Below are 55,951 nucleotides of genomic sequence, written 5' to 3'. Positions count from 1 at the left end.
GCCTCGGGCGTCTTCTTCATCGGCTACATCATTCTCGAAGTGCCGAGCAACATGGCTCTGCACAAGTTCGGCGCCCGCCGCTGGCTCGCCAGGATCATGGTCTCCTGGGGCGTCGTCGCCCTGCTCTTCACCTGGGTGCAGAACAGCGAGCAGCTGTACACGCTCCGCTTCCTGCTCGGTGTCGCCGAGGCCGGATTCTTCCCCGGCGCGATCCTCTTCCTGAGCCAGTGGGTGCCGTCCCGGCACCGGACGAAGGTGCTCGGCCTCTTCTACCTGGCCCAGCCGCTGACCACCGTGATCGGCGCCCCACTGGCCGGCTGGTTCATCAATCAGCACGGGCTGTTCGGCCTCGAGGGCTGGCGCGTGATGTTCCTCGGCGTGTCCATCCCCGCGATCCTGCTGGGCGTCATCGCCTGGTTCTACCTGATCGACAAGCCGGCCGACGCGAAGTGGCTGACCACCCCGGAGAAGGAGTGGCTGACCGCCGAGCTGGCCGCCGAGAACGCCACGAAGACCGGCGCCGACGAGAAGTCCGGGCACGGGCGCGAGGCGCTGAAGGCCGCGTTCACCAACAGCCGTGTCTGGACCCTCGCGCTCATCTACTTCGGTTTCATCTACGGCCTGTACGCCCTCGCCTTCTTCCTGCCGACGATCATCAACGGCTTCCAGGACCAGTTCGACACCTCGTTCAGCGTCATGGACAAGGCCCTGATCACGGCGATCCCGTATCTCCCGGCCGCGATAGTCCTCTTCTTCTGGTCGCGTCACGCCACCAGGCACGGCGTCGGCACGTGGCACATCGCCGGCCCGGCCGTCGTGGGCGGCATCTCCATCCCGATCGCCCTCTACATGGGCTCGCCCGCCGCGACGGTCGCCGTCATCACCGTCACCGCGTGTGCGATCTTCGCCGCGCTGCCGGTCTTCTGGTCCGTGCCGTCCCAGTTCCTGACCGGCGCCGCCGCCGCGGCCGGTATCGCCCTGATCAACACCGCGGGCAATGTGGCCGGTTTCGCCGCCGGCTACGTCACCGGCTGGCTGAAGGACTTCAGCGGCGACTACTACCTGCCGATGTTCCTGGTCGGCGCCTTCATGCTCATGTCCGCCGCACTGATGCTGTGGCTCGCCGGCCGGTCCAAGGACCGCGACGCGGGCCAGGGCCGGTCCCTCGTGGAGGCCCACTGATGACCCGCCTGTTCAACGACCCCGCCGCCTTCGCCGACGAGGCACTCGAAGGGTTCGTCGCCGCCCACCCCCACCGGGTCCGTCAGGTCCCCGGCGGGGTGGTCCGGGCCACTCGCACCGCCCCCGGCCAGGTCGCGGTCGTCGTCGGCGGCGGATCCGGCCACTACCCGGCCTTCTCCGGCCTGGTCGGCCAGGGCCTCGCGCACGGCGCCGCGGTCGGCAATGTCTTCGCCTCGCCCTCCGCCCACCAGGTGCGGCAGGTCGCGAAGGCCGCGCAGACCGGCGGTGGTGTCCTTCTCGCGTACGGGAACTACGCGGGCGACGTCCTGCACTTCGGGCAGGCGGCCGAGCAGCTGACCGCCGAGGGCATACCCGCCCGGACGCTCGGCGTCACCGACGACATATCGAGCGCCTCCGTGGCCGAGGCGCACAAGCGCCGCGGGGTCGCGGGCGACCTGGTGGTCTTCAAGGCGGCCGCGGCCGCCGCCGAGGCGGGACATGATCTCGCCGAGGTGACCCGGATCGCCGAGCTGGCCAATGCCCGCACGCGTTCCTTCGGTGTCGCATTCTCCGGCTGCACGCTGCCGGGCGCGGACCACCCGCTGTTCACCGTCCCCGAGGACCGGATGGCAGTCGGGCTCGGCATCCACGGCGAGCCGGGCATGGGAGAGCAGCCGGTCCCGAGCGCGGACGAGGCCGCCGAGCTGCTGGTGAGCACGGTGCTGGGCGAGCTGCCCGAGGGTGTCGAATCCCCGCGCGGGCAGCGGGCCGCCATCATTCTCAACGGCCTCGGCTCGGTGAAGTACGAGGAGCTGTTCGTCGTCTACCGCCGGGTCGCCCAGCTGCTTCATGAAGCCGGTGTGGAGGCCGTCGACCCCGAGGTCGGGGAGTTGGTGACCAGCTTCGACATGGCGGGCGTCTCGCTCACCCTGTGCTGGCTGACGGACGAACTGGAACCGCTGTGGACGGCTCCGGCGGATGCCCCCGCGTACCGCAAGGGCACGGTCGAGGCGGCCGACCTCATCGCCGGGACCCCCGCCCAGCAGGCCGTCGAGGAGCCGGTCCGGGCCGCCACCGAGGAGTCCCGCGCCACCGCCCGTACCGTCCTCGCCGCCCTGCGCACCCTGAAGTCCACCGTCGACACGCACGCCGACGAACTCGGCCGGATCGACGCGGTCGCCGGTGACGGCGATCACGGCATCGGCATGCAGCGCGGATCCACGGGCGCGTACGAGGCAGCCGTCCGCGCCGAACAGCTCGGCGCCGGTGCCGAAACGCTCCTGCACCGGGCCGCCGACGCCTGGGCCGACAAGGCGGGCGGCACCTCGGGCGCCCTGTGGGGCGTCATCCTCCGCGCCATCGGCACCGCCCTCGGCGACACCGACCGGCCCACCGCCCCCGTGGTCGCCGCCGGAGTCGCGGAGGCGGCGGCGGGCGTGATGCGCCTGGGCAGGGCGGAGGTCGGCGACAAGACGATGGTCGACGTCCTCGTCCCGTTCGCCGAGGCGCTGACCACCGCCACCGCCGACGGGCAGCCGCTGTCCACCGCCTGGGACACGGCGGCGAGCACCGCGGCCGCCACCGCGGCCGCCACCGCCGACCTGCTGCCCCGCATGGGCCGGGCCCGTCCGCACGCCGAGAAGAGCCTCGGCACCCCGGACGCCGGGGCGCACTCCCTCGCCCTGATCGTCCGCGCCGTCCACCCCGTTCTCGCACCCACCCTGGAGATCCACTGATGTCCGACAAGCTCCGTATCGTCGTCGGTTCCGACGATGCCGGTCACACGTACAAGGAAGCCCTCAAGAAGGACCTGGAGGCCAGCGACCTCGTCGTCACCGTCACCGATGTGGGTGTCGACGCCGACGGACACACCGCGTACCCGAAGGTGGCCATCGCCGCCGCCGAGATGGTCGCCCGCGGCGAGGCGGACCGCGCCCTGCTGGTCTGCGGCACCGGTCTCGGTGTCGCCATCGCCGCCAACAAGGTCAAGGGCATCCGCGCGGTGACCGCCCACGACTCGTTCTCCGTCGAGCGCGCGGTCCTCTCCAACAACGCCCAGGTCCTCACGTTCGGACAGCGCGTCGTCGGTCTGGAACTGGCCCGTCGGCTGGCCGCCGAGTGGCTGACGTACCGCTTCGACGAGACGTCCGCGTCCGCCGCCAAGGTCGCCCTCATGCGGGACTACGAGAACCAGCAGGAAGCAGCAGCCTGATGCCCGCCGCTTCCACCGCTCCGGCGCCGATCACGATCGGGGTGAGCCTGAAGATGTACTTCGGCCACCACCAGACCCTGAACTGGGCACGCCGGATCGCCGACACCGCCGCCCGGCACCCGGCCGTGACGACCGGTGCCGCCGAACTGTTCGTGCTGCCCGCGTTCCCCGCGCTCGTCCCCGTCACCGGCATCCTCGCCGGCACGGGGGTGCGGACCGGGGCGCAGGACCTGGCGACCGAGGACACCGGCCCCTACACCGGCGAGGTCAGCGGCGCCCATCTCAAGGAGATCGGCGTGAGCTACGCCGAGGTCGGCCACGCCGAACGCCGCCGGCTCTTCGGCGAGGGCGACACGGTGGTCGCGGCCAAGACGGCCGCCGCCCTGCGCAACGGCCTCACACCGGTCCTGTGCGTCGGTGAACTCGACCGGGTCTCCCCCTCCGGGGCGGCCGCCCGCACGGTCGCCGAGGCAGAGCGCGTCCTGGCCACGGCAGCCCATGACGGCGCCCCGGCCCCGGTCGTCCTCGCGTACGAACCGCAGTGGGCGATCGGCGCCCCCGAACCGGCGTCGTCCGAGCACATCCGTACCGTCTGCGCGGCCCTGGACGAATGGCTGTCCACGCAGCCCGCCCTCGCCGGCAGCAGGGTCATCTACGGCGGCAGCGCGGGCCCGGGACTGCTCACCGAACTCGGCACCGGGGTCGGCGGTCTCTTCCTCGGCCGGTTCGCCCACGACCCGGCGGCGGTGGAACGCATCCTCGACGAGGTCCTGGCCCTGCACTCGACGGCAGGAGCGGTCTGATGGCCTACGGACTGAGCACCTACGCCTTCTTCTGGCGGATCTCCGAGCGCGCCCCGCAGCCGCTCACCGTGCACGACATGCTCGCGCAGACCCGTGACCTGGGCGGCGAGGTCTTCCAGATCTGCGACTACCCGCTGATCGAGACGTTCGACGACACGCAGCTGGACGCGGTACGCGCCACGGCGGCGGAGTACGGCATCACGCTGGAGCTCGGTACCCGGGGGGTGAGCCCCGCGCACCTCGCCACGTATCTCCGTATCGCGCAGCGTCTGGGCGTCACCCTGGTCCGCTCGATGATGAACACGGCCGACCACCGGCCGACCGTGCCGGAGGCGACGGCCCTGCTCCGCAAGGCCGTCCCCGGCTACGCGGCGGCGGGCGTGACGCTCGGCCTGGAGACGTACGAACAGGTCTCCACCGACGACCTGCTGTCCGTCGTGCGCGGCGTCGACAGCCCGTACCTCGGCGTCGTCCTCGACCCGGGCAACAGCGTCGCCCGGCTCGAACGCCCGGTGGACGTCGTCGACGCCACCGCCCCCCACGTGGTGAACATCCACGTCAAGGACTTCTCGTTCTCCCGCCGCGACGGCTGGGTCGGCTTCACGTTCGCCGGCTGCCTCCTCGGCGAGGGCCTCCTCGACTACGACCACATGATCGACAAGGTCCGGCCGGCCGAGAAGGGCATCAACCAGATCGTGGAGCACTGGCTCCCCTGGCAGGGCGACTTCACCGAGACCGCCCGCCTGGAGGACCAGTGGACCCGGCACAGCATCAACACCCTTATGAGGAGCAAGTAATGGCCACCGAAACCACGACCGCATCCACCACCGTTGCCGTCATCGGGGCCGCCGGCAAGATGGGCCAGCGCGTCTCCAACAACCTGGTCAAGAGCGACTTCACCACCCTCTTCGCCGAGAACTCGCCGAAGGGCCAGGAGCTGATCCGCGAGCTCGGCCGCGAACTGACCGACGGTGCCGAGGCGGCCGCCCGGGCCGATGTCGTCATCCTCGCCGTTCCGGACGTCGTGCTCGGCAAGGTCTCCGAGCAGCTCGTCCCGGTCATGAAGCCTGGCGCGATCCTGCTGACGCTGGACCCGGCCGCCGCGTACGCGGGTCTGCTGACCCGCCGCGCGGACGTCCACAACGCGGTGGCACACCCCTGTCACCCGTCGGTGTTCCTGGAGCGCACGACGAAGGAGGAGTGGGCCGACACGTTCGGCGGCATCGCCGCCCCGCAGGAGGTCGTCGCCTCCTTCGAGCCCGCCGCCGAGGTCGCCGACCCGAAGGCCCAGGAGCTGGCCGAGGCAGTCATCTCCACGATGTACGCCCCGGTCGTCGAGGTCCACTGGGTGACGGTCAAGCAGCTCGCGGTCCTGGAGCCGACCCTCGTCGAGACGATCGCCTGCATGGTCGGCGCGCTCCTGACCGAGGCGCTGCACGAGACCGTCCACACGGTGGGTGTCCCGGAGAAGGCGGCCCGCGCGATGCTGCTCGGCCACACCCAGGTGGCACTGGCCAACACCCTCAAGGGCTCCAACCCGTTCTCCGACGCATGCCTGATCGCGATGGACTACGGCCGTGAGTCGATCGTCCGCGACGACTGGAAGAACGTCTTCAACGACGACGAGCTCGACAAGGTCATCACGCGGATGCTCAAGATCAAGGAGATCAAGCGCTGACCCGCACTCCCCCGGTCCGAAATGGGGCTCTCCTGTCGCTTCCGTGGGTCGCTGACCAGGGCTGATACGCAGAACACGCCGTAGCCCGGCTACGTTTCGACTTGCGACAGTACGAAACGGAAGAACCTGGATACGGCGTGCGATCTGCAAGCATATGGACTCGGCTGCTCGGAGTCGAACACACGGTGGTCGCGTCGGTCGAGGCCGAGGAGGGCAACGGCGCGGAGGCGGGCCCCTGGGATGTGGTGATCGTGGCCCATGCCCGCCCGGCGAAGAGGCGGCGGCAGCGGTGCGGGGTCTGCGGTCGCCGGTGCGCCCGGTTCGACAACGGCGAGGGCCGCCGGCGCTGGCGTGCCCTGGACCTGGGGGTGGTCCGGGCGTTCATCGAGGCCGACGCGCCGCGGGTATCCTGTCCCCAGCACGGTGTGGTCGTCGCCCACGTGCCCTGGGCCCGCCACGGTGCCGGGCACACCCTGGCCTTCGACGACACGGTGGCCTGGCTGGCCACGCACTGCTCGAAGACCACGGTGGTCCAACTGCTGAGGATCGGCTGGCGCACGGTCGGCGGCATCTGCGCCCGCGTGTGGTCGGACGTCGAACAGCGCGTGGACCTGCTCGCGGGCCTTACCCGGGTCGGCATCGACGAGATCTCCTACAAGCGGCACCACAAGTACCTGACCGTGGTGGTCGACCACGACAGCGGCCGGCTCGTGTGGGCGGCGGCCGGCCGGGACAAGGAGACACTGCGGTCCTTCTTCGACCTGCTCGGACCTGAACGCTCCGCGAAGATCACCCACGTGTCCGCGGATGCCGCCGACTGGATAGCGAAGGTAGTCGCCGAGCGCTGCCCGCAGGCGGTGCGGGTGATGGACCCGTTCCACGTCGTGCAGTGGGCCACCGACGCCCTGGACACCGTGCGCCGCGAGGTCTGGAACGCCGAGCGCGGCGGCAAGGGCCGCGCCACCCCGGGCTCGAAGTCACTGAAGAAGGCCCGCTGGGCCCTGTGGAAACGCCCTGAGGACCTCACTGAACACCAGCGCGCGCAACTGGAGTTCATCGCGAAAGCCCACCCCGTCCTGCACCGCGCATACCTGCTCAAGGAGGCCCTTCGCCTGGCGTTGAAGTCCGGCCCCGACACCCCCGAGGCCCTCCTCGACTGGGTGTCTTGGGCCCGCCGCTCCCGACTGGAGCCCTTCGTCAAGCTGCAACGGGCCATCGTCAAGCACTGGGACGCCATCACGGCGGCAGCCGAGCACTCCATGAGCAACGGGATCGTGGAGAGCATCAACACCAAGATCCGCCTGATCACCCGCATGGCCTTCGGCTTCAAGGACCCCGCAGCGCTCATCGCACTGGCCATGCTCAGCCTCGGCGGCCACCGACCCCACCTACCAGGGCGTCAAGCTGCATGAACCTACCCACGGAAGCGACAGGAGAGCCCGAAAGGGGCCGTGGTGCGGCAGGGGAACCCGAACCGGGTTACCCACGGCAACTAAGCACCAGGGCTGCCGACTTGCCTCGGCAGATACCCATCACTCGAACCGGGGGACGCACATGAACTGGACCGGACGATCCGCGGGCGTGCTGCTGGCGGCGAGCATGGTGATCTCAACAGCCGCGTGCACGGCTGACAGCAGCAGCGGCGGGGCGGCATCGGGTTCCTGCGTCAACCGGTTCACCTACCAGGAACGAACGTACCGAGACGTGGCGAACGTCGACTTCACCGTCGCGGCGAAGCTCGGCGTCGCCACCCAACCTCCCTGCAACGACACCGGCGGCCAGAAAAAGACCGATGAGGCGGGGACTGCACAGACTGCTTACGAGGTGCAAGGCATCTCGCCCGAGGTGGCCATCGCAGTCGGGGACACACCCGCGGAGGCCTCGTTCTTCGCCGCCTACTCCGGCGCAGACCTCCCGCCCGAGGTACAGAAACTGATGGACGGCTCGTGATGCGGAGCGTGACACGAGCACGGCCCGTCAGACCGCGACAGGGTCGCGGGCCCGGGTCGTGCTCGACAGGCTCGACGGGGGCATCGCCGAGATCCTGGCCGCCAAGGCACGGCTCGACTCCGCTGAGGCGTTCCGGGACGCCGCTCAGTGGCTCGACGCCTACGCCAACTCCCTCTACCGCTCCGTCAAGAACAACCGTGACGGACATGCGCTCGCCGCCCGCCTCGACGCCGCCGACAGCATCGGATTCCTGCTGGAACTGCTCTTCGCCCTGGACCGCCGTCCCCGCCCCTACAACAAATACCTGGAGTGGGAACTCAGCCGGTACCCGCTGCCCGGCTGGGACACCGACCCGCTGCTGGAGGCCTTGGACCGCATCTCGGCAACGGGCGGCGTGTCCCTTCAACGGAGCCTCTTCGCCCGGATCGAGGCAACGGCCCGGCACGCCGGCCACGGCGCGGTGCTGGACGCATGGGGCGAGGACCTGGAGCTGATGCGACCGCGGTAGCGGGGCTCACCCGCGGGGCTTCGGCCAGTCCTGGGTGTCCGCCCATGCGGCGTACGAGGTCCAGGGGACAGTGGGGAACTGCGCGCGCAGCGCCTCCAGGTCCACCTGGTAACCGGTGGTCTCCAGGAAGCTGTACATGGCGAACATGTCGGGGTTGACGGTACGGAGATCCTCCAGTGGCGTCTGCCGGAACGCGACCATGCCGCCCGCGGCCCGTCCGATCTCCTCGGCCATCCGGACCGGCGTGGGGTCGTCGCCCGCCACTTCGATCCGCTGCCCGATCCAGCGGTCCGGATCGGCCACGACCGCGGCCACGACCCGGCCCAGATCCTGTCGCGCCACCTGCTGGAGAGGGGTGTCGCCGGAGAGCGGCATGGTGAGGAGGCCGGCGGCGACCTCGTCCAGCGCGCCCAGCGCGTTGTCGTAGAAGTAGGTCGGTGCCACCACCGTCGCCGGAAGTCCTGAGCCGGCCAGCAACTCCTCGGTCCTGGCCTTGGTCTCGAAGTGCGGTACGCCGGTGCCGCGGTCCGCACTGGCGACGGAGGCCAGCACCAGATGCGGCAGTGCGGCGGCCTCGGCGGCCCGTACGATCGCCGCGCCCTGGGCCACCTCCGCGTCCAGACCGTCCTGGAACGGCGTGGTCACGGCGAACGCGGCCGTCGTGCCCCTGAACGCCTCGGCGAGCGAGTCCGCGTCGAACAGATCCCCGGGGACGACCTCCGCTCCGGCCACGGCCAGCGCCCTGGCCCGCCCGCTGCGGGGATCACGCACCACGGCGCGCACGGCGCGCCCCGCCTCCAGCAGTGCGGCGGCCACCGCACCGCCCTGGCCGCCGGTCGCTCCGAGTACCGCGATGGACATGGCTTCTCCCTGATCGTCGACGGACATGCCTCCATGCTTACCAGCAGTGGCCTGCCACCGGGAGGACCCCGAGCGGTGGGCGTCGGCCCTGCCTCGTGGCCTGCTCAATGACGACCGGCACATAACTCGGCCCAAACCGTCTTGCCCACGACCCGGTCGGTGGCTCCCCAGGACGTGGCCAGCGCCTCGACCAGATGCAGGCCGTACCCCGACTCCGCGCCACTCGTCGGCGCACACCGCTGCGGCCCCTGCTCACCCAGTGCGTCCGACACCTCGATACGGAGCATGTCCGCCAGGTCGAGAAGCCTCAGCTCGAAGTCCCGCCCCTTCACGTGCCCGTGCAGCACCGCGTTCGCCGCCAGTTCGGCCACGACCAGGGCGGCATTGTCGGAGAACTCGCTCCCGTACGGCACACCCCACTCGTCGAGTTGATGGACAGCGAGCCGGCGGGCGAGCCGTGCGCCGCGGCGGGTGGCGCTGAACCGCTGGACGAACTCGGCGCCCGCAAGGGTGATTTCGACGTTCATGTGACTCAGCGTGTCCGGTCCCTCGTACGCTGACCAGGAGTGACACCACGACACCGAGTAGCTGTACGGGCACGCCCGGTCGGCTGTACGGGGCGTCGGCCGTGACCGGACGGACAGAGGCGGTACGGGGTAGATGGCGAACGCGGAACGCGAAGAACGACCGGAGCGCCCGGCCGAGTCGGATGGGACGGCGCACCTGTTCAGGGCGCTGGGCAGACAGCTCAAGGTGCTGCGGGAGCGCGCCGGCCTGAGTCAGAAGGAACTGGGCACGGCAGCGCACTGCGGCGAGGACCTCATCTCCGCGATGGAACGGGGCGTACGGACGCCGCAAGCTGATTTCCTTGAGCGGGTCGATGAGCTTCTTGAGGCAAAGGGCGTGCTCAGAGCGGCGGTCCCCGACGTCCTGGAAGCCCGGAAGAAGGCGCGCACCCGGCATCCGGAGTGGTACCGCGATTACGCAAGGTTAGAGGCGGACGCAGTACAGCTTTACGTCTACAACAACCAGTCCGTGCCCGGCCTGCTTCAGACCGAGTCCTACGCACGCGCCCTCTTCACTCAGTGGCAACCACTGCTCAGCGAGGAGACCATCGACAAGAGGGTGGCCGACCGACTGGATCGCCAGCAGATCTTCTCCCCATGGCCCTCGCCGACGTTTCACTTCATCCTGGACGAGAGCGTACTGATGCGTCCCATCGGTGGCCGGGGCGTCCATCAGGAACAGTTGTGGAAACTCCTGCACATTGGCCGTCTCCGGACGGTGCAAATTCAGCTGATGCCGCTTGATCGCACCGAACAGCCGAGCCTGGATGGCCCGTTCACGCTGGTCACGCCCAAGGGCAAGCAGCAAGTGGCCTACCTGGAGATCCACACGTATCCACGGCTGATCACCGATCTGGAGGAGGTCCGGGTGCTGGCCGTCCGCTATGGAATCATCCAGTCGGCGGCGCTCACGCCACAGGAGTCGTTGGCCGTGATCGAGAAGATGCTGGGAGAGCAATGAGCACCGAGCAACTGCACTGGTTCAAGAGCAGCTACAGCGACGGCGAAGGCGGCGCCTGCATCGAGGTCGCCTACGACTGGCACAAGTCCAGCCACAGCAGTGGCGGCGGCGGCGAGTGCATCGAGGTCGCGACCTGCCCCACCACCATCCACATCCGCGACTCGAAGAACATCCAGGGCCCCCACCTCGACGTCGCCCCCGCCACCTGGTCCGCCTTCGTCGCGTACGCGCGCCAGGGCTGAGCGCGGCCCGATCCGCCTGGCACACCGGGTCCCGCACCGGATCGCGACAGCCGCGACCCGGTCGACCGCGACGCGGCGGCTCCTGACGTAAAGGCTTTAAAGGCATTGGGAAGAAGGAACTTCCCAACCAAACCCGTCCCCCCGCCTCAACCCGAGGCCCGTCACTCGCACGGGTGAGGTTCGCCAACTGAGCTGGAGTTCGCACCGGTTGGCTGGCATATGCTCGCCGCGACAACCACAGACATGCGTCGGCCCCCGGCCGGGACGGCAATCCCGATCGAGGGCCTGACCACCGAGGAAGCGAACCCTTCCCGATGGATGCCCAGCAGATTAGCGTGCCCTCGCACGCCCCGTCCCGCGTACCCGGGAGCGCCGCGCCGTCGTCCGGTGTCGTGCACATCAACTCCCGGCACACCAGCCGCTTCACGGTCGTCGGCAACCATCTCGCCCAGCACCGGGAGCTCTCGCTCCTCGCGATCGGGCTCGGCCTGCACATCCAGTCGCTGCCCGCCGGAGCGAAGGTCGGCATCAAGGTCCTCGCCGAACGCTTCCCGGACAGCGAGGCCCGCATCGCCGCCGCCCTGCGCGAGCTGGAAGCCCACGGCTACCTCCGGCGCACTCGGGAACGCCTCCCCGACGGCCGCGTCGTCACCCGCACCTGCTCGTACAACCAGCCGGGCGCCACTCCGCACGCACCCCCGGCACCCAAGCCGCAGCCCCGACCGAGGCCGCGCCCCAGGCGCCCTGTTCCCGCACCCGAGACGTGTTCGGCGCTCAAACCGGTCGCGTCGCCCACACTCGTGGCGCAGCTGCCCACACCCCCGACCGCACCGCTTCAGGAACCTCACGCCCCCAGCGCCGAGCTACTCCGCACCGCCGCCGATCTCCTCGCCGACCTGCGTCGGGACACCCCGCAGCTGGTCCTCTCCGAGCGCGACGTCGACCGTCTCAGCCCGGCCGTCGCCGCCTGGCTCGAACGCGAAGCCACCCCCGAGACCATCAGGCGTGCTCTGACTGCCGACCTCCCCGTGCCCCTCAAGTACCCCGCGAATCTGCTCAGACACCGCCTCGCCGTGTTCCTTCCACCGCCGCTCCCCCTCGTTCCGGTACGCCGGGAGGTGACGCCCTTCCAGACCTGCGACGACTGTGAGCGCGCCTTCCGCTCACCCTCCCCCGGCCACTGCCGCGACTGCCGAACCGACGACCACCACCCGCTCACCGTATGAATTCGGGGAGCCATTGCCGCCGCACCCGGAACCAACCGGCCCGCAGCGCCGACTCCCGTCCCAGCGCCCGCCGTGCCTGCCGCACCTGCCCCGTAGCCCTCCACGCCCTGGACTTACCCCCAGCGTGGATGCGTCGTCGAGGTGCTGCTGACCCGATTCGCCTGCCGGACGCGCTCGAAGCACAGCTGACGCAAAGGACTTCCGCGCCGTCGTGCTCCCGTGCTTAGGTGATGGCCGCCATCACCGGGACCAGGACGAGGTGTCATATGCGGTTCGGAGCAAGGAAGTTTGCCGTGATGGCAGCAATAGCCCTCGTGGCCGGCACAGTCGGCGGGCCGACTGCGGCCGCCGAGCGTGATCACGGGCTGCCGCTCGGGCCGCGCGGCCTTCCCGAGACCCGTACCGTCGAGACCCTCCAGCTCGGCGTCACCCTGACCACCATTGTTCGCGGCGAGGCCGATCCTGCCGACGGCTGGACCGTCGAGGTGGCCGTCCCCGGTGGCGGCAACAACCCGGACCCCGACGCGCCGCCCACCGCCGTCGCCGACCGGGCGCATGCCGACGCTCTCGCCGACGCCTTGTCCGGCAAGGGATTCGTCGCTCGCGTCGAGGAGGTCACGACCCCTGCCGTGGCCGACTTCGCCGGCGGCACGCTCGGCTTCCGGGTGCGGATCGGGCTCAATGCCGACAAGGCAGCCGCCAACACCCTCCTCGCGCGGGTGCGGGCCGCGGGTTTCACCGCCTCCGCCGTCTTCACCGGGTGGGACGGATCCTCGACCGACCGCGGTCCGTGGCGTGTTCAGGTGCTCACCATCGACCCCGAGAAGTTCCGCGGTGACCTCGCCGGCGACTTCGGGCCGGACATCGAGCGGCGCGAGACCACCAGCGCGCTCGCCCGGGCCCGGAACGCGACTGCGGGGGTCAACGCCGGGTTCTTCGTGCTCGACCCCGCCGCCGGTGCGCCCGGCGACCCCGCCGGCCTCGGCGTCTACGACGGACAGCTGCGGAGCGAGGCCACCAACGGCCGGCCGGTGTTCACGTTCACCGCCGACGCGCGGCACGCAGGCGTCAACCGGTACAGCTGGACCGGCGAGGTCAGGGGCGGGCACACCACGCTGGCCCTCGACGGCATCAACCGCGTCCCCGGCCTCATCCGCAACTGCGGCGGAACCCACGACGACCTGCCCACCAGCCACCCGCTCCACGACACGACCTGCACCGACCCCGACGAGCTCGTCGCCTTCACCGCGGACTACGGCGCCTCCACCCCGGCCGGCCCCGGCGTGGAAGCCGTCCTGGACCGGCAGGGCCGGGTGACCGAGGTCCGGGAGACCCGCGGTGGCGCGCTCCCGGCGGGCGGCCGCTCGGTTCAGGGCACCGGCACCGAGGCCGCCGCCCTGCGCGCGATCGCCAAGCCGGGCGCCCGCCTCGCCGTCAGCGGCCACCTGACCGACGAGCAGGGCCGACCGGCCCACAGCCCGCAGATGGCTGTCAACGGCGGCCCGGAGCTCGTCCGCGACGGCCGTCCCCATGTGACACCGCAGGCCGACGGCATGGTCCGGCCCGGCGACCCGAGCTTCTACTACGGCTGGGCGGCCAAGCGGAATCCGCGCACGATCGCCGGTGTGGACGGGCATGGCCGGATCATGCTGGCCACGGTCGACGGCCGCGCCGTCGACAGCCTCGGTCTGTCCATCGCGGAGAGCGCCGCGGTGGCCGACTCCCTCGGCATGGAGAGCGCCGTCAACCTGGACGGCGGCGGCTCGACCACGATGGTCGTCGACGGCAAGGTGATCAACCGCCCGTCCGACGCGGCGGGCGAGCGCCCGGTCGGCGACGCGATCCTGGTGCTGCCTTGAGTTCGGCTGCCTGATCGAGTCGTCCTTCGCGGTCGGCAGCCGCGTGGACTCGACGGAACTCGAACTGACCGTCGACCAGTGGAGCGACGGCAATCCGGCGTACGCACACGCCGAAGCGTTGAGGGCCTGTCTTTCGGTCGAGCCCTGCATGATCCAGACAAAAAGACCCTAGTCCCCCAGCACCGCCTGCATCACGCTCTTCGCGATCGGCCCGCCGAGGCGTCCGCCCGAGATGTCCGAGCGGGAGATGTCCATGTCCGTCGGGTCGATGAAGACCGCGACCGCCACCGACTGCCCGTCGGCCTTCTTGCCGTACGAGACGAACCAGCCGTACGGCACCTCGTCCTTGACGTTCACGCCGCGCTGCGCCGTGCCGGTCTTGCCGCCGACCGTGACCCCGTCGATCAGGGCCCGCTGCGCGCTGCCTTCCTTGGCGGTGAACTCCATCATTTCCTGGACCTTCTTCGCCGTTCCCTCGGACACGGCCTGGCTCTTGAGCTTCGGCTCGTGCTTCTCCAGGGTCGACAGGTCGGGGCCGCGCAGCTCTTCGACGAGGTACGGCTGCATCAGCTTGCCGTCGTTGGCGAGCGCGGCGGTCACCATGGCCATCTGCATCGGTGTGCTGGTCAGGCTGCCCTGGCCCATGCCGGTCAGAGCGGTTCCGGGCTTGTCCAGGCCGGTCGGGTAGAGGCTCTTGGTGGCGAGCATGTCGCCGAACTCCTCCGAGTAGACATCTGAGTTGAAGCCGAACTTCTCCGCCGTCGCGCGCATCTTGTCCGCGCCGACCTTGGACGCCGCGTCGAGGAAGACGTTGTTGCAGGAGTGCTGCATGGCGGTCTTCATCGACGCCTTGTTGCAGACGGCGTCACCCGCCTCACTGCTGATCTTGTTCGAGGAGAGCGGCAGGGGGTACGGGGAGACCGCGTCGGACGCGGCGTCGACGTCGGTCACCACCCCGTTCTCCAGGGCCGCGGCCGCTGTGAGGATCTTGAAGGTGGAGCCGGGCGGGAAGGTCTCGCGCAGCGGACGGTTGGCCAGCGGTTTGCTCTTGTCCTTGACGAGCGCCTGGAACCGGCCGCTCTCCTTGAACGTGTTCCCGGCGAAGACGGACGGGTCGTACGAAGGCGTGGAGACAAGCGCCAGGACCTTGCCCGTGCGCGGATCGAGCGCGACGACCGCGCCCCGGGCGCCGAGGTCGGTCAGTCCCTTGTAGCCCGCCTCCTGCGCCTTGGGGTCGATGGTGGTGATCACATCGCCGCCGCGTCGCTGCTCCCCGGTGAGAATGTCCTTGGCGTGCCGGAAGGCGAACCGGTCGTCCTGGCCGCTGAGGATGGTCTCGTACGTCTTCTCCAGGAGGGACATGCCCTGCGCCTGGGAGGCGTAGCCGGTGACGGGGGCGTACATCGCGCCCTGCTTGAAGGTCCGCCGGTACCTGAAGTCCGTGCCGTCGACCGCCTTGGAGCCGGTGATCGCCTTGCCGCGGACGATGATGTCGCCGCGCGGAGTGGCGAACTGGGCGATCTTCACCCGGCGATTGTGCTCGTCGGTGGAAAGCGCCTCACGCTGGAAGTACTGGAGCCAGTTCGCCCGCAGCAGCAGGGCCATCATCAGCAGCCCGCAGAAGATGGCCATGTGCCGCAACGGCCTGTTCATCGTTCCCCCGCTCCCCGGAACCGGTTCGATCTTCAACAGGGGAAGATGCGCATGCCGGGCGAACGGTTGCACCGGGGGCGGGCCCGCGGAAGGGGGCGCGGGCCCGCCCGGCCGGGGTAATCGATCATTCCCGATCACCGGCCCCCGGGAGACGTGGCGCGCCCGTCCTCCGGGGGGTACGGAGCGGACATCACCCGAGCGGTCCCCGCCCGCGGTACCGTCCCCGCCCTGCTTCGGTCACAGATACTGTGCGTAATCGTCGAGGGTGCGCAGGACCTCCGCTTCCCCCGCCGGGGGAAGCTGCAGGACGACCTCCTCGATGCCCAGGTCCGCGTAGTGCGCCAGCTTCCCCGCGGTCGGCAGCACCGCGTACGGCACCACCCGGAGCTGCTTCGGGTCCCGGCCTGCCGACTCCCAGGCCTCGCGCAGAACGGGCATCGATTCCGTCAGTCCCCGGCCGCCGATCGGGAGCCAGCCGTCCGCGTACTCCGCGATATGAGCGAACAGCTTCGGACCGGCCGTGCCGCCGATCAGGGTGCGCGGGCCGGTCACCGGGCCGCGCGCCTCCTGGACCGGCTTCGGGTACGCGTGACTGGCCCCGACGGACCCGAACTCGCCCTCGTAACCCGTGGGTTCGCCCGCCCACAGGGCGCGCATCAGCGCCATCCGGTCGCGGCCCAGCTCCCGTCGGGTCCGCCAGGTCACTCCGTGGTCCGCGGCCTCCTCGACATTCCAGCCGAAGCCGAGGCCGAGCGTGAACCTGCCGCCGGAGAGGTGGTCGAGCGTGGCGATCTGCTTCGCCAGGTCGATCGGGTCGTGCTGGGCGATCAGGGTGATGCCGGTGCCGAGCGCCAGCCGCTCCGTCACCGCGGCCGCCTGGCCGAGGGCAACGAACGGGTCGAGCGTGCGGCCGTACTCGGGCGGGAGGTCGCCGCCCGCCGGATACGGGGTGTCCCTGCTCACCGGGATGTGCGTGTGCTCCGGCAGATAGAGCCCGGCGAATCCCCGCTGCTCGAGCTCGCGCGCGAGCCGTACCGGCGTGATCGTCTCGTCGGTGAGGAAGATCGTTGTGGCGATCCGCATTCGAGGACACCTCCGTCGTCGTGTGACCCCAACCTATGCGGTGCCGATCAGGACGCTCAGGACTCCCGCGTCGCCCTTCCTGTCCGTGAATCCACTTCCGTTTGCGGTGAGTTCATGGCCCCATAGCAGTTCGAGTACGTCACCCTCGTCACTCACGACACCCTGGGGAGCCACTCGTATGACCGGATCGGACACCCCGCAGAACGGCCCGCTCGGCAGGCGCGGCCTACTCGTCGGGACCGCCGCCACCGCCCTAACGTTGCCCACTGTGAGCTTCGCGAACGCCTCACCCGGCAAAGACGGCACTACGGACCGGGCCGACCTGACGAAGACCGTGCGCGGCACCCTGCCGACCGGGTCGCCCGACTTCGTCTATCTGCCGGTCGACGTGCCTCACGGCGTACGGGAGATCGCCGTCTCGTACACGTACCTGAAGTCGCCCGTCCCGGCCGGCACCCAGGGCAACGCCCTCGACATCGGCATCTTCGACGAGCGCGGCACGGAATTGGGCGGGCGCGGGTTCCGGGGCTGGTCCGGCGGGGCGCGTGCCGGCTTCTTCATCCGGGCGGACGAGGCGACACCCGGCTATGTCGCGGGGCCGGTAAGGGCCGGGACCTGGAACATCGCGCTGGGCCCGTACACCGTCGCCCCCGAGGGTCTCCCGTACGAGGTGACGATCACCGTCCGTTTCGGCGAGGCCGGCACCACTCCTGCGCCCGTGTACCCGCCCGAGCGCGCCAGGGGGCGCGGCCGCGCCTGGTACCGCGGAGACTGCCATCTGCACTCCGTCCACTCGGACGGCAAGCGCACCCCGGCCGAGATCGCCACCGCCGCACGCGCCGCCGGGCTCGACTTCATCAACAGCAGCGAACACAACACCCACACCGCGCACAGCGCCTGGCAGGGGCTGTGGGGCGACGATCTGCTCATCCTGACGGGCGAGGAGATCACCACGCGCAACGGTCATGTGATCGCGCTCTCCACAGACCCCGGCGCCTTCGTCGACTGGCGCTACCGGGCGCGCGACAACCGCTTCGGGCACTACGCGAAGGCCGTTCGCCGGGCGGGCGGCCTGGTCGTCCCCGCCCATCCGCACGCCACCTGCATCGGCTGCCACTGGAAGTTCGGCTTCAGCGAGGCGGACGCGGTGGAGGTGTGGAACGGGCCGTACACCCCGGAGGACGAGATCGCGCTCGCCGAGTGGGACAACTCCCTCGTCGCGGCCGTCCGCGCATCGAAGCCGTGGATCCCGGCGATGGGCAACAGCGACGCACACCGCGAACCGGACACGGTGGGGCTGCCGCAGACCGTCGTCCTCGCCGAGGAGCTGTCGCGCGACGCGATCCTCGCGGGCATCCGGGCCGGGCACTCGTACATCGCCGAGTCGTCCGCGGTCACCCTCTCCTTCGGCGTATCGGGCGGGCGCGGCGGGCACGCGGGGATCGGTGAGCGGCTGCGGGCCGACGCGGACGGTCCGCTCACCGCACGGCTGGAGGTCACCGGGGTGCCCGGCTGCACCGCCCACTTCGTCACGGACCAGGGCACGCTGCTCAGCTCCACGCTGCCGGAGTCGGGCTCGGGCACGGTGGAGTGGCGTACGACCCCGAGGTACGCCGCCTATGTCCGCGCCGAGGTCCGCCGCCCGGCCACGGTGCCGGGGCTGCCGGGGGCACTGGCGGCGCTCACCAATCCTGTGTTTCTGGACATCTCCTAGCGGTGTGCGGCGGCCCGGCTCAGAAAGGCGAGCCGGGCCCGCTTCTCCGGCTTATCGATCTCCGGGCCGAGTTCGAAGCCGGCCCGGACCACCCGGGCGACCGCCTTCTCATTGCGGGCGTCGGGCTCGACGACGATCCGCCGGTGGGCGGGATCGCTGAAGACGTAGCCGATGAGTACGGAGAGCATCGCACCGGTGAAGCCCGGTTCGGTGGTGCCGGTGGGGCCGACCAGCAGGTGGATTCCGTGGTCGCCGGGCTGTACGTCGTAGCACTCGCCGAGCGGGTCGGCGTCCGGTACGTATGTCTGGAAGAGGGCGACGGGTTCGCCGTCGCGGTGGACCAGATAGGCGTGGTGGGTGGTGAGCGAGTCAATGAACTCGTAGGTGTCCCGGACCTGTTCCCGGCTGCATTCGCCCATGCCCCAGAAACGGGCGCGTTCCTCGGTGACCCAGGTGTGGAGCAGGTCGAGGTCGCCTGCCGGGTCGACGGGGACGAGGCGGACGGAGCCGAAGCCGTCGACCTCTCGCTCGTACACATGGGAATCGGCGATGCTCTCGGCGCTCATCTCGGGGTCTCCTCTTCTCGGTGCAGCAGGTTCCAGTCCGTGACGACGGGGACGAGTTCTCCCCGTACCCACAGCGGGAGTTGATCGCGGTGGTGGGCGTCCCCCGGGACCCCGGATGCCCCGAGCGGGACCACCCACAAGCTGTCCTCGCGCCGCGCCAGGTCCCATACGTAGCGGGCGGCCGGGCCGCGGGCGCTGTGGTCGGTGACACCGGGGACGCTGGACGTGGACAGGACGCAGTCGTGGTCGCCCGCGAGCCCCGGCCAGGTCTCTCCGGGGTGCGTGCCGGGCAGCGCCTGCCAGGGCGCGAGCCGGTGCACCTCGCCCCAGGGGCGGGGTATGTCCTCACCCGCGACCCGCTCCACGGCACCCGCGACCACCGCCAGCCGTTCCGCGTGCGTCAGCGGTCCGCCGCCGGTCCCCGTCAGCAGCCCCTCCAGCGCGTACGCGATCCTCGGCACCGTCGCGAGCCAGGGGCGGAACAGATCCGGGTACGGATCCGAGTGCGCCGACCCGTTCAGCGGAGCGAGCGCCGGGTGGGCGGCCACACGGTGCACGACCTCCGCGCGCAGCGCCGCGTACAGTGCGGCATCCGTGCTGTCGGCGTCCATCCGCCGGTCCCAGCGCAGCAGCCGTTCGCGCAGCCGTACGGCCTGCGGGCCGGGTACCGCCACCTCTTCCAGCAGCCCCAACAGGGGGCGGGCGGAGGCGAGATGGGTGTCCATGTGGAGGTTCGCCATGTCCTTGGCGGTCCAGTGGGCCGATTCGTCGAGCAGTTCGCGTATCCGGTCGGCCCGGTGCGGGGGAGCGAACTCGATGCCGAGCGGGGCGGCGATCCCCCGCTGGTTGGCCATCACCGCCGCGCCGACGACGTCCGCGCGCGGCATCGGCGCGCGGCGGTCCCGCCAGGTGTATGCGGCGTCCCAGGCGGGCACCGTACGCAACCGGTTCTCGCGCGGGCGCACGGGTACGTGTCCGGCGACCCGGTGCAGGGTCGCGCCCGCCGTGTCCGCCGCCAGGACCACATTGACCGGCTCCACCCAGCGGTCGAGCGCGGTGTCGAGCTCGGCGACCGTGCGGGAGCGGAGCATCGCGAGCAGGGCGTCGAAGCCGAGTTCGCCGGTGACGCGGGGCGGGTGGCGGAGGCTGACGGCTTCCTCGCCGGTGTCCGGGCCGCCGATGATCACGGGTCCGCGGCCGGTCTCCACGACCTCGACGGTCACGGCGTCGGCGCCCGCCACGTCGATGGTCTCGGTGTGGGCGGCGGCCGGTTCCCAGCCGTCGGGGCCGAGCGCCTCGACTTCACCGGCCGGTGTGCGCCGCAGCCGTTCCCGGTAGAGGTCCTGGTAGTCGGCCATGGCGTTGGTGATCGCCCAGGCGACGTGCCCGGTGTGGCCGAAGTGGGCCACACCGGGCACGCCGGGGACCGCGAGGCCCACCACGTCGAACTCGGGGCAGGCGAGACGGATCTGCTGGTAGACGCCCGGGTCCTCGATGAACCGGTGCGGGTCGCCCGCGATGATCGGCGCCCCGGTGGCGGTGCGCTCAGAGGTGACGAGCCAGCCGTTGCTGCCGGAGGTACCGGGGCCGTCGGTGGCGAAGAGCTCGATGGCGTCGTCGCCCAGCCGACGGGCGACCTCCTCGCGCCAGAGCTTGGTGGGGAAGCCCGCGAACAGGATGTGGGTGGAGAGCCAGACGCCGAGCGGGGTCCAGGGCCGCCAGGATCCCGGGACGAGCCCGGCAGCGGCGAACTCGGGTGCCCTGCCCGCCCCTTCCGTCAGTCCCGCGTTGACGCCGTCGGCGTACGACCGCACCCAGTCGGCGGTCCGCGGTGCGACGCGCTCCAGACGCTCGAAGCAGCGTCGGGCGGTGTCGTCCAGCCGCACCCGGCGGGCGAACCGGTCCCATTCGAGGGCGTCCGCACCGAGGAACGCGGCGGTGGTGCCCTGCGCCCGATGCCGTTCGACCTCGATCTGCCAGGCACGGTCCAGAGCGGCGTTGCGGCCCTGGGCATGGGCGAGTTGACGGATTCCCGGCGCACGCAGGTGGGGTATGCCCCAGTCGTCCCGGAAGACCTCGTTGCGCATGCCGTTCCCGCCCTTGCTCGACTCCCCCGTCCCCAAAATTTAGGTTAGCCTAACCTGAATTACCGGGTTCCGCGCCGCGACGCGGGCGCCCACCTGGTCAATGAGTTGAGGTCCGCGCTGCCCGCGCTGCTGGGCGACCCCGCGGATGCGTACATCTGGATCGCCCGCGACACGGCGACGACCCGGTCCCTGGCCGCGTACGTACGCAAGGAACTGGGCGTCGCCAAGGAGCGCGTGAACGCGCCGGGCTACTGGCGCGCGGCTGACCGTCACGCCGGGCCGCTGTCACCGGCCCCCGCGCCATGAATCGCCACGCATCGCACTGACCGGGGAACGAATCCCCGGTCCGGCTCCTCTGTGGGGTGACGCACCCCGTCACCCGTTCTTCGCAGAGGAGCCGTCATGCGCCCGACCCGCCCCACCGCCACCCCCACCGCGCTCGCCGCCGCCATCGCCACGGTCCTGACCACGGACGCCCTGCTGCACCTCTTCTGGTCCACCGGTGCCACCTGGCCCGCGCAGGACGTCACGACGCTCTCGTACGCGGTACTGGGCGCCGACGTGCCGTTCACCCCGCCGGTCCTGCTCCCCCTGGCCACCATGCTGCTGACCGGGTCCGCACTGGTCGTGGCCCGCGCCCGGCTCGGCCGCCGTCACCGCCTCGGCCGTCTCCTGCAGGCCGCCGCACTGGCCGTCGGCTGCGGTACGGCGGTCCGCGGACTGGCGGGCGTCGCCTGGGCGTTCGGCGTACGGGCGGGTCTCGACGACGGGGCGGGAGACACGTTCTACTGGCTCAACCTGACCCTGTACACGCCCCTGTGCGTGGCCATGGCCCTGGCCGCGTTCCGCCTGGCGGCAACGGACGGCTCCACGAAGAACGAGACCGCGACGGAGGAAGCTCCCGCCCGTGTCCGATGACCACGACCGCGCGGTGCTGCTGGTGCGCGCCGCCCAGCGCGGCGACACGATCGCCATGAACGAACTCCTCGACCTCCTCATCCCGTACGCGGACCGCATCTGCACGCCCATCGCGCTCGCCGACGGGCCGGACGCCGTGCAGGAGACCCTGGTCGCCGTCTTCCGCGGTCTGCGGACGCTGAAGGAACCGGCCGCGCTGTACGGCTGGGTGCGCGCGATCGCCTGCCGCGAAGCGGTCCGTGTCGCCCGCCGCACCGCCCGCGCCGTCCCCGCCGACCTCACCTCGCTGCCCGGCCGCGGCGACCCGCAGCTGGCCGCCGACATCGACGACACCCTCGCCCGGCTCTCCCCCGAACACCGCGCGGTCCTGGTCCTGCGCGACATCGAGGGCTTCGACGAACAGTCCGCCGCCGCACTGCTCGGCCTGCGCGTAGGCACCGTGAAGTCACGGCTGCACCGGGCCCGGGACTCCTTCAGGAAGGCTTGGTCGTCATGACCGACAACCACCCCGCCCCAGGCTCCGCCGCACGGCCCGACTCAGCCGGCCTCGACCCGGTCCGCCGCCTGCACGCCCTCGCGGCGGGTGTCCGCGGTGCCCGCGTCACCACCCGCGAGGTCGCCGCCCCGTACGACATGATCACCCCGCTCCTCGCGGACCTGGACGGCGAGCTGGCCCGCCTGGTCCCGGACATGCGCGGCCTGCGCCTGACCCGTGCGGACGGCGACCGCGTCGAGGCCGTGGCCGTGGGCCGCCTCGGCCTGCGGGCCCGTTTCGACGGCATCCGCCGCCCCGGCTGGGTATGGCTGCAGAGCCGCTTCCTCCTGATCGGCATGGCGGCCACCCCGTCCGCCACCGCCCCGGACCACACCCTGGTGGCGTTCACCGGCGGTGTACGCGTCCCGGGCCACGCAGCTCTGCTTCCCGTGGCCGTGGGGCGGGCGGGGCGACGGGTGCTGGGACGGCTGGAGGAGCGGGTGGCGGGGTGACGGCTCAGTCCTCGACGACGAGCGCCGGGGTCTCCTTCGTCAGCACCTCGCCGCGGAAGAACGAGGGGCTCCTGCGCTGCATCGCCACCATCAGCACCACACCGAGCAGCAGCAGCCCCACACCTATCACGAACACCGAGCCGACCCCGAGGACCGACGAGCCGGAGCCGTACGCCGGGTCCCACATGTCGTAGAGAGTCTTGCCGAAGACGGCGGTGAGCAGGATGCCGCCGACCACCGGGAAGAGGCCCTTGAAGACCAGGTCGCGGGCGGAGCGGGTGAGTTCGGCGCGGAAGTACCAGGCGCAGGCGAACGCCGTCAGCGCGTAGTAGAAGCAGATCATGAGGCCGAGCGCGTAGATCGTGTCGACCAGGACGTGCTCGCTGACCAGGGTCATGACCGTGTAGAAGACACCGGTCGCGACGCCCGCGGTGACGGTTGCCCTCCCGGGCGTCTTGAAGCGCGGGTGGACCCGGGCGTACGAGGCGGGCAGGGCCTCGTACGTGGACATGGCCAGCACCGTGCGCGCCACGGGGATGAACGTGGTCTGGAGACTCGCCGCGGCCGAGGCGAGGACGGCGACGAACAGCAGGATGCCGAGGCCAGGACCCATGATCGGGCCGGCCAGCGCGGCGAAGACGTTGTCGGAGGTGTCCGGGTTGGCCAGGCCGAGACCGGTGGTGCCGGAACCGACGGCCATCTGGGCGGCGACGCCGGTCGCCAGGTAGGAGCCGACCAGGACGACCATCGCGATGAGTGCGGCGCGGCCGGGGGTCTTCTCGCTGCCGGTCGTCTCCTCGTTGGCGGTGAGGCAGGTGTCCCAGCCCCAGAACATGAAGATCGACAGCGACAGGCCCGCGGTGAAGGCGGCGAAGGACTGCACCGCGAACGGGTTCAGCCACGACCACGAGAAGTGGACCGACGACGCGAAGTCTCCGCTCGCCCCCTTCTGCACCGCCATCGTCACGAACAGGGCGAGGACCACGAGTTGGAGCCCCACCAGCGCGTACTGGATGCCCTTCGTGGCTGTCATCCCCCGATAGCTGATCGCCGTGGCGACCGCGATCAGGATGAGGCAGGTGAGGATGTGGACGGGCTTGTTGTCGTCCAGGGCGGCGATCGAGTCGCTGCCGGTGATCTCGCCCGCGAGCAGCCAGAAGTACGAGGTCGCCACGCCCGCCAGGTTCGACAGGACGATGATCGTGGCGATGACCAGTCCCCAGCCGCACATCCAGCCGACGCGCGGGCCGAATGCCTTCACCGTCCAGGTGAAGGAGGTACCGCAGTCCGGCATGACCTTGTTGAGTTCGCGGTAGGCAAAGGCGACCAGCAGCATGGGCAGGAAGCCGGCCAGGAAGACGGCGGGCATCTGGACGCCGACCTCGCCCGCGGTGGAGCCGAGGGTGGAGGTGAGGCAGTAGACGGGGGCGACGGTCGAGATGCCGATGACGGCGCTGCCCATCAGGCCTACGGAATTGCCGCCCAGGCCCTTGCCGCGAACACCGCCGTCGGCCGGGGCGGTGCCCCGGCCCGTGTCTCCGGCCTGCGGCCGCACGTCCAGCTGACTCATGAAAAGGACGGTATGCGCTGCGATATCCACATCCGGAGTGCGAGACTCCGGCGTCTCAACCTTTGATTGAATGGCCAATTAGCGCCAAGCACATATGAATTGAACGTGAATACAGCGAATCGCCACTCAATCAATGGCCCAGGCTCGATCGAGTCATCGTGCGAGAACCGCAGCACTGTCCGGTTTATGTTGATTCGAAAATTTCCCGCGACTGTCCGTTATCCGGACAGCCGCCCCACCCCGATGCTCAGCCCGGCCAGACGATCGCCTGGAGTTCGCTGTACGCATGCAGCGCGTACGAACCCACGTCGCGCCCCACCCCGCTCCTCTTGAACCCGCCGAACGGTGCCTCCATGTTCCGGCCGATCGTGTTCACCCCGACCCCGCCCGCGCGCAGCCGCCGCGCCACCCCGAAGGCCCGCGCCACGTCCCCGGACCAGACGTAGTCGATCAGCCCGTAGTCGCTGTCGTTGGCGAGTGCGATGCCCTCCTCCTCGTCGTCGAAGGGGACGACCACGACGACCGGGCCGAAGATCTCCTCCCGGACGACCCGCATGTCGTTGGTGCAGTCGGCGAGGAGTGTCGGTGCGACATAGAAGCCGCGATCGTGTCCTGCCGGTCGCTCGCCGCCCGTGACGACCCGGGCGCCCTCCTTCCGGCCCAGTTCGACGTACGACTCGATGCGGTCGCGGTGGGCGGCGGAGATGACCGGTCCGACGACCGTCCCCTTCGCCGCCGGGTCACCGACCGGCAGATGACCTGCGTACGCGGTGAGCCTCTCGATCAGCGCGCCGTGGACGCCCCGCTGGACGAGGACGCGCGTCGGAGCCGTGCAGATCTGGCCGCTGTAGAAGGAGAACGTCGTGCCGATGCCCGCCACCGCCGCGTCCAGGTCGGCGTCGTCGAGGACGACCGCGGCGCCCTTGCCGCCCAGCTCCATCAGCTGCCGCTTCATCCCGCGCCCGCACACTTCGGCGATGCGCTGTCCGACGGCCGTGGAGCCGGTGAAACTGACCATGTCGACGTCAGGGGAGTCGACGGCCGCCTCGCCCGCCGCAGGGCCCGAACCGGTGACGACGTTGACGACACCCTCCGGCACGCCCGCCTCCGCAAGCGCCTCGGCCATCCGGTAGACGGAGAGGGGGTCCTGCGGGGCGGGCTTCACGACGACCGTGTTGCCCATGGCGAGCGCGGGGGCCACCTTGCCGGCCGGATTGGCCCAGGGGTTGTTGTACGAGGTGATGCAGGTGACGACGCCGACCGGCTGGCGTACGGCGAGTGCGCCGAAGACGCCTGCCCTGCCCATCGGTCCGGCCTCGTTGATCTGCGGGGGGATCGCCTCCTCGACCGGTTCCAGGGCGCCCCTCGCGTACCGCCGGAAGCGGGCGGCGCCGACGGCGACCTGCATGGACCGGGCCGTTCCCGTCGTCGCGCCGCTCTCCGCCCGCGCGAGTGCGGCGTTGGCGGCGAAGTCGCGCTGCATCAGATCGGCGGCGCGGTCGAGGATCGCCGCGCGCTCCTCGGGGCGGGTGCGGGACCAGGCGGGGAAGGCTCCGCGGGCCGCGGCGGCCGCCGCGTACACCTGCGCGCGGCTCGCCTCGGGTGCGAGACCGACGACGTCCTCCGTGGCCGGGTTGATCACCTCGTAGTGACCGTCGTCGGGTTCGGTCCACTCGCCGCCGATGAAGAGGCGCTGGGGTGTGGTCACCGGGTGCTCACCGTCCGGGTGTCGCGGCCGGAGCGGAGCACCGTGCCGGGGACCGCACCGGTCACCTTGTCGTCGCGCAGCGTCTCCACGCCGTTGACGCGGACCGACACGATGCCGATGGCCTTGGAGTCGAGGCGCGGGCTGTCGCCGGGCAGATCGTGTACGAGGGTGGCGGGCCCGGCGTCGATGTGTTCGGGGTCGAAGAGGACGAGGTCGGCGTGGAAGCCCTCCTGGATCCGGCCACGGTCACGCAGCCCGAAGAGCCGGGCGGGGTCGTCGGTGAGCATTTTGACGGCGGCGGGCAGGGAGACGAGTTTCCGGCCGCGCAGGCAGTCGCCGAGGAAGCGGGTGGTGTACGGGGCTCCGCACATCCGGTCCAGATGGGCGCCTGCGTCGGAGCCGCCGAGCATGACGTCCTCGTGTTCCCAGGTCTGCTGCCGCAGCGCCCAGGAGTCCGGGTCGTTGTCGGTGGGCATGGGCCACAGCACGGTACGGAGCTGGTCGGCGGCGCAGATCTCGACGAGGCAGTGGAAAGGGTCCTGGCCGCGCTCGGCAGCGATGTCGCGGACGACGCGCCCGCTGAGCCCCTCGTTCGCCGCGCTGTACGTGTCGCCGATGACGTACCGGCCGAAGTCGGCGAGGCGACGGAAGACTCCTGCCTCCTTGCTGTCCGCGCGGCGGAGCATCTCGGCGCGGGTGCCGGCGTCGCGGAGCCGTTCGATCCGCTCGGGGACGGGGAGGGAGAGGATCTCGCCCCAGCCGGGGATGAGATTGAGGGCGCAGAAGGTGCCGAGCGACATGTTCATGGGGGTGAGGATCGGCATGGTGAGGGCGACGATCCGGCCGCCCGCGCGGCGGGCCCGTTCGCTGGGGACGAGCTGGCGCGGTACCCGTTCGGGTACGGCGGCGTCGATGGTGAGGACGTTCCAGTTCAGGGGGCGTCCGGCGGTCGCGGTCATGTCGACGAGGAGGTCGATCTCGTCGTCGGAGAACTGGTCGAGGCATCCCGCGACGATCGCTTCGAGCTGGGTGCCTTCGTGTTCGCCGACGGCGCGGGAGAGCGCGAGGACTTCCTCGGGGAGGGCGTGCCGGGAGGCGACGGGCCTGCCGTCGCCGTCGGAGTGGGTGGCGGACTGGGTGGTGGAGAGCCCCCACGCCCCGGCGTCCATGGCGTCGTGGAAGAGGTGGAGCATCGCGTCGAGCTGGGCGGGGGTGGGCTGTCCGCCGACCGCGTCGGCGCCCATGACGTGCCGTCGCAGGGCGCAGTGACCCACCATGAACCCGGCGTTGACCGCGATGCGCCCTTCGAGGGCGTCGAGGTACTCGCGGAAGCTGGACCAGGACCAGTCGACGCCCTCCTCCAGCGCCTTGAGGGCCATGCCCTCGACCCTGGACATCATGCGGCGCGTGTAGTCGGCGTCCTCGGGACGGTCGGGGTGGAGCGGGGCGAGGGTGAAGCCGCAGTTGCCGCCGGCGACGGTGGTGACGCCGTGGTTCATGGAGGGGGTGGCGTACGGGTCCCAGAAGAGCTGGGCGTCGTAGTGGGTGTGGGGGTCGACGAAGCCGGGGGCGAGCACGAGTCCGGCGGCGTCCTCCGAGGTCACGGCCTCCTCGGTGAGGGTGCCGGGCTCGGCGATGACGGCGATGCGGCCGTCGCGGATGCCGAGGTCGGCGGTGTACGGGGGAGCGCCGGTGCCGTCCACGACGGTCGCTCCGCGGATGAGGTGGTCGAGCATGACGGGTTCCCTTCTGCCGTGGGTGTGCAGCCGGGGTGCGTACGACCGCGGTACGCACCCCGGCTCGCGGAGCGACGGTCCGGGAAGACGCCGCTCGTGTGGGGGCGGGGACGGTCCTGCGGGGCTGTCCCCCACCCGCCCCCTCCCGCAACCGGGGGAGGAGCCCCGGTTCCGGGAAGGGGCGGGTGCGCGAACGGGCCCGCCGCAGGCGCCCTGGGCTACGCCGCCTCGCGGAACCGCGTCGTGCGGTGCACCGGATCCGTATCGATCTTCGGAATCACGTGCTCACCGATCAGCCGGATCGAGTTCATCGTGTCCTCGGGACTGATCCCGATCGGCAGCCCGAAACTCAGCTGATCCGCCCCCGCCTGCTCCCACCGCTTGCACTGCCGCAGCACCTCGTCCGGATCCCCGCAGATCATCAGCTCCTCGGCGATCAGCAGCTCGATGATCTCCTCGCTGTACTCGGGCAGCAGCTCCGGCCACTGCGGAATGCCCTCGGGCCGCGGGAACGTGTCGTGGTAGCGGAACAGCAGCGACTGGAGGTAGTTCAGCCCACCGCCGACCGCGATCTCGACCGCCTTGGCGTGCGTCTCGGCACAGATGGCCGTGGACGTCACCATGACGTTGTCGTTGACGAAGCCACCGACCGGCTCCGCGTCCTTGACGGCCGTCTTGTACGACTCGACGGCCCACTCCATGTCCGAGACCTTCTGCACGCTGAAGCCCAGCACGCCGAGGCCCTTCCGGCCCGCCATGGCGTACGAGGACGGCGACCCCGCCGCGTACCACATCGCCGGGTGGGACGTCCCGTACGGCTTCGGCAGGATCTTGCGGGGCGGCAGCGACCAGTGCTTGCCCTGGAAGCCGACGTACTCGTCCTGGAGCCACATCTTGGGGAACTCGGCGATGGTCTCTTCCCAGAGTTCCTTGGTGTGGTTCATGTCGGTGATGCCCGGCATGAACCCGAGGATCTCGTGACTGCCGGCCCCGCGCCCCGAGCCGAACTCGAAGCGGCCTTCCGACAGATGGTCGAGCATGGCGACCTTCTCGGCCACCTTCACGGGGTGGTTGACGGGGGCGAGGGGATTGAAGATGCCGGATCCGAGGTGGATCCGTTCCGTGGCGTGCGCGAGGTACCCCAGGTACACGTCGTTGGCCGAGAGATGCGAGTACTCCTCCAGGAAGTGGTGCTCGGAGGCCCAGGCGTACTTGAAACCGGACCTGTCCGCCTGAATGACGTACTCGGTCTCCTCGATCAGCGCCTTGTGCTCTGCCTCGGGGTCGGCCTCGGCGCGCGCGGCGGGCACGTACCCCTGCACAAACAGCCCGAATTCCAATGAGGTTCACCGTCCTCAATCATTTCTGACACATCGTCAGATTGTGATGCGACCGACTGTTCCACCGGCCGCCCGACCCGTCAACACCTGACGCATCGTCAGGTTTCCTGCCCTCAGAACAGACTGACCCCGGCCAGCCACCCGCCGTCGATGACGAACGGCTGCCCGGTGATGTACGAGGAGTCCTCCGAGGTCAGGAAGAGCGCCAGGGCCGCGACCTCCTCCGGCTGCCCGATCCGCCCCAGCGGCACGAGCTTCCTGTAGAGCTCCGCCACCGCCGCCCGGGACTCCTCCGGGTCCGCGGCCGGATCGAGTGCGGCCGGGTTCGTCATCGCCGTGTCCACGGCCCCCGGGCACACCGCGTTGACCCGTATCCCCTTGCCCGCGAGCTCCACCGCCGCGACCCTGGTCAGCCCGAGCACGGCATGCTTGGTCGCGGCGTACGCACCGACGAAGGCCATGCCGGTGAGCCCGGTGTACGACGCGGTGTTGACGATCGTCCCGCCGCCCGCGGCCTCGATCTCCGGCGCGACGTTCTTGATCCCCAGGAAGGCGCCCACCTGATTGACCTGCACCACCCGCTGGAACTCCTCCAGAGGGGTGGTCACCAGTTCGTTGAACCGGAGAATCCCAGCGTTGTTGACCAGGCCGTCGATCTTCCCGAAGGCATCCCTGGCGGCGGCGACCGCGCCCTGCCACTCCTCCTCCCGGCTCACATCGAGATGCACGAACCGGGCGACCCCCTCCCCCAGCTCCTTCGCCAGCGCCTCTCCCTGGTCGTCGAGCACATCGGCGATCACCACCTGCGCACCCTCCGCGACGAAGAGCCGCGCCTCCTGCTCGCCCTGCCCGCGTGCGGCGCCACTGATGAGGACGACACGCCCATCCAGCTTGCCCATGCCCGTACTCCTCACTGCTGGTCGAGGTATGGAGCGACATCAGCGGCGAACGCCGCCATCTGATCGGTCAGTTCGCCGCGGCTCCGGCTGCGGAACCGCACCTGGATCTGGTGCACGCCCATCGCCCCGTACGCGCGCAGCGACTCGGCGACGGCCTCCGGCTTCCCGCTGAGCGTGCGCCGCCCCACGGCCCAGGCCGGCTCCCCCACGTACAGCGGCTCGGTGATGGCACCGACGACCAGTGGCGCCTCGATACCGGCCTCCTCCCGCAACGCCCGCACCCTGGCGATCTGCCGCGGCAGCCGGTCCCTGGGATCCCCCTGCGGCAGCCATCCGTCACCCCGCAGCGCGGCCCGGCGCACGGCGGCGGACGAGGAACCGCCCACCCAGACCGGAACCCGCTCCTGCGCGGGCCGCGGCCGCTGCCCGAGCCCGCCGAACGAGAACCGTTCCCCGGCGAACTCCGGGTACTCCTCGGGCCCGAGCGCCGCCTTCAGCGCGTCGATGGTCTCGTCGAGCACGGCCCCGCGCCCGTCGAAGTCCGCCCCGAGCGCCTCGAACTCCTCCCGCACGTGCCCGGCCCCGACCCCGAGGATCAGCCGGCCGCCGGACAGATGGTCGAGTGTGGCGTACTGCTTGGCCGTGGCAAGCGGATGGCGCAGCCCGACGACGGCGACATGACTCATCAGCAGGACGCGCTCGGTGATCCCGGCGAGAAAGGCGAGGGTGGCCACCGGGTCGTACCAGACGGTGCTCATGACATCGGCGAGCCGCCGGGGAATCGCGACGTGGTCGCAGCTCGCCAGATAGGCGAAGCCGGTGCGGTCGGCGGTGCGGGCGATCTCGGCGAGATCACCGGGCCCGGCCGAGGCCTCCCACGCTTCCGTATAGATGGTGCTCTGCGACTGGACCGGGAGCTGCATCCCGTACGACAGCCGCCCGGCGGGCAGTATCGGCACCGGGTCGCCTCCCTTCCTCCGTGTCCGCCCCGACCACATCTGACGCTGCGTCATTTTCGGGGCGGGTGCCATCGTCGTACCTGACGATGCATCAGACAAGAGGGGGAGGGGAACATCGGATCCGCCACCCCAGCCGGTCACCGGACACCCGTGGACGGCTGTTGAAACCGGCACTACTCTCGGACGGTCGCTCACGCCCCGGTGGGGCCGATGAGGGGTGTCGGACAGGTGCTCGAATACCGCAGACGGAGGAACCCTCCGAACGCGTTCTACCCGCGACTGCTTCTCCCGTTCGCGTTCCTTGCCCTGCAGGCCACCCACCCCGTGCACATGGCTGTCCAGCCCTGGCACATCGTCCTTCCGGTGATCCTTCTCCTCGCCGCGCGGTGGGCGCTCCACACGCACCGCGGACACACTCTCGTGGGCCCTGACGGCATCACCGTGCGCACGGCCGTGCTCACACGTCGGCTGGCCTGGAGTTCCGTCTACAGCGTGGCCGTCAAGAATCTGGCCGGCCGCCCGCAAGGCGCCATCGACAGGTACGCCTATGTGCGCACCGTGAACGGCCGGGCCATCACTCTCCCGCACGTCGACAACTGGCAGGTGGAGGACGTGGGCGCCCAGGTCGCGGCGATCCGCGCGGCCGGCACCCGGTACGCGGGCCTGACGTGGCACACCCGTCCGGAGATGACGCAAGCCATCCGCCGGCGCGTGGGCCTCGCCAAGGCCCGGGACAGATCCCTGCTCACGGCCCTGGTCGTGTGGTGCGGCATGTTCACACTCTGGGCCGTGCTGCGGTTCACGGACATCCGGTGGAGCACGCAGCTGCTCCTGCTGTGGGTGCCGCTCGCAGTCTTCGCCCTCGTGGCAGCGGTGCTCCACCGGCAGTGGGAATCCCAGGTACCCGAGAACGAAGCGGACTGGTAGGTCCGGGACCGCACGAATGTCGGCAGCGCGCGGTACGGTCGTGCGCGCCGCCCGCCCCGGACCGAGGAGGAGCCGTGTCGACCAGGTGGACCGTGACGCTCGACTGCGCGCAGCCGACCAGGCTCGCGCAGTTCTGGGCCCTCGCCCTCGGCTACGTGCCGAAGCCTCCGCCCGCCGGTTTCGGCAGCTGGGAGGAGTGGTTCGCCCACCACGGCGTCCCGGAGGAGGAGTGGGACGACGGCGCATACCTGTGCGACCCGGACGGTGTGGGGCCGACGTTGTCCTTCCTCAAGGTGCCGGAGCCGAAGATGGCGAAGAACCGGGTTCACCTGGACGTACAGGCCGGCGGCGGCCGGGACACGCCGTGGGAGGAGCGGTGGCCGCGCGTCGTCGAGGCGATCGAGCGCCTGACCTCGGCAGGTGCGACGGTGGTGCGCGAGCACGACATGGACGGCAGGCCCGATCACGTGGAGATGGCCGACCCGGAAGGCAACGAGTTCTGCGTGCTCTGACTCCCGCTCCGTCACTCCGTGCGTGATCCACCGGGCGACGTCTGCACATCACGGCGGAACAGGGCCGTCCACAGGAACGGTTCACCGAAGTACCGGGACTCGGGCGGTTCGTCGCGCATACGGCGCAGTTCGAGCTCCGTCAGATCGGAGAAGATCCGGCGCAGGGACTCGGGTGTGTAGGCGAGCCCGCCGTGGAGGCCGGACTGGCGGTAGAACTCCGCGTCCGGGAGTTCGGAGCCCATCGCTCCGGCTGCGAAGCAGGTGAGGGCGAGATGGCCGCCCGGGGCGAGGGCGCGGTCGAGCAGGGCGAGGTAACTGACGCGGCGGTGCGGCGGCAGATGATGGAAGCAGCCGGAGTCGTGGATCAGGTCGTACGGTCCGCCCAATTCGGCCTCGGCGAGGGCGAAGGCGTCACCGCAGCGGAACCGGATGTCGGCACCGGCTTCGCGGGCGCGCTCCTCTGCCCAGGAGATGGCTGCCGGGGAGAGGTCGACGGCGTCCACCCGGAAGCCCAGGGAGGCGAGATGAAGGGCGTTACGCCCCGGACCGCACCCGAGGTCGAGCGCGCGGCCCGGCGTGATCAGGGATCGGTCGAGGTACGAGACCAGGTTCTCGTCCGGCTTCGCCACGAAGAACGGCACGGGCTTCGAACGGTCGGTGTAGAAACCGTCCCACCAGCCGGCCCCGTCCGCCGTCCATCGATCGGCCTCCGGTGCGAACAGGCCGTCCAGCAGCTTCAACACGTCGTCGACCGTGCGTATGTTCCGGTCCATCGGACCCCCTTTCACGATGGGGAAACGGTAGGGCTGAACGACGTAAAAGCCCAGCTCAGAGGCGATCACGCGGAGTCGCGGACGGCCGTCCGAGAGGCCGCGCGGGGCTGCCGCACCATCACCCCTGCGGCCATGGCCACAGCGTTGCCCACACCCCCGCCGGACGCCGTCAAGGCGGCATTCACGATGACGCTCGCGCACGTTTCTGGACGGAATCGCGCGCGGGCTCCGTGTGCTGTCCCGCCCCGCGCACACCCTTGCCCCGGCGGTCCAGCCCGCCCCCTCCCGGAGAACGGGCGGGACCACCCACCGGACCGGCGTCAGCAGTTCGGAATGACCGTGCCATTGTTGTCGCGCGCCTCGTCGTTGCCCCAGCGCGAGAGGTAGTACGCCGAGACGTACGCGCCGCGACCGTTCTTGCCCGCGTAGACCGTGTCCAGGTCGGTCTTCAGCCACCAGTGGTTGTAGGCACTGCCCGAGCCGACCTGGGCGCCCCACACCTTGCAGTAGACGTAGTTCGTGCCCGCGTTCAGTACGCCCTGTGCGTCAACGGTGTTGGCTGCGGCGTAGCCCGTCGCGTTGGCGAACGTGTCCACCCAGTACTTCCCGCCACCACAGCCGTTGTCACTCGTCAGGTACTTGCTGTAGTACGAGCCGGGGTACGGGGCCAGCGACTGGCCGTTGATCGCGATGGTCTGGCCGACGCCGTTGTACAGCTGCTCGTAGTGGATGTGGGCGCCGGAGCTGTTGCCGGTCGTGCCCGTCACGCCGATCTGCTGGCCCTGGGAGACCGTGACGCCGTCGGCGACGGAGTAGGAGGCGAGGTGGAAGTAGTAGGTCTGCCAGCCGCCACCGTGGTCGATCACGATGTAGTTGCCCGCGCCGCTGGGCTGGGAGTAGCGGTGTGCGGTCCCGCCGGACGAGGCGAGGACCGGGGTCCCCGCGGTGGCCCCGCCGTCCGTGCGGACGAAGTCGAGCGCCGATCTGACCTCCGCCGAATGGTGGCTGTAGGTCCAGGTCTGGCCGCAGGGGAACGGTGCCTTGAAGTTCGGCGCCGCTGCGGCGGGAGTCGCGGTGAGCAGTCCTGCGAGCAGAGCCACGAGGGCCAGCAGGGCGATACGTAGGGATCGCATACGTCCTCCGAGTCGAATCCGGGCGTGGAGTGCGGTGCGGGGCATCAATCCGGGTTGAACGGGCTCAAGAGTGCCGGAGTTTCAGCCTCCCCCATAGACCCACCGGGCCCGGAGGACGTATGTGGGGGCCCAAAGTCGCGAACGGGCGGCAGCGGTGGCCTACTTCCGGTACAGCGCCTCGATCTCCGCCGCGAAGTCCCGTGCGATGGCGTCCCGCTTCAGCTTCAGCGACGGCGTCAGATGCCCGCGCTCCTCCGTGAAGTCCACCGGCAGCACGGCGAACTTACGGATCGACTCGGCGCGTGAGACCAGGCGGTTGGCCTCGTCGACCGCCCGCTGAAGCGTGGCGTGAAGCTCCTCGTCCGCCACCAGTTCACTGAGCGGCACACCCTGCTTCTTGCGCATCTGCCGCCAGTGCGCGAGCCCGTCCGCCTCCAGGGTGATCAGGGCGGTGACGAAGGAGCGGTTGTCGCCGACCACCATGCACTGGCTGACCAGCGGGTGTGCGCGCAGCCAGTCCTCCAGTGGGGCGGGAGTGACGTTCTTGCCTCCCGACGTGATGATGATGTCCTTCTTGCGACCCGTGATCGTGAGGTAGCCGTCCTCGTCGAGGGCGCCCAGGTCACCGGTGGGGAACCAGCCCCCGTCCAGCGCGGGGACCGCCGCACCACGTTCGGTGTCCCAGTAGCCGGTGAACACCTGGCCGCCGCTGAGCTGCACCTCGCCGTCGTCCGCGATCCGTACGGCGGTGCCCGGCAGCGGCCAGCCGACCGTGCCGAGGCGTGGTCTGAGCGGCGGGGTGACGGTGGCGGCCGCGGTGGTCTCCGTCAGCCCGTACCCCTCGAAGATCTCGATGCCCGCGCCCGCGTAGAACGCGGCGAGCCGCCGGCCCAGCGGGGAGCCGCCGCAGATCGCGTACCGGACGTGGCCGCCGAGCGCGGCCCGTATCCGCCGGTAGACCAGCGGGTCGTACAGCGCACGGGCTGCTCGCAGCCCCCAGCCCGGCCCGGGTCCGGTGCCGTGTTCGGCGGCCTCGACGGCCTGCCCGTACCGCTGGGCGATCCGCGCGGCCCGGTCGAACGACGAGGCGCGGCCCATCTTCTCGGCGGTGGCCCGGCCGGTGTTGTAGACCTTCTCCAGCACATACGGGATGGCCGGCAGGAAGGAGGGCCGGAAGGCCGCCAGGTCGGCGAGGAGGTCCTCGGTCTGGATGGACGAGGCATGGCCCAGGCGGACCCGGGCGCGCAGACAGCCGATCGCGACCATCCGCCCGAGGACGTGCGACAGCGGCAGGAAGAGCAGCGTCGAGGCGGGGTACTTGCTGACCGACTTGAAGACGGGGTGAAGGAGTTCGATGGCGTTGTCGACCTCGGCGAAGAAGTTGCCGTGGGTCAGGACGCAGCCCTTGGGGCGTCCGGTGGTGCCCGAGGTGTAGATGAGGGTGGCGGGTGTCCCGGGTTCCAGGGTGGACCGGCGGGCGGCGACGGCGTCGTCGGGGACGTTCTTGCCGAGCTTCTTCAGCCGGCCGAGGGCGCCGGTGTCGAACTGCCAGAGATGGGTGAGATCGCCGAGCTGCTAGCGCTCCTGGCTGATCAGCCGGCCTTGTTCCGCCGTCTCGACGGCGCAGGCGACGGCGCCGGAGTCCTGGAGGATCCAGCGGGCCTGGAAGGCGGAGGAGGTCGGGTAGATGGGGACGGTGACAAGTCCGGCGGCCCATCCGGCGAAGTCGAGCAGCGTCCATTCGTACGTCGTACGGGCCATGATCGCGATCCGGTCGCCGGCCCGCAGGCCCTCCGCGATCAGTCCCTTGGCGACGGCATGCACCTCGTCGGCGAACTGCGCCGCCGTCACGTCCTGCCAGCTGCCGTCGGGTTGCTTGCGACTGAGGACCGCGTCGGCCGGTGCCTCGCGGGCATTGTCGAAGGGGATCTCGGCGAGCGAACCGCGCCGCACGGGCGGCGCGAACGCGGGTACGGAGACCTGGCGCACGGAACCGTCCGCCGCCCTGATCTTCGTCGGCTCGACCAAGGCGGGTGCGGGGGACGTCACGGCGGGTGCGGTGGCGGAAGCGGGCGTGGACACGAGCGGCTCCTCAACTCGGGGGCGGGCGGTGGGCCGGTTCTGTCCGGCGACCGTCTCGTCCTCGGTCGCCGAACGGTCGTGCACAGATCCTCGGCCGCGCCGGGCGACCTGACGCCGGGCGGGCTCGAAACGTCAGGGCGTCCCGGGCGCTACAGGTGTTACGGGCGTTCCAGGATCGCGGTGACTCCCTGGCCGCCCGCGGCGCAGATCGAGATCAGTCCGCGGCCCGGCGCTCCTCGTTCCGCCAGCAGTTCGGCAAGAGTGGCGACGATCCGTGCCCCGGTCGCCGCGAACGGGATGCGGCTACCACCGATGACCGCGACCCGACGCGGGAGGGCGAGGGGGATCAACTCGACCAACTCATCTCGACCAGCTCCTGACTCTTGAGTAACCTTACTCTGCAGTAAATCTACGACCGAGCAGGGAGTCTGGACAATGGCCGACCGCTATCTGCACGTCACCGGCACAGCGCCCGGCCGATTTCTGACCCGGAAGCTCGGGCTGCCGCAGCCCGCGCGGCTGCGCCGCTGGACGCTGGAGACCCAGTCGCTGGACGGCCCGCTCCTGCACCTCACCGCCGGGGACTCCTCGGTCACGGAGGAGCTCGCCGCGCTCCTCGCCGCGACCGGCCTCCCGGTGACGGACCACGCCGGGACGGCCGCCCGCCCGGCGGGAATCGTCCTGGACGCTACGGCAGTTGCCACCGCCTCCGGGCTCGGGGACGTGCACGCGGCGCTGCACCCCGTCATACGTTCGTCGGCGCCGGGCGGACGGATCGTGGTCCTCGGGGTGCGGCCGTCGGCCGACGACCACCACCAGGCGGCAGCGCAGCAGGCCCTCGAGGGGTTCGTACGCTCCCTCGGCAAGGAAATCGGCAGGGGCACGACCGTCCAGCTGCTCCGGATCACGCCGGGTGCGGTCGCCCCGGCCGAATCCACGCTCCGCTTCCTGCTCTCACCCCGGTCCGCGTATGTCAGCGGTCAGGTCGTCGAACTCACCGGCGCCGCGCCCGACCCGGTCACCGACTGGGCCGCGCCGCTCACCGGGCGCACCGCCCTGGTCACCGGTGCGGCGCGCGGTATCGGCGCCTCCGTCGCCTCGGTCCTGGCACGGGACGGCGCGCAGGTCGTCTGCCTGGACATCCCGCAGTCCGCGGACGAGTTGAAGCGCACCGCCGAGCGGCTCGGCGCGACCGCCCTGCCCCTGGACATCACCGCGGACGACGCCGCCGAACGGATCGCCGCCGCGGCCCCCGACGGCCTGGACATCCTCGTCCACAACGCGGGCATCACCCGCGACCGGCGGCTCGCGAACATGCCCGCCGACCGCTGGGCCCCGGTCATCGAGGTCAACCTCGACAGCGTGCTGCGCACCACGGACGCCCTGCTCACGTCGGGCACCGTCAACCGGGGCGGCCGGATCGTCGCGATCGCGTCCATCGCCGGTATCGCGGGCAACAACGGGCAGACGAACTACGCGGCGAGCAAGGCGGGCATCATCGGTCTGGTCCGCTCCCTGGCGCCGCGCGCCGCCGCCGACCACGGCGTCACGGTCAACGCGGTCGCCCCCGGCTTCATCGAGACGAAGATGACCGCCGCGGTACCCCTCCTCATCCGGGAGGCGGGCCGTCGCATGAACTCGCTCTCGCAGGGCGGTCTTCCGGTGGATGTCGCCGAGACGACCGCATGGTTCGCCCAGCCCGCGTCGACGGCCGTCAACGGCCAGATCGTGCGGGTCTGCGGCCAGAGCCTGCTGGGGGCATGACGTCCGATGACTGCCGCTGCCCCTTCCCGGACCCTGACGGCCTCACTCGTGCGGGGCGCACTCACGTCCCCGTTCAAACGCGCCGGCCGGTCCGGCGCCACGCTCGCCGCCGACCGGCTGACGGCCGGAAACGTCCGTATCGCCCCCGGCGCCCTCGCCTCGTACAGCAGGATCTGCGGCTTCCGCGAGTCGGGCCCGCTGCCGCTGACGTACCCCCATGTGCTGGGCTTTCCCCTCGCGATGCGGCTGATGACCGGGCACAAGTTCCCGCTGCCGGTCGTCGGGCTGGTCCACACCTGGATCGAGATCACCCGGCACCGGGCGTCGCCCGCCACAGAACCGCTCGAACTGAACGTCTACGCAGACGTGTTGACACCGCACCGCCGTGGCACCGAAGTCACGATGGTGACGGAGGCGCGCTCGCACAATGAGCTGGTCTGGGATTCGCGCAGCGGCTATCTGTCCCGCCACTCGACCACAACCGCTGCCGCTCCCGCGGCTGTCGGCGCGGCCCCTGCCGCCGAGCTCCCCGCCGTCGCCGAGTGGCGGCTCCCCGGCGATCTGGGACGTCGCTACGGGGCGGCGTCCGGTGACCGGAACCCCATCCATCTGTACCCGCTGACCGCCCGGCTGTTCGGCTTCCCGAGGGCCATCGCGCACGGCATGTGGACGGTCGCCCGCTGCCTGGCCGAAGCCGACGATCCGGGCCGGATCCGTTCCGTACGCGCCGACTTCAAAGCGCCGGTCCTGCTCCCGGCGACGGTGACGTACGCGGCGGACGGCTCAGGCTCCGCCTTCCAGCTCCGCAGCGGCAGCCGGATCCACCTCGCGGGGTCGACGACGCGGGACGGCGGGGGACCGGATTCGTGACCGGCTGCCGCTACCTCTGACCGGCGAACGTGTTCGGCGGCAGCCACGGGCGGCCGTGCATGAGGTTCTCCAGACCCGCCCAGGCGAAGTTCATCAGCGTGGCCGCGGCCTCCTTCGCCGAGACGCCCGGGGTGTCGTTCGCCCAGCCGGCGAGCGACTCGGCGGCCCCCACGAGGGCCTGCGCCAGTCCCGCCACATCGCGGTCCGGAAGTGCCGGATCATGGTGGGCCTCACGGGCCGCGGCACCGATCAGACCCGTCACGAACGCAACGATCTCGTCGCGCATCACCATGACCTCGGTGGCGAACGGTTCCCCGTGCGTACGCGCCTGCCGGTGCAGCACCGCCCAGCCGTCCGGGTTCTCCGCGGTGTGCGTGAAGAATGCCCGCAGCCCGGCCCACAGTTGCCGATCCGCCGGAAGCCCCGGCTCCACCCCCGATTGCACCGCTGCGACCAGCGCTTTCGCCTCGCGCTTGATGCAGGCGGTGAAGAGCTCCTCCTTGGAATTCAGATACAGATAGACCAGCGGCTTGGACACCCCGGCCAGCTCCGCGATCTCGTCCATCGACGCGGCCCGGTATCCGCGCTGCCCGAACGTCTGTACCGCGGCGTCCATCATCTGCTGCTCGCGCACGGCACGCGGCATCCGTTTGCTCTTCACAGCACCCACGTCCGACTTCCTCCCGCCCCCACTGTCCTACCCCTCGGTAAGAGTACGGCGCGGGCCCCTGGCCCGTCGTACGAAGAAGACTTCCGCGGCCGCCGAGTGGCCGGTTATACCCGCACAACGGCGAGCGCCCCCGCTCCGTCGACGGACGGACCGGGGGCGCTCGGCGGAAGCTGTGGTCGTTACGCGGCGACCGGCACGCTCACCTGCTGCTCCGCGTCGCGCACCTCGATGTCGTCGATCGGGGAGGACGAGGCCGAGTGGTACGCGTCGAGGTCGAGGATCTTCTCGCGGGCCGACACGATCACCGGGACCAGTGCCTGGCCGGCCACGTTGGTGGCCGTACGCATCATGTCCAGGATCGGGTCGATGGCCATCAGCAGACCCACACCCTCCAGCGGCAGACCCAGCGTCGACAGCGTGAGAGTCAGCATGACCGTCGCACCGGTGAGACCGGCGGTGGCCGCCGAGCCGATCACCGAGACGAACGCGATCAGGATGTAGTCACCGACACCCAGCTGCACGTCGAAGATCTGGGCGATGAAGATCGCGGCCAGCGCCGGGTAGATCGCGGCGCAGCCGTCCATCTTCGTGGTCGCCCCGAACGGGACGCTGAAGCTCGCGTACTCCTTCGGGACGCCGAGACGCTCGGTGACCTTCTGAGTGACCGGCATCGTGCCGACCGAGGAGCGGGAGACGAAGGCCAGCTGGATCGCGGGCCAGGCGCCCTTGAAGAACTGGATCGGGTTGACCTTGGCGACGGTGGCGAGCAGCAGCGGGTACACGCCGAACAGCACCAGGGCGCAGCCGATGTAGACGTCGGCGGTGAACGTCGCGTACTTGCCGATCAGGTCCCAGCCGTAGTCGGCGATCGCATAGCCGATGAGGCCGATGGTGCCGATGGGGGCCAGACGGATGACCCACCACAGCGCCTTCTGGAGAAGCTCCAGGATCGACTCGCTGAGAGTGAGGATGGGCTGGGCCTTCTCGCCGAGCTGGAGCGCGGCGATACCGGCGACGGCGGCCATGAAGACGATCTGCAGGACGTTCAGCTCGGTGAACGGGGTGATCACGTTCTCCGGGATGATGCCGGTCAGGAAGTCGAGCCAGGAGCCCGCACCCTCCGGCAGCTTGCCGTCCTTCGGGGTCAGACCGGTGCCCGAACCCGGGTTGGTGATCAGACCGATCGCGAGGCCGATGGCGACCGCGATCAGCGAGGTGATCATGAACCAGAGCAGCGTGCGGGTGGCCAGCCGGGCGGCGTTGTTGACCTTGCGCAGGTTGGTGATCGACACCAGGATCGCGAAGAAGACGAGGGGCGCGACGGCCAGCTTCAGCAGCTGGACGAAGATGTGGCCGACCTTGTCCAGCGTGGTGTAGAGCCAGTTGATGTCCTGGCTGCGGGCGAGCCACCCGAGCAGCACACCGAGGACGAGACCGGCGACGATCTGGGCCCAGAACGGGACCTTGGGTATACGGAAACCGGAACCGGAGCCGGACGGCTTGCCGGTGCCGGCGGTGGCGGACGCGGGATTCGCGGACACGGACACACTCCTGATGTGACGCATCGGGGCGCACGGGAACGAGACGGGGGGACGGGGGTGCGGCGCCCGCGTCAGGGGCGGCGCCGCTGCATGGTGCCGGTTCGACGTAGCGGCTAACAGACCGCGGACATACAGCGGCAGAGATCGACATGCAGGCGCGCCACGAGCGGAATGCTCGCCGAACGGCGGGGGCGCACAGCTGTCTTCATGTCGAACACATTAACACTCGAACTTTGAGAGCCTCAAAGGTCTTCTTTGGGAAACCATGACCCGCCCGGCCCCGGGGAACGGCGAAACCCCAGTACATGAGCGGGAAGCTCGGTACTGGGGTTCCGAAGAGAATCTCTACGGGTGTGAGGAACCTTACGTATTCCTTGCCCGACCCTCACGCGGCCCTCACGGGCTCCACGCGCCTCGCTACGCGACGCCGTCCTCCTGGTCCTGGTTCGCCGCCAGCCGCGCCTTGGCACGGTCGATCCTGGGGGCGATCTGCGCGGACATCTCGTCGCGCTGCTTGCGCAGCAGGACGTAGCTGAGGGGCGCGGAGAGAAGCAGGGCCAGCAGGATGATCCAGATGACGTTGGACCCGCCGAGCCCGGACGGCAGCAGACCGTAGGTGACAGCCACGGCGACGACGGCGAGGCAGCCGACGAAGATGCTGAGGCGCATCAGGGTGTACCGGATCGTTGCGCTCGGCTTGGCAGCGGACACGGCTGGCCTTCTCTCTACGTACGACAATCCTGCCCGACCAGTGAAGCATGCCCCGAAATCGATCACTTCGGCGGGCAGGAGCAGCAGGAAGACGCCTGCGGTCAGTCCAGCGGGAGCAGCATGATGATGTCGTCGCGGTCGTCCCCGTCGGCGACCCGGATCGCGCCCGGCACCCGCCCGACCTCCTTGTAACCGCACGACATGTAGAAGCGGTCGGCGCCGGTGCCGCCCCGGCAGGTCAGCCGGATCGCCTCGATACCCTCGAACCCGCGGGCCGCCTCCGCCACGGCGGACATCAGACCGCGGCCGTAGCCCTTGCCCTGGTGCCGGGGGTGGACCATCACCGTGTAGATCCAGAGCCAGTGGGTCATCAGCCGGTGCGTGTTGTGGGCGAGGAAGGCGGTGGCGGCCACGGCGCCCTCCTCGTCGTACCCGACCAGCAGCCGGGTGCGTCCCTCGGCCATCGAGACGAGATGCTTGACCAGCTCGGGCCGGATCTCCTCGGTGGTGACGGGCGGTATGAAACCGACGGCTCCGCCCGCGTTGGAGACATCGACCCAGAGCGCGATGATGCCGTCCCGCAGCGTGCCGTCGAACTTGGGGTCGAGCTCAAAAGTAAGTGCCATGAGGGCAGATTAACTATTACCGAATGAGTGGCTCAAGAACCGTCCGGTACGCGAGAAAGCCCCAGCCGGGGACGGCGGCCGGGGCTTTCGTACGGAGCGGTACGCAGGGACGCGCCGGACGTCAGACGCGCATGGGCTGCGGCGCCTCGCGACGGTCCGCGTCCGGCCCCGGGTACTCGCGGATGATCTCGTACCGGGTGTTGCGCTCGACGGGGCGGAAGCCCGCGTCCCGGATCAGGTCCAGCAGGTCGTCACGGCCGAGCTTGTTCGGCGTGCCGTAGTTGTCCGCGTCGTGCGTGATCTTGTACTCGACGACCGAGCCGTCCATGTCGTCCGCGCCGTGCTGCAGCGCGAGCTGGGCGGTCTGCACACCGTGCATCACCCAGAAGACCTTGACGTGCGGGACGTTGTCGAAGAGCAGACGCGAGACCGCGAAGGTCTTGAGCGCCTCGGCGCCGGTCGCCATCGTCGTCCGCGCCTGGAGCTTGTTGCGGACCTTGCCGTCCTTCATGTCCACGAAGTCGTGCTGGTAGCGGAGCGGGATGAAGACCTGGAAGCCACCGGTCTCGTCCTGCAGCTCGCGCAGTCGCAGCACATGGTCGACGCGGTGACGCGGCTCCTCGATGTGCCCGTACAGCATCGTCGCCGGGGTCTTCAGACCCTTCTCGTGCGCGAGGCGGTGGATGCGCGACCAGTCTTCCCAGTGGGTGTCGTGGTCCACGATGTGCTGGCGGACCTCCCAGTCGAAGATCTCCGCGCCGCCACCGGTCAGCGACTCCAGACCGGCCTCGATCAGCTCGTCGAGGATCTCGGAGGCGGAGAGCCCGGAGATGGTCTCGAAGTGGTGGATCTCGGTGGCGGTGAACGCCTTGAGGGAGACCTGCGGCAGGGCTTCCTTCAGCGCGCTGAGGGAGCGCGGGTAGTAGCGCCACGGGAGGGTGGGGTGCAGCCCGTTGACGATGTGCAGCTCGGTGAGATTCTCGCCCTCCATCGCCTTCGCGAGGCGGACGGCCTCCTCGATGCGCATCGTGTACGCGTCCTTCTCGCCCGGCTTGCGCTGGAACGAGCAGTACGCGCACGAGGCGGTGCACACGTTCGTCATGTTGAGGTGCCGGTTGACGTTGAAGTGCACGACGTCACCGTTCTTGCGCGTGCGCACCTCGTGGGCCAGGCCGCCGAGCCAGGCCAGGTCGTCCGACGCATAGAGGGCGATGCCGTCCTCACGGGTCAGCCGCTCCCCCGCACGGACCTTCTCCTCCAGCTCGCGCTTGAGCCCAACGTCCATGCGGCTGCCTCCCAGATGTCTCTGACGTGCTGTGCGTTCCACCGGATTCCACCGTGACACCGGCAGAAACCCCCGGTCACCCGGGGGCTCCACCACGTTACGCCTACGACTCCTCGGGGAGTTCCCCGACCCGGTTCTCCCACTTGGTGGAGAGCACGATCGTCGTACGGGTCCGGGAGACGCCCTTCGTGCCGCTGAGCCGGCGGATGGTCTTCTCCAGGCCGTCGACGTCACCGACCCGCACCTTGAGCATGAACGAGTCGTCGCCCGCGATGAACCAGCAGTCCTCGATCTCCGCGAGGTCCTTGAGCCGGCGCGCGACGTCCTCGTGGTCGGCAGCGTCGGAGAGCGAGATGCCGATCAGGGCCGTGACTCCGAGCCCGAGCGAGGCGGCGTCGACGGTGGCACGGTACCCGGTGATGACACCGGCGGTTTCCAGCCGGTTGATGCGGTCGGTGACGCTGGGCCCGGAGAGCCCGACAAGCCGTCCCAGCTCGGCGTACGAGGCCCTGCCGTTCTCCCTCAGGGCCTGGATGAGTTGCCTGTCCACCGCGTCCATATGACTGAAACCTTCCATTGTTCAGCAGTACCGCGAGTCTACGTGTAGAATCTAAGGCATACAGAGCGCACGCCCTGTAAATCTTTCAGATATTCCAAGAAGTGCTTTCGAATCCTCAGGAGTGACAACACCGTGTACACGATCGAGATGGCCTACGCCCGGATGCGCGAGCTGCAGGACCTGGCCAACCGCTCGCGTGCCCACCAGCCCGCCGCCGCGCACCGGATCGACAAGACCCGCACCCCGCGCGCCCCGAAGAAGCGCTGAGTCCCGCCGGGACGAACCCGGCCTCAGTCACGGGAGCCACCGAGCTTCCCCTCCCACCGGCGGTAGAGCTGGTGCGGCACCCCTGCCGCGTCCAGCACCCGCCCCGCGACGAAGTCCACCAGATCCTGGATGTGCGTCGCACCCGCATAGAACGCCGGAGAGGCGGGCAGCACCACGGCGCCCGCCTCGTCCAGGGTCACCAGATGCTTCAGCGTCGATGTGTTCAGCGGAGTCTCGCGCACCGCGACGACCAGCTTCCGCCGCTCCTTGAGCGTCACGCTCGCGGCCCGCTGCAGCAGATCCTTCGAGAGCCCGAGCGCCACTCCGGCCACACAGGCCGTCGAGGCGGGAACGATCAGCATCCCCTTCGCCGGGTACGACCCCGAGGACGGCCCGGCCGCGAGATCGCCGGCCGCCCAGTGCTGTACGCCGTCGAGCTCCGCATCGCCCACCTCGAAGGTGTGCGGCTTCCCGTCCGCGCCGCGGGCCAGCCAGCTCCGCAGGTCCTCCTGCCAGCGTGCGTCGCGGAAGGCGATCCCGGTCTCGTCCAGCAGCGTCAGCCGCGAGGCCCGGCTCACCACCAGGTCGACGCTCTCACCCGCGGCCAGCAGACCACGCAGCACGGCGGCGGCGAATGGTGTACCTGAAGCGCCCGAAACCCCGACAATCCAAGGCTGCCGCCGCTGCTGACTCACTGAAGTCCCGGATTCCACACCCCGAGCCTATCCGGCGCAGAAGTTGCGGAACCGAGCGAGGGGCTCCGTGCGTTCCGACAGATGAAGGACAGGCCGTCGACGGCCATGGACAGGCCAAGGACAGGGGGCGGCCATGACCGGTACCCGTACAGGCACCTCCGCGCGGGCGATGACGGCCGGCGCGCTGATGCTGGGCTGGATCACACTGCTGTGGGTGCTGGAAGGCATCGACACGGCGACCGGTCAAGCACTCGACACCTACGGCATCACTCCGCGCGAGCCGGCCGAACTCCTCGACATCGTGCCCGCCGCATTCCTGCACAGCGGGTGGGAGCATGTCGCCTCCAACACCGTCCCGCTGCTGATCCTCGGCTTCATCGCCGCCCTCGGCGGGATACGCCGGTTCGCCGCCGTCGTCCTGACCGTCATCGTCGTCAGCGGCCTCGGCGTCTGGCTGACCGCGCCACCGCACACCGTCACCCTCGGCGCGTCCGGCGTGGTCTTCGGCCTCTTCGGTTATCTGCTGGTCCGCGGCTTCGTCGACCGGAGGCCGCTCGACGTCGTGGTGGGCGTCGTGATCGCCGCGGTCTACGGCTCACTGCTGTGGGGAGTCCTGCCGACAGACTCCGGGATCAGCTGGCAGGGGCACCTGTTCGGGCTGATCGGAGGGGTGGGCGCAGCCTTCGCGTTCCGCCGCCCGCGCCGTACCACCCGCCCCGTACCCCCCGCCTTCACGGTGTGAGGCCGCGCACCAGCAGGTCCAGCAGGGCACATGCGAACAGCGCGATCCCGATGAATCCGTTGACGGAGAAGAACGCCCGGTTCAGCCGGGACAGATCGTGCGGCCGCACCACGCGGTGCTCGTACACGAACGCCGCGGCGACGATCACCATGCCGATCCAGTAGAACAGCTCCGCACCCGTCGCCAGACCGAACCAGACCAGCAGCCCGGTCGTCACCGCATGGCAGACCCGTGCCCCCCACAGCGCGGCCGGGATCCCGAAGCGGGCCGGCACCGAGAACACACCGTGCGCGCGGTCCGCCTGAACGTCCTGGCAGGCGAAGATCAGGTCGAAACCGCCGATCCAGACGCCGACCGCGAGACCGAGTATCACCGCGTCCCACGACCAGCTGCCGGTGACCGCCAGCCAGGCACCGATGGGCCCTATGGCCTGCGCGATGCCGAGGATGGCGTGCGGGTAGTGGGTGAACCGCTTGCCGTACGGATAGACGACCATCGGTACGACGGCGATCGGCGCGAGCGCCAGACACAGCGGGTTCAGCAGCGCGGCGGCGCCGAGAAAGACGACGACCGCGACGAGCGCGCCCGTCCACGCCGACTTCACTGAGACGGCACCGGTGACCAGCTCACGGCCGGCGGTACGCGGATTACGGGCGTCGATCTCGCGGTCGATGATCCGGTTCGCGGCCATGGCGAATGTCCGCAGCCCGACCATCGCGACGGTGACGAGCAGCAGGCGCACCCAGTGGATGTTCTCGTCGAGGTGGAACATCGCGGTCAGCGAGGCGATGTAGGCGAAGGGCAGCGCGAAGACCGAGTGCTCGATCATCACGAGCCGCAGGAACGCCTTGACCCTGCCGGTCGGTTGCGCGGGCCCGGGGCCCAGCGTCGCTTCGGCCGCACTCACAGCCCGTACTCCTTCCACCGGCGGTCGACCTTCGCCGCCGTCTCCGGGTCGGACTCGACCATGTCCGGCCAGCCCCCGTCCCGGGTGTAGCCCTCCTCGGGCCACTTCTTCGTCGCGTCGATGCCCGCCTTGCCGCCCCAGAACTGCTGGTAGGAGGCGTGGTCGAGATGATCGACCGGGCCTTCGGTGACGGTGAGGTCCCGGGCGTAGTCGGTGTTGCCGAGCGCCCGCCAGGCGACCTCGTGCAGATCGTGGACGTCGCAGTCGGAGTCCACGACGACGATCAGTTTGGTCAGCGACATCATGTGCGCGCCCCAGATGGCACTCATCACCTTCTGGGCGTGCTTCGGATACTTCTTGTCGATCGAGACGATCGCACAGTTGTGGAAGCCGCCCGCCTCCGGCAGGTGGTAGTCCACGATGTCCGGCACGATGATCTTGAGCAGGGGCAGGAAGAACCGCTCGGTGGCCCGCCCCAGCGGCCCGTCCTCGGTCGGCGGCCGGCCCACCACGATCGACTGGAGCAGCGGACGCTTCCTCATGGTCACGCAGTCGATGGTCAGCGCGGGGAACGGTTCCTGCGGCGTGTAGAACCCGGTGTGGTCGCCGAACGGCCCCTCGGGAAGCATCTTCCCGGGCTCCAGCCACCCCTCGATGACGACCTCCGCCTGCGCCGGGACCTGCAGCGGCACGGTCTTGCAGTCGACCATCTCGATCCGCTTGCCCTGGATGAACCCGGCGAACAGGTACTCGTCGATGTCCCCGGGCAGCGGGGCGGTGGACGCGTACGTCACCGCGGGCGGCGCCCCGAACGCGATCGCGACGGGCAGCCGCTCCCCGCGCTTGGCGGCGACCTGGTAGTGGTTGCGGCTGTCCTTGTGGATCTGCCAGTGCATCCCGATGGTGCGCCGGTCGTGGCGCTGGAGCCGGTAGAGCCCCAGGTTCCGTACGCCGGTCTCCGGGTGCTTGGTGTGGGTGAGGCCCAGGTTGAAGAAGGAGCCGCCGTCCTCGGGCCAGGTGAAGAGTGCGGGCAGCCGGTCCAGGTCCACGTCGTCGCCGGTGAGGACGACCTCCTGCACGGGGGCGCTGTCCGACTTCACCTTCTTCGGCGGCACGTGCACCATCGAGCCGAGCTTGCCGAACGCCTCGCGCACTCCGACGAAGCCGTGCGGCAGCTCCGGCTTCAGCAGGCCGCCGATCTTGTCGCTGATATCGGCGTACGACTTCAGTCCGAGCGCCTTCAGCAGTCGCCGGTCGGTCCCGAAGACATTCATGGCCAGGGGCATCGACGAGCCCTTGACGTTCTCGAAGAGCAGCGCGGGGCCGCCCGCCTTGTTCACGCGGTCGACGATCTCGCCGACCTCCAGGTAGGGGTCGACCTCGGCCTTGATGCGCTTGAGCTCGCCCTCGCGCTCCAGCGCCCGGAGGAGGGAACGAAGATCGTCGTAAGCCATGCGGTCCAGTTTGGCATCCTCCCTGACATCACCTGCCAGGGCTCCCCCACCTCAGCCATCGGCCGCTGCGGTTGCACACCGGGAATCCGGCGGCCCGGTTGACGCTTCACGGCCCCGGCCGACGCCTGGAGGGCTCCACGTCCTGTAACCGCCATGCCCGGCGGCCAGTGCGTTCTTCGCCCCAACCACATCCGCATGTTCGGCACGGGAACAAGCAGTGCACACAAACTCCGCTTGGCTCTTGCGGGAGGCTGCGTCCACTCGCTTGCACACCGGAACACGTCCGGGAGGTGCAGGCGGGGTTGATCTTCCTGATACGGGTGCCGGTCGTTTTTACGCGTGCCCATTTCCGTGAGAGCCGCTCCACCCGGAGGCTCTCACCGTCGGGGACCCTCATCGAAGGCTGCCAGTGCGTCTTCGACTTCCAGCGCACAGCCCACGTTCCGCGTGTGCGGCACGTCGGAAACGCGCGAGGCCGGTTTCACCGACACCCAGGTGTACGGCGTCGAGGGCCCCGCCTGGGCCCTGCTGAAAGCAACCGAGCAGCACACCGGTGAATCGCTCACCGAATCGCGGATGTTCGCCTCCGCGCTGGCCGCGGCCCGCATGGCAGAGCCGTACCCCGACATGCTCGCCGCCAGCTCCCACCTGCTCGCCGTGGGACGCAATTGACACCGGCTACCCTGGGCCCGTCACCGGGGCGGGACAGTGCCCCGCCATCTCTCCGTGGGGGGACCCTTCCACCATGTTCCGGGCCTTGATCTATCTCCTGCCTCTGGCGCTGACGATCTACGCGTTCATCGACTGTCTGAACACCCCGGAGGACGAGGCCAAGCACCTGCCGAAGATCGCCTGGGTCTTCATCATCCTGCTCTTCTGGATCGTCGGCCCGATCGTGTGGCTGGCCGCCGGCAAGCTGCGCCAGGCGCCCGCCGGAGGCCGTACACCCTCCGAATGGCACCGCAATCACCGCCACGAGTGGGTGGCGCCGGACGACAATCCGGATTTCCTGAAGGCGCTGAAGGAAGAGAACAAGAAGGACGAGTCGCTCCTCAAGGACTGGGAGGCCGATCTGCGCCGCCGCGAGGAGGAGCTCAAGCGCCGGGAGAGCGGGGCCGGTCCCGAGGGGTCCGCTCCGCCCGCCTCGTAGCGCAAAGGCTCAGGGATACACCAGCTGCCCCGGCCGTTCGAGCAGGGGAAGCCGTGCTGTCCGCTCCAGCGGGGCCGGGCGCTTCGAGGGCCGCGCGCACCACGTGCAGGGAGCGGCGGTCCGGGGTGGCGACCACCCGGGGGCATCGCGCCCGCGCACCGATCACCAGGAGAGACGCGCATGAACGACAGGACCATGCTCGCCGCCGCACTCGCGGAGGCCCGCGCCGGTCTCGCCGAGGGCGGCATCCCCATCGGCGCGGCCCTCTACGCCGCGGACGGCACGCTCCTCGGCCGGGGCCACAACCGCCGTGTCCAGGACGGAGATCCGTCCACGCACGCGGAGACCGCCGCCTTCCGCGCGGCCGGCCGGCAGCGTTCGTACCGCGGCACGACCATGGTCACCACGCTCTCACCCTGCTGGTACTGCAGCGGCTTGATCCGCCAGTTCGGCATCTCCCGGCTGGTCATCGGCGAGGCCGCCACCTTCCACGGCGGCCACGACTGGCTGGCCGAGCACGGCGTCCAGGTCGTACTGCTCGACGACCCCGAATGCACCGCCCTGATGCGAGAGTTCATCCGCGACCACCCCGACCTCTGGAACGAGGACATCGGTACCGAATAGCGTTCGAAATTCCTCATCCCCCTCCAACACAGCGTGTATATCCTGGTGTTGACGATGTGACAGTTCGGGTAGGCGTCGGCACCGGGGGTGCTGTGGACGGAGAACTGTACGGATGCGAGGCGATCTTCGGCAACGACGGACTTGCGGCGCGTCTGACAGGTCTCGCCCCTACGGCTCCGCCAGGACCGCGTACGAGGACCGCGACGATCCGCCCGTCGTCGTGCTGACCGGCGGGCGCGGCATGGGCAAGACCGCGGTGCTCAAGCAGTTACGGCATCTGTACCGGGAGATCACCCCGGTCGCCCTGGCCGACTGCGAGGCCGTCACTCCGCCCGAGGATCCCGGCCCCGGCTGGACGCCTGTCGTCGTTGTCCTGCCCGATCTCGTCGCCCAGTTCGCGACCCGGGTGCGGGCCGCGTCCTCGGTGCAGTGGCCGCGGGTGAAGGCGTCGCTGCGGGTGTCGGGGGCCAGCGGCTGGATCTGTCTGGACAACCACGGCAACCCGTACAACAAGGCGGTGCCGGTGGTGGAACTGGCGCCCGGGGCCGACTTCCAGCGGTTCCTGGCGATCGCCTGACCGGAGGGGAAGCCCCCGGCTCAGAACTGCTTGCCGCCGTCCTCCGCACCGTAGCTCTCACGCAGCTCCCGCCATCGGGTCAGGGTCCACCGTGACCAGTCGACGGGGTGCCCGTCCAGGGCGTCCACCAGGTACTCGAAGTGGTTGTGCCAGCCCGCGAGGCAGTCCAGCCGCAGCGCGTCGTCGCCGTGGAACTCGTTGCTGAAGCGCAGGAGCACGTGGTCGCCGCGCGGCGGCTCCAGGTGGAAGCGGATCCGGCCGTGCACCCCTTCGAGGGTGTACTCGGCGACGCGCTCGACGTCCCAGGCGGTGACGGTGCCGGAGGCGACCGTGGCGTTCCCGTCCGGGTCGGTGTTGAGCCAGCGCAGTGTGATCGCCCCGCCGATGCGTGGCTCGAACGGGTCGGCGGCGGCGAGCCAGCCCCGCAGCCCCTCGGAACTGGCAACGGCTGCCCACACCCGTGGGACGGGGTGGGGCAGCCGGAGCGTGAACCGCAGGAGGTGGTGGTCACCGTGGGTCTCGGCGGTACCACGTTCGATCACGGGGAGTGCGTCGGTCATGGTTCCAGCGTGGCCCGGTGGGGCGCGTTCCGCACCCGTACGCGGGAACGGTCAGACGCCGGCGTAGGAGTGCTTGCCGGTGACGAAGATGTTCACGCCGTAGTAGTTGAAGAGCCAGCAGCCGAACGCGATCAGCGCCAGGTAGGCGGCCTTGCGGCCCTTCCAGCCCGCGGTGGCGCGGGCGTGCAGGTAGCAGGCGTACGCGACCCAGGTGATGAAGGACCAGACCTCCTTGGGGTCCCAGCCCCAGTAGCGGCCCCAGGCGTCGCCCGCCCAGATCGCGCCCGCGATGATCGTGAACGTCCAGAGCGGGAAGACGGCGGCGTTGATGCGGTACGAGAACTTGTCGAGGGTCGCCGCGGCGGGCAGCCGGGACAGCACGGAGTGGGCGAAGGCGCCGGGCTCGGTGCCGTTCGCCAGCTTGCTCTCGTAGCTGTCGCGGAACAGGTAGAGCAACGTGGCGACCGCGCCGATGTAGAAGACGGCGCCGCAGATGATGGCGGTGGAGACGTGGATCCACAACCAGTACGAGTGCAGTGCGGGCACCAGCTGGTCGCTGGAGGTGTACAGCACGGTGGTCGCGATGCCGAGATCCAGCAGGACGGTGGTGACCAGCAGCAGGCCCATCCAGCGGACGTTCTTCTTCAGCGCCATCAGGATCAGGTACGCGGCAACGGCCACCGTGGAGAAGGTGATCGAGAACTCGTACATGTTGCCCCAGGGGGCACGCTGCACGGACATCGCGCGGGCGATGACACCGCCGGCCTGGACGAGGAAGGCGACGACGGTCAGGGAGACCGCGATCCGCCCGTACAGGTCACCCTTGAACGTGCCCCCGGCGGCGCCGGGGCCGTCCGGGACGTCCCGCGAGCCGGCGGCGGACCTCGTGATGATCTTCGGCCGGTCCAGTACGGCAGTGGCGCCGCCCTTCTGCGCGACCTGGACCTGGATCTTCGCCGAGGCGGCAGCCCCGTCCCCGGTCAGCGCGGCAGCGGTGCGGCCGACCTTGCTGCGGCTGCCGAACACCCACTCCGCGATGTGCGCGAAGAAGGCCAGGGTGTAGACGGCCATCGACGAATAGATCAGCACATTGCTGGTGTGTGCCAGATTCTCGTTGGTTGCGGCGGCGAGATTCACTTCTCAGCCCCTTCGGAAAGTGCTTCGACGGATGCGTCGTCCGGCGCTGTGGGCGCCGCGGCCACGCCTGATTCTTCGGCCACATCTGGTTCACCGGACGCATCCGGTGCTTCGGGCGCGTCCGGCGCCGTGGGTGCCAGGTCGTTGAGCGTGACCGCGAGGTCGGCCAGCTCCTCGGGAAGCTTCGCGGACTCGCTGCGGCCCAGCCCCGCCATCTCCACGACGGTGACGCCGTCCGCTCCCCGTACGGCCCGGACCCAGACCCGGCGCCGCTGGATGAACAGCGAGCCGGCCAGACCGGCGATGGCCCCGATGGCTCCGGTGAGCGCCCAGCCGCTGGCGGGCTGCTGCGAGACCTGGAAGCTGGCCCACTGCTCGATGCCTTCGAAGGTGATCGATCCGGCGCCGTCCGGCAGCTTCATCGTCTCGCCGGGCAGCAGCCGCTGCTTCAGCTTGTCGCCCTTGCTGTCCTTGAACGCCTCCATCTTCGAGGTGTTCAGCTGGTACACGTTCTGCGGCAGTCCGGAGTCGACACCGAGGCTGCCGTGGTACCCGTTGAGGGCCAGTACCGGGAAGTCCGCGGCCGGGAACTGGGAGAACATCGTCCCCTTGCCGTTGCCCGCGAACGTCGGCACGAAGAACGCCTGGAAACCCAGCTGATCCCTCTTGCCGGTCCCGTCCTTGTAGCCGTCCATCACCTTGATCGCACCGGTCGAGGTGACATTCGAGTCGATCGGCAGCAGCGGCACGGCGGCCTTGTAGACCTCCTTGCCCCTGCCGTCCTTGACGGAGACGACCGGGGCGTAGCCGTGCCCGATCAGATAGACCTTGGAGCCGTCGACCACCAGCGGCTCGTTGACCTTGATGACCGCCTTCTTCGGCTTGCCGTACGCACCCTCGGAGTACGTGATGTGGGCCTCGTACTTGCGGGGCGTGCCGATCTGCGGGCCGTTGCGCTCGTACGTGCCGACGAATTTGTCGAGGGTGAAGCTGAACGGGGCGAGCGAGTCGGTGTCGTACAGCGAACCGGACTTGAAGTCGTCGTACTGCGTCAGCGTGTTGGAGAAGCCGTCGCCCTGGACGATCAGCTTGCCGCCCTCGGACTTGAAGAGCTGCCCGGTGGCGAAGGCCACCAGCATGACGATCAGCGCGATGTGGAACACAAGGTTCCCGGCCTCGCGCAGATAGCCCTTCTCCGCAGCGACCGCATCGCCGTCCACGTGCGCCCGGAAGCGCCGCTTGCGCATCATCGCGAGCGCGGCCTCGCGGACCTGCTCGGGTTCGGCGTCGGTGCGCCACGTCGTGTAGGCGGGCAGTCGGGTCAGCCTCTTGGGGGCGCCCGGCGGCCGGCTGCGCAGCTGGCCGACGAACTGGCCGGTGCGCGGCACGATGCAGCCGATGAGGGAGATGAACAGCAGGATGTAGATCGCGGAGAACCACACCGAGCTGTAGACGTCGAAGAACTGGAGCTTCTCGTAGATCGGCGTGACGGTGGTGTGGGCTTCCTTGAAGGTCTGCACCTTCAACTCGTCCACGCTGTTCTGCGGGATCAGCGAACCGGGGATGGCCCCGAGCGAGAGCAGGAAGAGCAGGATCAGCGCGACCCGCATCGAGGTGAGCTGGCGCCAGAACCAGCGCGCCCAGCCGATGACGCCCATGGCGGGCAGCGTGGCCAGGGCCTCTTCGCGCGGGGCGGTGGAGAGCTGCGAGCCGGCCGCGCCGAGCTCGGCCGCGTTCTCCCGCTCCTGCCGGCTCTCGCGCTCACGCTCGTTCGCGCGCTCTTCGGCCGCGTTGGTCTTGGTGTTGCTCATGGAACTCAGATCCCCACCGTGAAGCCGTCGGACCAGCCCTGCAATTCCTGCATCATGCTGCTCCACACACCGGTCAGCAGGAGCAGTCCGGTCGCGATCATCATGACGCCGCCGATCCGCATGACCCATGCGTAGTGGCGCTTGACCCAGCCGAACGCGCCGAGCGCCTTGCGGAAGGCGACCGCGGCGAGCACGAAGGGCACACCGAGCCCGAGACAGTAGGCGATGGTCAGTATCGCCCCGCGTCCGGCGGTGCCCTGGTCCATCGCGAGGATGCTCACCGAGCTGAGCGTCGGGCCGAGGCACGGGGTCCAGCCGATCCCGAAGAGGGCGCCCAGCAGCGGTGCGCCCGCCAGCCCGGTCACCGGCCTCCTGTGGATACGGAATTCGCGCTGGGTCATCCACGGCATCAGGCCCATGAAGAAGATCCCCATCAGGATCATCAGCACACCGAGGACCTTGGAGAGCGTGGTGCTGTGCTCCTGGAGCGTCTGGCCGAAGAAGCCGAAGAGCGCGCCGCCGGAGACGAACACGGCGGTGAAGCCGAGCACGAAGAGCGAGGCTCCCGCGACCATGCGCCCCCGTCTGGCCTGCGCCAGATCGGTGCCGCTGACGCCGGTGACGTACGAGAGATAGCCGGGCACGAGAGGCAGGACGCACGGCGAGAAGAACGAGACGAGCCCGCCGAGTACGGCAATGGGCAGGGCGACGAACAGCGCCCCGTTCATCACGGTCTCGTTCTGCCCCGGAAGTGCGGCGAGGGTGAGCACGGAATCACTTCTCCGCGATCAGCGGGTCGATCATCTTGTGGAGCTTGACGTCGTCGAGGGCGACGAGGGTGCGGGCCGCGATCTTCCCGTCCCGGTCGATGACCACGGTCGAAGGAATGGCCTGCGGGTTCAGCGTGCCCTTGGGGAAGCGCAGGATGAGCTTCCCGATCGGATCGAAGAAGCTCGGGTAGGTGATGCTGTTGTCCTTCTCGAAGTTCACCGCCGGGCCCTTCTCGGCGTCCCGGGTGTTGATCCCGATGAACTGGACACCCTGGCTCGCGGTCTCCTTCGACACCTTCGCGAAGTGCTTGGCCTCCAGCCGGCAGGGGCCGCACCACGAGCCCCATACGTTCAGCACGACGACCTTGCCCTTGTAGTCGGCGACGTCGAGGGGCTTGCCGTCCAGTGTCGTTCCGTCGAGCTTCGGCGCTTCCTGGCGGTCCGCCCTGGCCATGGTGGAGATTCCGCCACTGCCCGTGACGAAGTGCGAATTGCCGCCACCACCGGCCTTGTTGCCGTCGCCGCCGCAGGCGGTC

52 protein-coding genes and 6 pseudogenes (2 of these 58 only partly in view) are annotated in these 55,951 nt (G+C 69.9%); 28 read left to right on the top strand and 30 right to left on the bottom strand.

Annotation, left to right across the window (positions count from 1 at the left end):
• The 9 genes and pseudogenes from OG395_RS30805 to OG395_RS30765 all read left to right on the top strand — a co-directional run.
• Nucleotides 1-1,182: the 3' portion of an MFS transporter gene (locus OG395_RS30805; RefSeq protein ID WP_327245838.1), read on the top strand. It extends 192 nt beyond the left edge of the window; the window shows 1,182 of its 1,374 coding nt (coding positions 193-1,374); its start codon lies beyond the left edge, outside the window; the stop codon is at nucleotides 1,180-1,182.
• The gene (locus OG395_RS30800; protein ID WP_327245837.1) at nucleotides 1,182-2,918 is read left to right on the top strand and encodes a dihydroxyacetone kinase family protein; all 1,737 of its coding nucleotides are present in this window, start codon (nucleotides 1,182-1,184) and stop codon (nucleotides 2,916-2,918) included. Before OG395_RS30805 ends, OG395_RS30800 begins: the two co-directional genes overlap by 1 nt.
• On the top strand, nucleotides 2,918-3,394 hold the full coding sequence (locus OG395_RS30795) for a ribose-5-phosphate isomerase (RefSeq protein WP_266984601.1): 477 nt from the start codon (nucleotides 2,918-2,920) through the stop codon (nucleotides 3,392-3,394). The genes OG395_RS30800 and OG395_RS30795 overlap by 1 nt, the downstream gene beginning before the upstream one ends.
• Nucleotides 3,394-4,197 (top strand): triose-phosphate isomerase family protein, encoded by an 804-nt coding sequence (locus tag OG395_RS30790; protein ID WP_327245836.1) that lies wholly within the window; start codon nucleotides 3,394-3,396, stop codon nucleotides 4,195-4,197. The genes OG395_RS30795 and OG395_RS30790 overlap by 1 nt, the downstream gene beginning before the upstream one ends.
• Entirely contained in the window at nucleotides 4,197-4,994 is a 798-nt protein-coding gene (locus OG395_RS30785) for a sugar phosphate isomerase/epimerase family protein (protein ID WP_327245835.1), read from the top strand. Before OG395_RS30790 ends, OG395_RS30785 begins: the two co-directional genes overlap by 1 nt.
• Nucleotides 4,994-5,875 (top strand): phosphogluconate dehydrogenase C-terminal domain-containing protein, encoded by an 882-nt coding sequence (locus tag OG395_RS30780; protein ID WP_327245834.1) that lies wholly within the window; start codon nucleotides 4,994-4,996, stop codon nucleotides 5,873-5,875. The genes OG395_RS30785 and OG395_RS30780 overlap by 1 nt, the downstream gene beginning before the upstream one ends.
• Before the next feature lie 137 nt (nucleotides 5,876-6,012).
• Nucleotides 6,013-7,287: an ISL3 family transposase gene (locus OG395_RS30775; protein WP_327241761.1), complete on the top strand. Its 1,275-nt coding sequence runs from the start codon at nucleotides 6,013-6,015 to the stop codon at nucleotides 7,285-7,287.
• A gap of 142 nt (nucleotides 7,288-7,429) precedes the next feature.
• A complete protein-coding gene (locus tag OG395_RS30770) occupies nucleotides 7,430-7,825 on the top strand; it encodes a DUF6281 family protein (protein ID WP_327245833.1) in 396 nt (131 codons plus the stop codon).
• A 43-nt stretch (nucleotides 7,826-7,868) separates the two neighbouring features.
• Nucleotides 7,869-8,333, top strand: a pseudogene (locus OG395_RS30765) (hypothetical protein); the annotation flags it as partial.
• A 6-nt stretch (nucleotides 8,334-8,339) separates the two neighbouring features.
• Here OG395_RS30765 and OG395_RS30760 read toward each other — a convergent pair.
• Together OG395_RS30760 and OG395_RS30755 are read right to left on the bottom strand one after the other, a co-directional pair.
• A complete protein-coding gene (locus OG395_RS30760) occupies nucleotides 8,340-9,194 on the bottom strand; it encodes an NmrA family NAD(P)-binding protein (protein WP_327245832.1) in 855 nt (284 codons plus the stop codon).
• 104 nt (nucleotides 9,195-9,298) lie between these two features.
• Nucleotides 9,299-9,721: an ATP-binding protein gene (locus OG395_RS30755; protein WP_327245831.1), complete on the bottom strand. Its 423-nt coding sequence runs from the start codon at nucleotides 9,719-9,721 to the stop codon at nucleotides 9,299-9,301.
• A 133-nt stretch (nucleotides 9,722-9,854) separates the two neighbouring features.
• On the opposite strand from OG395_RS30755, the gene OG395_RS30750 reads away from it, so the two are divergent.
• From OG395_RS30750 to OG395_RS30735, 4 genes are all read left to right on the top strand, one after another.
• On the top strand, nucleotides 9,855-10,721 hold the full coding sequence (locus tag OG395_RS30750) for a helix-turn-helix domain-containing protein (protein ID WP_327245830.1): 867 nt from the start codon (nucleotides 9,855-9,857) through the stop codon (nucleotides 10,719-10,721).
• Entirely contained in the window at nucleotides 10,718-10,963 is a 246-nt protein-coding gene (locus tag OG395_RS30745; protein ID WP_327245829.1) for a DUF397 domain-containing protein, read from the top strand. Before OG395_RS30750 ends, OG395_RS30745 begins: the two co-directional genes overlap by 4 nt.
• Nucleotides 10,964-11,277: 314 nt before the next feature.
• Nucleotides 11,278-12,189 (top strand): helix-turn-helix domain-containing protein, encoded by a 912-nt coding sequence (locus OG395_RS30740; RefSeq protein ID WP_327245828.1) that lies wholly within the window; start codon nucleotides 11,278-11,280, stop codon nucleotides 12,187-12,189.
• A 296-nt stretch (nucleotides 12,190-12,485) separates the two neighbouring features.
• Nucleotides 12,486-14,048: a phosphodiester glycosidase family protein gene (locus OG395_RS30735; protein ID WP_327245827.1), complete on the top strand. Its 1,563-nt coding sequence runs from the start codon at nucleotides 12,486-12,488 to the stop codon at nucleotides 14,046-14,048.
• A 168-nt stretch (nucleotides 14,049-14,216) separates the two neighbouring features.
• Here OG395_RS30735 and OG395_RS30730 read toward each other — a convergent pair whose 3' ends face one another.
• The 3 genes from OG395_RS30730 to OG395_RS30720 all read right to left on the bottom strand — a co-directional run bounded on the left by OG395_RS30730 (nucleotide 14,217) and on the right by OG395_RS30720 (nucleotide 16,940).
• On the bottom strand, nucleotides 14,217-15,701 hold the full coding sequence (locus tag OG395_RS30730; protein WP_327245826.1) for a peptidoglycan D,D-transpeptidase FtsI family protein: 1,485 nt from the start codon (nucleotides 15,699-15,701) through the stop codon (nucleotides 14,217-14,219).
• A 237-nt stretch (nucleotides 15,702-15,938) separates the two neighbouring features.
• Complete coding sequence (locus OG395_RS30725; protein WP_327245825.1) at nucleotides 15,939-16,784, bottom strand: LLM class F420-dependent oxidoreductase; 846 nt, start codon at nucleotides 16,782-16,784, stop codon at nucleotides 15,939-15,941.
• 33 nt (nucleotides 16,785-16,817) lie between these two features.
• The gene (locus tag OG395_RS30720) at nucleotides 16,818-16,940 is read right to left on the bottom strand and encodes a hypothetical protein (RefSeq protein ID WP_327245824.1); all 123 of its coding nucleotides are present in this window, start codon (nucleotides 16,938-16,940) and stop codon (nucleotides 16,818-16,820) included.
• Between the two features lie 22 nt (nucleotides 16,941-16,962).
• Between OG395_RS30720 and OG395_RS30715 the strand changes: the two genes are divergently transcribed.
• The gene (locus OG395_RS30715) at nucleotides 16,963-18,498 is read left to right on the top strand and encodes a CehA/McbA family metallohydrolase (protein ID WP_327245823.1); all 1,536 of its coding nucleotides are present in this window, start codon (nucleotides 16,963-16,965) and stop codon (nucleotides 18,496-18,498) included.
• On the opposite strand, the pseudogene OG395_RS30705 reads toward OG395_RS30715, so the two are convergent.
• Nucleotides 18,495-21,151: pseudogene (locus OG395_RS30705) on the bottom strand (GNAT family N-acetyltransferase). The gene OG395_RS30715 and the pseudogene OG395_RS30705 overlap by 4 nt on opposite strands.
• Before the next feature lie 63 nt (nucleotides 21,152-21,214).
• On the opposite strand from OG395_RS30705, the pseudogene OG395_RS30700 reads away from it, so the two are divergent.
• The 4 genes and pseudogenes from OG395_RS30700 to OG395_RS30685 form a co-directional block, all read left to right on the top strand.
• Nucleotides 21,215-21,457, top strand: a pseudogene (locus OG395_RS30700) (SIP domain-containing protein); the annotation flags it as partial.
• A 96-nt stretch (nucleotides 21,458-21,553) separates the two neighbouring features.
• Complete coding sequence (locus OG395_RS30695; RefSeq protein WP_327245820.1) at nucleotides 21,554-22,069, top strand: DUF3995 domain-containing protein; 516 nt, start codon at nucleotides 21,554-21,556, stop codon at nucleotides 22,067-22,069.
• A complete protein-coding gene (locus tag OG395_RS30690; protein WP_327245819.1) occupies nucleotides 22,059-22,565 on the top strand; it encodes an RNA polymerase sigma factor in 507 nt (168 codons plus the stop codon). Before OG395_RS30695 ends, OG395_RS30690 begins: the two co-directional genes overlap by 11 nt.
• Entirely contained in the window at nucleotides 22,562-23,056 is a 495-nt protein-coding gene (locus OG395_RS30685) for a hypothetical protein (RefSeq protein WP_327245818.1), read from the top strand. The genes OG395_RS30690 and OG395_RS30685 overlap by 4 nt, the downstream gene beginning before the upstream one ends.
• A 4-nt stretch (nucleotides 23,057-23,060) precedes the next feature.
• On the opposite strand, the gene OG395_RS30680 is transcribed toward OG395_RS30685, so the two are convergent.
• From OG395_RS30680 to OG395_RS30655, 6 genes are all read right to left on the bottom strand, one after another.
• Nucleotides 23,061-24,626 carry an APC family permease gene (locus OG395_RS30680; protein ID WP_327245817.1) on the bottom strand — a complete coding sequence of 522 codons (1,566 nt, stop codon included), beginning with the start codon at nucleotides 24,624-24,626 and terminating at the stop codon, nucleotides 23,061-23,063.
• 247 nt (nucleotides 24,627-24,873) lie between these two features.
• Nucleotides 24,874-26,334 carry an aldehyde dehydrogenase family protein gene (locus tag OG395_RS30675; protein WP_327245816.1) on the bottom strand — a complete coding sequence of 487 codons (1,461 nt, stop codon included), beginning with the start codon at nucleotides 26,332-26,334 and terminating at the stop codon, nucleotides 24,874-24,876.
• Nucleotides 26,331-28,070 carry an N-acyl-D-amino-acid deacylase family protein gene (locus tag OG395_RS30670; RefSeq protein WP_327245815.1) on the bottom strand — a complete coding sequence of 580 codons (1,740 nt, stop codon included), beginning with the start codon at nucleotides 28,068-28,070 and terminating at the stop codon, nucleotides 26,331-26,333. Before OG395_RS30670 ends, OG395_RS30675 begins: the two co-directional genes overlap by 4 nt.
• 218 nt (nucleotides 28,071-28,288) lie before the next feature.
• Nucleotides 28,289-29,410 (bottom strand): LLM class flavin-dependent oxidoreductase, encoded by a 1,122-nt coding sequence (locus OG395_RS30665; RefSeq protein ID WP_327245814.1) that lies wholly within the window; start codon nucleotides 29,408-29,410, stop codon nucleotides 28,289-28,291.
• A 113-nt stretch (nucleotides 29,411-29,523) separates the two neighbouring features.
• A complete protein-coding gene (locus OG395_RS30660; RefSeq protein WP_327245813.1) occupies nucleotides 29,524-30,309 on the bottom strand; it encodes an SDR family NAD(P)-dependent oxidoreductase in 786 nt (261 codons plus the stop codon).
• A gap of 11 nt (nucleotides 30,310-30,320) precedes the next feature.
• The gene (locus tag OG395_RS30655; protein WP_327245812.1) at nucleotides 30,321-31,268 is read right to left on the bottom strand and encodes an LLM class F420-dependent oxidoreductase; all 948 of its coding nucleotides are present in this window, start codon (nucleotides 31,266-31,268) and stop codon (nucleotides 30,321-30,323) included.
• Between the two features lie 210 nt (nucleotides 31,269-31,478).
• Here OG395_RS30655 and OG395_RS30650 point away from each other — a divergent pair, with 210 nt between their 5' ends.
• A complete protein-coding gene (locus tag OG395_RS30650; RefSeq protein WP_327245811.1) occupies nucleotides 31,479-32,195 on the top strand; it encodes a PH domain-containing protein in 717 nt (238 codons plus the stop codon).
• Between the two features lie 74 nt (nucleotides 32,196-32,269).
• A complete protein-coding gene (locus tag OG395_RS30645; RefSeq protein ID WP_327245810.1) occupies nucleotides 32,270-32,707 on the top strand; it encodes a VOC family protein in 438 nt (145 codons plus the stop codon).
• Nucleotides 32,708-32,718: 11 nt separating this feature from the next.
• Here the strand turns inward: OG395_RS30645 and OG395_RS30640 are convergent, their stop codons facing one another.
• From OG395_RS30640 to OG395_RS30625, 4 genes and pseudogenes are all read right to left on the bottom strand, one after another.
• Nucleotides 32,719-33,480 (bottom strand): class I SAM-dependent methyltransferase, encoded by a 762-nt coding sequence (locus tag OG395_RS30640; RefSeq protein WP_327245809.1) that lies wholly within the window; start codon nucleotides 33,478-33,480, stop codon nucleotides 32,719-32,721.
• Between the two features lie 320 nt (nucleotides 33,481-33,800).
• Complete coding sequence (locus tag OG395_RS30635) at nucleotides 33,801-34,613, bottom strand: M23 family metallopeptidase (protein ID WP_327245808.1); 813 nt, start codon at nucleotides 34,611-34,613, stop codon at nucleotides 33,801-33,803.
• 159 nt (nucleotides 34,614-34,772) lie between these two features.
• Nucleotides 34,773-36,695 (bottom strand): annotated as a pseudogene (locus tag OG395_RS30630) (AMP-dependent synthetase/ligase).
• 158 nt (nucleotides 36,696-36,853) lie between these two features.
• Nucleotides 36,854-37,036, bottom strand: a pseudogene (locus tag OG395_RS30625) (acetyl-CoA C-acetyltransferase); the annotation flags it as partial.
• Nucleotides 37,037-37,130: 94 nt separating this feature from the next.
• On the opposite strand from OG395_RS30625, the gene OG395_RS30620 reads away from it, so the two are divergent.
• Nucleotides 37,131-38,459 (top strand): 3-oxoacyl-ACP reductase, encoded by a 1,329-nt coding sequence (locus OG395_RS30620; protein ID WP_327245806.1) that lies wholly within the window; start codon nucleotides 37,131-37,133, stop codon nucleotides 38,457-38,459.
• 6 nt (nucleotides 38,460-38,465) lie between these two features.
• Nucleotides 38,466-39,329, top strand: a complete 864-nt coding sequence (locus OG395_RS30615; protein WP_327245805.1) for a MaoC/PaaZ C-terminal domain-containing protein — start codon at nucleotides 38,466-38,468, stop codon at nucleotides 39,327-39,329.
• Between the two features lie 10 nt (nucleotides 39,330-39,339).
• Here OG395_RS30615 and OG395_RS30610 read toward each other — a convergent pair whose 3' ends face one another.
• The 6 genes from OG395_RS30610 to OG395_RS30585 form a co-directional block, all read right to left on the bottom strand.
• Nucleotides 39,340-39,975: a TetR/AcrR family transcriptional regulator gene (locus OG395_RS30610; protein ID WP_327249503.1), complete on the bottom strand. Its 636-nt coding sequence runs from the start codon at nucleotides 39,973-39,975 to the stop codon at nucleotides 39,340-39,342.
• A gap of 203 nt (nucleotides 39,976-40,178) precedes the next feature.
• Complete coding sequence (locus OG395_RS30605; protein ID WP_327245804.1) at nucleotides 40,179-41,540, bottom strand: dicarboxylate/amino acid:cation symporter; 1,362 nt, start codon at nucleotides 41,538-41,540, stop codon at nucleotides 40,179-40,181.
• 417 nt (nucleotides 41,541-41,957) lie between these two features.
• A complete protein-coding gene (locus OG395_RS30600; protein ID WP_327245803.1) occupies nucleotides 41,958-42,251 on the bottom strand; it encodes a DUF4229 domain-containing protein in 294 nt (97 codons plus the stop codon).
• A 101-nt stretch (nucleotides 42,252-42,352) separates the two neighbouring features.
• Nucleotides 42,353-42,877 (bottom strand): GNAT family N-acetyltransferase, encoded by a 525-nt coding sequence (locus tag OG395_RS30595; protein ID WP_327245802.1) that lies wholly within the window; start codon nucleotides 42,875-42,877, stop codon nucleotides 42,353-42,355.
• A 121-nt stretch (nucleotides 42,878-42,998) separates the two neighbouring features.
• Complete coding sequence (mqnE, locus tag OG395_RS30590) at nucleotides 42,999-44,162, bottom strand: aminofutalosine synthase MqnE (RefSeq protein ID WP_266984551.1); 1,164 nt, start codon at nucleotides 44,160-44,162, stop codon at nucleotides 42,999-43,001.
• A 103-nt stretch (nucleotides 44,163-44,265) separates the two neighbouring features.
• Nucleotides 44,266-44,721: an Lrp/AsnC family transcriptional regulator gene (locus OG395_RS30585; RefSeq protein WP_266984550.1), complete on the bottom strand. Its 456-nt coding sequence runs from the start codon at nucleotides 44,719-44,721 to the stop codon at nucleotides 44,266-44,268.
• A gap of 132 nt (nucleotides 44,722-44,853) precedes the next feature.
• On the opposite strand from OG395_RS30585, the gene OG395_RS30580 reads away from it, so the two are divergent.
• Nucleotides 44,854-44,988 (top strand): hypothetical protein, encoded by a 135-nt coding sequence (locus OG395_RS30580; RefSeq protein WP_266984549.1) that lies wholly within the window; start codon nucleotides 44,854-44,856, stop codon nucleotides 44,986-44,988.
• 23 nt (nucleotides 44,989-45,011) lie between these two features.
• Here OG395_RS30580 and OG395_RS30575 read toward each other — a convergent pair whose 3' ends face one another.
• Complete coding sequence (locus tag OG395_RS30575) at nucleotides 45,012-45,683, bottom strand: UbiX family flavin prenyltransferase (protein ID WP_327245801.1); 672 nt, start codon at nucleotides 45,681-45,683, stop codon at nucleotides 45,012-45,014.
• A 133-nt stretch (nucleotides 45,684-45,816) separates the two neighbouring features.
• Between OG395_RS30575 and OG395_RS30570 the strand changes: the two genes are divergently transcribed.
• A complete protein-coding gene (locus OG395_RS30570; RefSeq protein WP_327245800.1) occupies nucleotides 45,817-46,425 on the top strand; it encodes a rhomboid family intramembrane serine protease in 609 nt (202 codons plus the stop codon).
• Here the strand turns inward: OG395_RS30570 and mqnP are convergent.
• Entirely contained in the window at nucleotides 46,415-47,332 is a 918-nt protein-coding gene (mqnP, locus tag OG395_RS30565) for a menaquinone biosynthesis prenyltransferase MqnP (RefSeq protein WP_327245799.1), read from the bottom strand. The two genes, OG395_RS30570 and mqnP, sit on opposite strands and share 11 nt — an antisense overlap.
• A complete protein-coding gene (locus OG395_RS30560; RefSeq protein ID WP_327245798.1) occupies nucleotides 47,329-48,786 on the bottom strand; it encodes a menaquinone biosynthesis decarboxylase in 1,458 nt (485 codons plus the stop codon). Before OG395_RS30560 ends, mqnP begins: the two co-directional genes overlap by 4 nt.
• A gap of 462 nt (nucleotides 48,787-49,248) precedes the next feature.
• On the opposite strand from OG395_RS30560, the pseudogene OG395_RS30555 reads away from it, so the two are divergent.
• The 4 genes and pseudogenes from OG395_RS30555 to OG395_RS30540 form a co-directional block, all read left to right on the top strand.
• Nucleotides 49,249-49,458, top strand: a pseudogene (locus tag OG395_RS30555) (SAM-dependent methyltransferase); the annotation flags it as partial.
• Nucleotides 49,459-49,531: 73 nt separating this feature from the next.
• A complete protein-coding gene (locus tag OG395_RS30550) occupies nucleotides 49,532-49,936 on the top strand; it encodes a PLD nuclease N-terminal domain-containing protein (RefSeq protein ID WP_327245797.1) in 405 nt (134 codons plus the stop codon).
• Between the two features lie 180 nt (nucleotides 49,937-50,116).
• Entirely contained in the window at nucleotides 50,117-50,560 is a 444-nt protein-coding gene (locus OG395_RS30545; RefSeq protein ID WP_327245796.1) for a nucleoside deaminase, read from the top strand.
• 112 nt (nucleotides 50,561-50,672) lie between these two features.
• Nucleotides 50,673-51,137 (top strand): hypothetical protein, encoded by a 465-nt coding sequence (locus tag OG395_RS30540; protein WP_327249767.1) that lies wholly within the window; start codon nucleotides 50,673-50,675, stop codon nucleotides 51,135-51,137.
• Between the two features lie 20 nt (nucleotides 51,138-51,157).
• On the opposite strand, the gene OG395_RS30535 is transcribed toward OG395_RS30540, so the two are convergent.
• The 5 genes in view from OG395_RS30535 to OG395_RS30515 are tightly spaced (at most 51 nt apart) and all read right to left on the bottom strand, a layout consistent with a single transcriptional unit that may run on beyond the window.
• Nucleotides 51,158-51,697 (bottom strand): SRPBCC domain-containing protein, encoded by a 540-nt coding sequence (locus OG395_RS30535; RefSeq protein WP_266984539.1) that lies wholly within the window; start codon nucleotides 51,695-51,697, stop codon nucleotides 51,158-51,160.
• 51 nt (nucleotides 51,698-51,748) lie between these two features.
• Nucleotides 51,749-52,834 carry a c-type cytochrome biogenesis protein CcsB gene (gene ccsB, locus OG395_RS30530; RefSeq protein WP_327245795.1) on the bottom strand — a complete coding sequence of 362 codons (1,086 nt, stop codon included), beginning with the start codon at nucleotides 52,832-52,834 and terminating at the stop codon, nucleotides 51,749-51,751.
• The gene (gene resB, locus OG395_RS30525) at nucleotides 52,831-54,645 is read right to left on the bottom strand and encodes a cytochrome c biogenesis protein ResB (RefSeq protein ID WP_327245794.1); all 1,815 of its coding nucleotides are present in this window, start codon (nucleotides 54,643-54,645) and stop codon (nucleotides 52,831-52,833) included. The genes ccsB and resB overlap by 4 nt, the downstream gene beginning before the upstream one ends.
• A gap of 5 nt (nucleotides 54,646-54,650) precedes the next feature.
• Nucleotides 54,651-55,373 carry a cytochrome c biogenesis CcdA family protein gene (locus tag OG395_RS30520; protein ID WP_327249502.1) on the bottom strand — a complete coding sequence of 241 codons (723 nt, stop codon included), beginning with the start codon at nucleotides 55,371-55,373 and terminating at the stop codon, nucleotides 54,651-54,653.
• Between the two features lie 46 nt (nucleotides 55,374-55,419).
• On the bottom strand, nucleotides 55,420-55,951 hold the 3' portion of the coding sequence (locus tag OG395_RS30515) for a TlpA family protein disulfide reductase (protein WP_327245793.1). Its footprint extends 80 nt past the window's final position; 532 of the gene's 612 nt are visible here — the last part of the coding sequence; the start codon falls outside the window, past its right edge; the stop codon is at nucleotides 55,420-55,422.

Source organism: Streptomyces sp. NBC_01320, assembly GCF_035974375.1.
Lineage (GTDB): Bacteria > Actinomycetota > Actinomycetes > Streptomycetales > Streptomycetaceae > Streptomyces > Streptomyces yanii.
Note: the sequence above shows the minus strand (reverse complement) of the source record. Positions and strands in the feature narration are given on the sequence as shown.

Excerpts from the sequence above, each read along its gene's own strand:
- OG395_RS30570 (WP_327245800.1), top strand. The coding sequence starts at position 45,817 with ATGACCGGTACCCGTACAGGCACCTCCGCGCGGGCGATGACGGCCGGC.
- OG395_RS30755 (WP_327245831.1), bottom strand. The coding sequence starts at position 9,721 with ATGAACGTCGAAATCACCCTTGCGGGCGCCGAGTTCGTCCAGCGGTTC.
- OG395_RS30585 (WP_266984550.1), bottom strand. The coding sequence starts at position 44,721 with ATGGACGCGGTGGACAGGCAACTCATCCAGGCCCTGAGGGAGAACGGC.
- OG395_RS30740 (WP_327245828.1), top strand. The coding sequence starts at position 11,278 with ATGGATGCCCAGCAGATTAGCGTGCCCTCGCACGCCCCGTCCCGCGTA.
- OG395_RS30715 (WP_327245823.1), top strand. The coding sequence starts at position 16,963 with ATGACCGGATCGGACACCCCGCAGAACGGCCCGCTCGGCAGGCGCGGC.
- OG395_RS30695 (WP_327245820.1), top strand. The coding sequence starts at position 21,554 with ATGCGCCCGACCCGCCCCACCGCCACCCCCACCGCGCTCGCCGCCGCC.
- OG395_RS30785 (WP_327245835.1), top strand. The coding sequence starts at position 4,197 with ATGGCCTACGGACTGAGCACCTACGCCTTCTTCTGGCGGATCTCCGAG.
- OG395_RS30520 (WP_327249502.1), bottom strand. The coding sequence starts at position 55,373 with ATGAACGGGGCGCTGTTCGTCGCCCTGCCCATTGCCGTACTCGGCGGG.
- OG395_RS30735 (WP_327245827.1), top strand. The coding sequence starts at position 12,486 with ATGGCAGCAATAGCCCTCGTGGCCGGCACAGTCGGCGGGCCGACTGCG.
- OG395_RS30795 (WP_266984601.1), top strand. The coding sequence starts at position 2,918 with ATGTCCGACAAGCTCCGTATCGTCGTCGGTTCCGACGATGCCGGTCAC.
- OG395_RS30640 (WP_327245809.1), bottom strand. The coding sequence starts at position 33,480 with ATGGACCGGAACATACGCACGGTCGACGACGTGTTGAAGCTGCTGGAC.
- OG395_RS30730 (WP_327245826.1), bottom strand. The coding sequence starts at position 15,701 with ATGAACAGGCCGTTGCGGCACATGGCCATCTTCTGCGGGCTGCTGATG.
- OG395_RS30560 (WP_327245798.1), bottom strand. The coding sequence starts at position 48,786 with ATGGCTTACGACGATCTTCGTTCCCTCCTCCGGGCGCTGGAGCGCGAG.
- OG395_RS30770 (WP_327245833.1), top strand. The coding sequence starts at position 7,430 with ATGAACTGGACCGGACGATCCGCGGGCGTGCTGCTGGCGGCGAGCATG.
- OG395_RS30685 (WP_327245818.1), top strand. The coding sequence starts at position 22,562 with ATGACCGACAACCACCCCGCCCCAGGCTCCGCCGCACGGCCCGACTCA.
- OG395_RS30780 (WP_327245834.1), top strand. The coding sequence starts at position 4,994 with ATGGCCACCGAAACCACGACCGCATCCACCACCGTTGCCGTCATCGGG.
- OG395_RS30680 (WP_327245817.1), bottom strand. The coding sequence starts at position 24,626 with ATGAGTCAGCTGGACGTGCGGCCGCAGGCCGGAGACACGGGCCGGGGC.
- OG395_RS30800 (WP_327245837.1), top strand. The coding sequence starts at position 1,182 with ATGACCCGCCTGTTCAACGACCCCGCCGCCTTCGCCGACGAGGCACTC.
- OG395_RS30545 (WP_327245796.1), top strand. The coding sequence starts at position 50,117 with ATGAACGACAGGACCATGCTCGCCGCCGCACTCGCGGAGGCCCGCGCC.
- OG395_RS30595 (WP_327245802.1), bottom strand. The coding sequence starts at position 42,877 with ATGGCACTTACTTTTGAGCTCGACCCCAAGTTCGACGGCACGCTGCGG.
- OG395_RS30615 (WP_327245805.1), top strand. The coding sequence starts at position 38,466 with ATGACTGCCGCTGCCCCTTCCCGGACCCTGACGGCCTCACTCGTGCGG.
- OG395_RS30650 (WP_327245811.1), top strand. The coding sequence starts at position 31,479 with ATGAGGGGTGTCGGACAGGTGCTCGAATACCGCAGACGGAGGAACCCT.
- OG395_RS30790 (WP_327245836.1), top strand. The coding sequence starts at position 3,394 with ATGCCCGCCGCTTCCACCGCTCCGGCGCCGATCACGATCGGGGTGAGC.
- OG395_RS30620 (WP_327245806.1), top strand. The coding sequence starts at position 37,131 with ATGGCCGACCGCTATCTGCACGTCACCGGCACAGCGCCCGGCCGATTT.
- resB (WP_327245794.1), bottom strand. The coding sequence starts at position 54,645 with ATGAGCAACACCAAGACCAACGCGGCCGAAGAGCGCGCGAACGAGCGT.
- OG395_RS30725 (WP_327245825.1), bottom strand. The coding sequence starts at position 16,784 with ATGCGGATCGCCACAACGATCTTCCTCACCGACGAGACGATCACGCCG.
- OG395_RS30540 (WP_327249767.1), top strand. The coding sequence starts at position 50,673 with ATGCGAGGCGATCTTCGGCAACGACGGACTTGCGGCGCGTCTGACAGG.
- OG395_RS30760 (WP_327245832.1), bottom strand. The coding sequence starts at position 9,194 with ATGTCCATCGCGGTACTCGGAGCGACCGGCGGCCAGGGCGGTGCGGTG.
- mqnE (WP_266984551.1), bottom strand. The coding sequence starts at position 44,162 with ATGGACGTTGGGCTCAAGCGCGAGCTGGAGGAGAAGGTCCGTGCGGGG.
- OG395_RS30610 (WP_327249503.1), bottom strand. The coding sequence starts at position 39,975 with ATGCCGCGTGCCGTGCGCGAGCAGCAGATGATGGACGCCGCGGTACAG.
- OG395_RS30660 (WP_327245813.1), bottom strand. The coding sequence starts at position 30,309 with ATGGGCAAGCTGGATGGGCGTGTCGTCCTCATCAGTGGCGCCGCACGC.
- OG395_RS30635 (WP_327245808.1), bottom strand. The coding sequence starts at position 34,613 with ATGCGATCCCTACGTATCGCCCTGCTGGCCCTCGTGGCTCTGCTCGCA.
- OG395_RS30750 (WP_327245830.1), top strand. The coding sequence starts at position 9,855 with ATGGCGAACGCGGAACGCGAAGAACGACCGGAGCGCCCGGCCGAGTCG.
- OG395_RS30550 (WP_327245797.1), top strand. The coding sequence starts at position 49,532 with ATGTTCCGGGCCTTGATCTATCTCCTGCCTCTGGCGCTGACGATCTAC.
- OG395_RS30535 (WP_266984539.1), bottom strand. The coding sequence starts at position 51,697 with ATGACCGACGCACTCCCCGTGATCGAACGTGGTACCGCCGAGACCCAC.
- OG395_RS30670 (WP_327245815.1), bottom strand. The coding sequence starts at position 28,070 with ATGCTCGACCACCTCATCCGCGGAGCGACCGTCGTGGACGGCACCGGC.
- OG395_RS30745 (WP_327245829.1), top strand. The coding sequence starts at position 10,718 with ATGAGCACCGAGCAACTGCACTGGTTCAAGAGCAGCTACAGCGACGGC.